General features: G+C 57.9%; 48 protein-coding genes (2 of these 48 cut by a window edge). 20 read left to right on the forward strand and 28 right to left on the reverse strand.

The window, feature by feature from the left end; translation table 11 throughout:
* The 3 genes from V6936_RS00280 to V6936_RS00290 all read left to right on the forward strand — a co-directional run.
* A protein-coding gene (locus tag V6936_RS00280; protein ID WP_003803176.1) for an AmiS/UreI family transporter crosses the window boundary here: on the forward strand, positions 1-336 show its 3' portion. Its footprint begins 147 nt before the window's first position; the window shows 336 of its 483 coding nt (coding positions 148-483); its start codon lies off the left edge, out of view; it ends in the stop codon at positions 334-336.
* 134 nt (positions 337-470) lie between these two features.
* Positions 471-1,625, forward strand: coding sequence for a transporter substrate-binding domain-containing protein (locus V6936_RS00285; RefSeq protein ID WP_235587707.1), 1,155 nt, complete (start codon positions 471-473; stop codon positions 1,623-1,625).
* Between the two features lie 3 nt (positions 1,626-1,628).
* Positions 1,629-2,318, forward strand: a complete 690-nt coding sequence (locus tag V6936_RS00290; RefSeq protein WP_003803183.1) for an ANTAR domain-containing response regulator — start codon at positions 1,629-1,631, stop codon at positions 2,316-2,318.
* A 273-nt stretch (positions 2,319-2,591) separates the two neighbouring features.
* Here V6936_RS00290 and V6936_RS00295 read toward each other — a convergent pair whose 3' ends face one another.
* From V6936_RS00295 to V6936_RS00305, 3 genes are read right to left on the reverse strand one after another with little or no spacing between them, the layout of a single operon-like run.
* Positions 2,592-4,028, reverse strand: coding sequence for a TolC family protein (locus V6936_RS00295; RefSeq protein ID WP_336579227.1), 1,437 nt, complete (start codon positions 4,026-4,028; stop codon positions 2,592-2,594).
* The gene (locus V6936_RS00300) at positions 4,025-7,141 is read right to left on the reverse strand and encodes a MexW/MexI family multidrug efflux RND transporter permease subunit (RefSeq protein ID WP_336579228.1); all 3,117 of its coding nucleotides are present in this window, start codon (positions 7,139-7,141) and stop codon (positions 4,025-4,027) included. The genes V6936_RS00295 and V6936_RS00300 overlap by 4 nt, the downstream gene beginning before the upstream one ends.
* Entirely contained in the window at positions 7,138-8,211 is a 1,074-nt protein-coding gene (locus tag V6936_RS00305; RefSeq protein ID WP_336579229.1) for an efflux RND transporter periplasmic adaptor subunit, read from the reverse strand. The genes V6936_RS00300 and V6936_RS00305 overlap by 4 nt, the downstream gene beginning before the upstream one ends.
* 330 nt (positions 8,212-8,541) lie before the next feature.
* Between V6936_RS00305 and soxR the strand changes: the two genes are divergently transcribed.
* Positions 8,542-9,018, forward strand: a complete 477-nt coding sequence (gene soxR, locus V6936_RS00310; RefSeq protein ID WP_003803192.1) for a redox-sensitive transcriptional activator SoxR — start codon at positions 8,542-8,544, stop codon at positions 9,016-9,018.
* Here soxR and V6936_RS00315 read toward each other — a convergent pair.
* From V6936_RS00315 to V6936_RS00335, 5 genes are all read right to left on the reverse strand, one after another.
* Complete coding sequence (locus V6936_RS00315) at positions 9,015-11,006, reverse strand: BCCT family transporter (RefSeq protein WP_003803194.1); 1,992 nt, start codon at positions 11,004-11,006, stop codon at positions 9,015-9,017. The genes soxR and V6936_RS00315 overlap by 4 nt on opposite strands.
* Before the next feature lie 85 nt (positions 11,007-11,091).
* Positions 11,092-11,958, reverse strand: a complete 867-nt coding sequence (gene pdxK, locus V6936_RS00320) for a pyridoxine/pyridoxal/pyridoxamine kinase (protein ID WP_003803196.1) — start codon at positions 11,956-11,958, stop codon at positions 11,092-11,094.
* On the reverse strand, positions 11,955-12,677 hold the full coding sequence (locus V6936_RS00325; protein ID WP_003803198.1) for a glutamine amidotransferase: 723 nt from the start codon (positions 12,675-12,677) through the stop codon (positions 11,955-11,957). The genes pdxK and V6936_RS00325 overlap by 4 nt, the downstream gene beginning before the upstream one ends.
* A gap of 32 nt (positions 12,678-12,709) precedes the next feature.
* Positions 12,710-13,762 carry a 2Fe-2S iron-sulfur cluster-binding protein gene (locus V6936_RS00330; protein WP_003803200.1) on the reverse strand — a complete coding sequence of 351 codons (1,053 nt, stop codon included), beginning with the start codon at positions 13,760-13,762 and terminating at the stop codon, positions 12,710-12,712.
* On the reverse strand, positions 13,759-14,712 hold the full coding sequence (locus V6936_RS00335) for an AurF N-oxygenase family protein (RefSeq protein WP_003803202.1): 954 nt from the start codon (positions 14,710-14,712) through the stop codon (positions 13,759-13,761). Before V6936_RS00335 ends, V6936_RS00330 begins: the two co-directional genes overlap by 4 nt.
* A gap of 664 nt (positions 14,713-15,376) precedes the next feature.
* On the opposite strand from V6936_RS00335, the gene glyA (V6936_RS00340) reads away from it, so the two are divergent.
* Entirely contained in the window at positions 15,377-16,672 is a 1,296-nt protein-coding gene (gene glyA / locus V6936_RS00340) for a serine hydroxymethyltransferase (RefSeq protein WP_003803204.1), read from the forward strand.
* A 12-nt stretch (positions 16,673-16,684) separates the two neighbouring features.
* Here glyA (V6936_RS00340) and pdxR read toward each other — a convergent pair whose 3' ends face one another.
* Positions 16,685-18,190 (reverse strand): MocR-like pyridoxine biosynthesis transcription factor PdxR, encoded by a 1,506-nt coding sequence (pdxR, locus tag V6936_RS00345; RefSeq protein WP_336579230.1) that lies wholly within the window; start codon positions 18,188-18,190, stop codon positions 16,685-16,687.
* 126 nt (positions 18,191-18,316) lie between these two features.
* Between pdxR and serC the strand changes: the two genes are divergently transcribed.
* The 3 genes from serC (at position 18,317) to V6936_RS00360 (ending at position 21,628) form a co-directional block, all read left to right on the forward strand.
* Positions 18,317-19,399 carry a 3-phosphoserine/phosphohydroxythreonine transaminase gene (gene serC, locus V6936_RS00350; protein ID WP_336579231.1) on the forward strand — a complete coding sequence of 361 codons (1,083 nt, stop codon included), beginning with the start codon at positions 18,317-18,319 and terminating at the stop codon, positions 19,397-19,399.
* A 72-nt stretch (positions 19,400-19,471) separates the two neighbouring features.
* Positions 19,472-20,761, forward strand: coding sequence for a serine hydroxymethyltransferase (glyA, locus tag V6936_RS00355; protein ID WP_003803210.1), 1,290 nt, complete (start codon positions 19,472-19,474; stop codon positions 20,759-20,761).
* Positions 20,762-20,812: 51 nt separating this feature from the next.
* Positions 20,813-21,628 carry a DUF6216 family protein gene (locus V6936_RS00360; RefSeq protein WP_336579233.1) on the forward strand — a complete coding sequence of 272 codons (816 nt, stop codon included), beginning with the start codon at positions 20,813-20,815 and terminating at the stop codon, positions 21,626-21,628.
* On the opposite strand, the gene queC is transcribed toward V6936_RS00360, so the two are convergent.
* The 3 genes from queC to V6936_RS00375 all read right to left on the reverse strand — a co-directional run bounded on the left by queC (position 21,622) and on the right by V6936_RS00375 (position 23,924).
* On the reverse strand, positions 21,622-22,350 hold the full coding sequence (gene queC / locus V6936_RS00365; protein ID WP_003803214.1) for a 7-cyano-7-deazaguanine synthase QueC: 729 nt from the start codon (positions 22,348-22,350) through the stop codon (positions 21,622-21,624). The two genes, V6936_RS00360 and queC, sit on opposite strands and share 7 nt — an antisense overlap.
* Positions 22,347-23,021 carry a 7-cyano-7-deazaguanine/7-aminomethyl-7-deazaguanine transporter gene (locus V6936_RS00370; protein WP_336579234.1) on the reverse strand — a complete coding sequence of 225 codons (675 nt, stop codon included), beginning with the start codon at positions 23,019-23,021 and terminating at the stop codon, positions 22,347-22,349. The genes queC and V6936_RS00370 overlap by 4 nt, the downstream gene beginning before the upstream one ends.
* Before the next feature lie 240 nt (positions 23,022-23,261).
* A complete protein-coding gene (locus V6936_RS00375) occupies positions 23,262-23,924 on the reverse strand; it encodes a TetR/AcrR family transcriptional regulator (RefSeq protein WP_003803218.1) in 663 nt (220 codons plus the stop codon).
* A 453-nt stretch (positions 23,925-24,377) separates the two neighbouring features.
* Between V6936_RS00375 and V6936_RS00380 the strand changes: the two genes are divergently transcribed.
* From V6936_RS00380 to V6936_RS00420, 9 genes are all read left to right on the forward strand, one after another.
* Complete coding sequence (locus V6936_RS00380; RefSeq protein ID WP_039943683.1) at positions 24,378-26,138, forward strand: alpha/beta fold hydrolase; 1,761 nt, start codon at positions 24,378-24,380, stop codon at positions 26,136-26,138.
* A gap of 137 nt (positions 26,139-26,275) precedes the next feature.
* A complete protein-coding gene (locus tag V6936_RS00385; RefSeq protein WP_003803222.1) occupies positions 26,276-27,781 on the forward strand; it encodes an efflux transporter outer membrane subunit in 1,506 nt (501 codons plus the stop codon).
* Positions 27,778-28,857 carry an HlyD family secretion protein gene (locus V6936_RS00390; RefSeq protein ID WP_003803225.1) on the forward strand — a complete coding sequence of 360 codons (1,080 nt, stop codon included), beginning with the start codon at positions 27,778-27,780 and terminating at the stop codon, positions 28,855-28,857. The genes V6936_RS00385 and V6936_RS00390 overlap by 4 nt, the downstream gene beginning before the upstream one ends.
* Before the next feature lie 3 nt (positions 28,858-28,860).
* Positions 28,861-31,602 carry a ribosome-associated ATPase/putative transporter RbbA gene (gene rbbA, locus V6936_RS00395; RefSeq protein ID WP_003803227.1) on the forward strand — a complete coding sequence of 914 codons (2,742 nt, stop codon included), beginning with the start codon at positions 28,861-28,863 and terminating at the stop codon, positions 31,600-31,602.
* Position 31,603: 1 nt separating this feature from the next.
* Entirely contained in the window at positions 31,604-32,728 is a 1,125-nt protein-coding gene (locus tag V6936_RS00400) for an ABC transporter permease (RefSeq protein WP_003803229.1), read from the forward strand.
* 54 nt (positions 32,729-32,782) lie between these two features.
* Entirely contained in the window at positions 32,783-33,223 is a 441-nt protein-coding gene (locus V6936_RS00405; protein WP_230406189.1) for a phasin family protein, read from the forward strand.
* A 5-nt stretch (positions 33,224-33,228) separates the two neighbouring features.
* Positions 33,229-33,975 (forward strand): acetoacetyl-CoA reductase, encoded by a 747-nt coding sequence (gene phbB / locus V6936_RS00410; protein WP_039943686.1) that lies wholly within the window; start codon positions 33,229-33,231, stop codon positions 33,973-33,975.
* Positions 33,976-34,046: 71 nt separating this feature from the next.
* The gene (locus V6936_RS00415) at positions 34,047-35,231 is read left to right on the forward strand and encodes an acetyl-CoA C-acetyltransferase (protein WP_003803235.1); all 1,185 of its coding nucleotides are present in this window, start codon (positions 34,047-34,049) and stop codon (positions 35,229-35,231) included.
* Between the two features lie 28 nt (positions 35,232-35,259).
* Positions 35,260-37,863 carry a DUF3141 domain-containing protein gene (locus V6936_RS00420; protein ID WP_426345226.1) on the forward strand — a complete coding sequence of 868 codons (2,604 nt, stop codon included), beginning with the start codon at positions 35,260-35,262 and terminating at the stop codon, positions 37,861-37,863.
* 363 nt (positions 37,864-38,226) lie between these two features.
* Here the strand turns inward: V6936_RS00420 and V6936_RS00425 are convergent, their stop codons facing one another.
* From V6936_RS00425 to hcaE, 14 genes are all read right to left on the reverse strand, one after another.
* Positions 38,227-39,639, reverse strand: coding sequence for an Asp-tRNA(Asn)/Glu-tRNA(Gln) amidotransferase GatCAB subunit A (locus tag V6936_RS00425; RefSeq protein ID WP_003803238.1), 1,413 nt, complete (start codon positions 39,637-39,639; stop codon positions 38,227-38,229).
* Complete coding sequence (locus V6936_RS00430; RefSeq protein WP_003803240.1) at positions 39,632-39,814, reverse strand: hypothetical protein; 183 nt, start codon at positions 39,812-39,814, stop codon at positions 39,632-39,634. Before V6936_RS00430 ends, V6936_RS00425 begins: the two co-directional genes overlap by 8 nt.
* Positions 39,815-40,035: 221 nt before the next feature.
* The gene (locus V6936_RS00435) at positions 40,036-40,653 is read right to left on the reverse strand and encodes a hypothetical protein (protein WP_003803243.1); all 618 of its coding nucleotides are present in this window, start codon (positions 40,651-40,653) and stop codon (positions 40,036-40,038) included.
* A 322-nt stretch (positions 40,654-40,975) separates the two neighbouring features.
* Positions 40,976-42,220 (reverse strand): 3-(3-hydroxy-phenyl)propionate transporter MhpT, encoded by a 1,245-nt coding sequence (mhpT, locus tag V6936_RS00440; RefSeq protein WP_003803244.1) that lies wholly within the window; start codon positions 42,218-42,220, stop codon positions 40,976-40,978.
* 142 nt (positions 42,221-42,362) lie between these two features.
* A complete protein-coding gene (gene dmpG, locus V6936_RS00445; protein WP_003803248.1) occupies positions 42,363-43,397 on the reverse strand; it encodes a 4-hydroxy-2-oxovalerate aldolase in 1,035 nt (344 codons plus the stop codon).
* A 17-nt stretch (positions 43,398-43,414) separates the two neighbouring features.
* Positions 43,415-44,362, reverse strand: coding sequence for an acetaldehyde dehydrogenase (acetylating) (locus V6936_RS00450; RefSeq protein ID WP_336579238.1), 948 nt, complete (start codon positions 44,360-44,362; stop codon positions 43,415-43,417).
* A 25-nt stretch (positions 44,363-44,387) separates the two neighbouring features.
* Positions 44,388-45,185: a 2-keto-4-pentenoate hydratase gene (gene mhpD / locus V6936_RS00455; RefSeq protein WP_240209391.1), complete on the reverse strand. Its 798-nt coding sequence runs from the start codon at positions 45,183-45,185 to the stop codon at positions 44,388-44,390.
* 1 nt (position 45,186) lies between these two features.
* On the reverse strand, positions 45,187-46,041 hold the full coding sequence (locus V6936_RS00460; protein WP_003803253.1) for an alpha/beta fold hydrolase: 855 nt from the start codon (positions 46,039-46,041) through the stop codon (positions 45,187-45,189).
* A gap of 32 nt (positions 46,042-46,073) precedes the next feature.
* Entirely contained in the window at positions 46,074-47,021 is a 948-nt protein-coding gene (locus V6936_RS00465) for a 3-carboxyethylcatechol 2,3-dioxygenase (protein ID WP_003803255.1), read from the reverse strand.
* A gap of 19 nt (positions 47,022-47,040) precedes the next feature.
* Positions 47,041-48,336, reverse strand: a complete 1,296-nt coding sequence (hcaD, locus tag V6936_RS00470) for a 3-phenylpropionate/cinnamic acid dioxygenase ferredoxin--NAD(+) reductase subunit (protein WP_336579239.1) — start codon at positions 48,334-48,336, stop codon at positions 47,041-47,043.
* Positions 48,336-49,151 carry a 3-phenylpropionate-dihydrodiol/cinnamic acid-dihydrodiol dehydrogenase gene (hcaB, locus tag V6936_RS00475; protein WP_003803259.1) on the reverse strand — a complete coding sequence of 272 codons (816 nt, stop codon included), beginning with the start codon at positions 49,149-49,151 and terminating at the stop codon, positions 48,336-48,338. Before hcaB ends, hcaD begins: the two co-directional genes overlap by 1 nt.
* Entirely contained in the window at positions 49,148-49,468 is a 321-nt protein-coding gene (gene hcaC, locus V6936_RS00480) for a 3-phenylpropionate/cinnamic acid dioxygenase ferredoxin subunit (protein ID WP_003803262.1), read from the reverse strand. The genes hcaB and hcaC overlap by 4 nt, the downstream gene beginning before the upstream one ends.
* A gap of 28 nt (positions 49,469-49,496) precedes the next feature.
* Positions 49,497-50,045 carry a 3-phenylpropionate/cinnamic acid dioxygenase subunit beta gene (hcaF, locus tag V6936_RS00485; RefSeq protein ID WP_003803263.1) on the reverse strand — a complete coding sequence of 183 codons (549 nt, stop codon included), beginning with the start codon at positions 50,043-50,045 and terminating at the stop codon, positions 49,497-49,499.
* Entirely contained in the window at positions 50,042-51,400 is a 1,359-nt protein-coding gene (gene hcaE, locus V6936_RS00490; protein WP_003803265.1) for a 3-phenylpropionate/cinnamic acid dioxygenase subunit alpha, read from the reverse strand. Before hcaE ends, hcaF begins: the two co-directional genes overlap by 4 nt.
* A 385-nt stretch (positions 51,401-51,785) precedes the next feature.
* Here hcaE and V6936_RS00495 point away from each other — a divergent pair, with 385 nt between their 5' ends.
* Entirely contained in the window at positions 51,786-52,739 is a 954-nt protein-coding gene (locus V6936_RS00495; protein WP_003803266.1) for a LysR substrate-binding domain-containing protein, read from the forward strand.
* 132 nt (positions 52,740-52,871) lie between these two features.
* Here V6936_RS00495 and dbpA read toward each other — a convergent pair whose 3' ends face one another.
* Entirely contained in the window at positions 52,872-54,272 is a 1,401-nt protein-coding gene (dbpA, locus tag V6936_RS00500; RefSeq protein WP_442892556.1) for an ATP-dependent RNA helicase DbpA, read from the reverse strand.
* A gap of 171 nt (positions 54,273-54,443) precedes the next feature.
* A complete protein-coding gene (locus V6936_RS00505; RefSeq protein WP_230406188.1) occupies positions 54,444-55,232 on the reverse strand; it encodes an IclR family transcriptional regulator in 789 nt (262 codons plus the stop codon).
* Positions 55,233-55,540: 308 nt separating this feature from the next.
* Here V6936_RS00505 and V6936_RS00510 point away from each other — a divergent pair, with 308 nt between their 5' ends.
* Positions 55,541-57,016 (forward strand): NAD-dependent succinate-semialdehyde dehydrogenase, encoded by a 1,476-nt coding sequence (locus tag V6936_RS00510; RefSeq protein WP_003803274.1) that lies wholly within the window; start codon positions 55,541-55,543, stop codon positions 57,014-57,016.
* A gap of 103 nt (positions 57,017-57,119) precedes the next feature.
* Positions 57,120-57,671: the 5' end (the start) of an ABC transporter substrate-binding protein gene (locus V6936_RS00515; RefSeq protein WP_131070808.1), read on the forward strand. Its footprint extends 747 nt past the window's final position; only the first 552 of its 1,299 coding nucleotides appear in the window; it begins with the start codon at positions 57,120-57,122; its stop codon lies beyond the right edge, outside the window.

A 57,671-nucleotide genomic window follows, 5' to 3' on the forward strand; every position in this document is an offset into this window, starting at 1 on the left:
CGCGGCGAGCACATGGCAGATTATTTTGCCGTTGCCGGTGGACTGCTGTTTGCTTTCACTTATCTGTATCTGGCCGTCGTGCAGTGGTATGGCTTGAAGGGCGTGGGTTTTGGCTGGTATTGCCTGTTTGTGGCCATCAGCGCTCTGGCCTTTGCCTGGACTGCCAGTGATCCACGCCTGGTCACTTTGTGGCTTTTGTGGTCCAGCCTGTGGTTTTTGTTCTTTCTGTCCTTGGGGCTGGGCCGGTCCTTGCGCATCTTGCCCCTGTACACCGTCCTGATCGGGGTACTGACCTGCTGGTTGCCCGGTACCCTGATGTTGATGGATGCCTGGTAGTGCGGCTGGGCAGACCGGCCGGGAGGAGAGGCCGCAGGCATGCTGTTTTTTTGGAGTAACCTGATGCTCGCTCGTAGTGTTCACCGGCAGGTTTGTAGACCTGCTGCCCTACCATGCTAGACAGGAGATGGACTTTGGCTCACAACGACCCCGTACGCGTCGGCGTTCTTTATTCGGCAACCGGCATGACCTCGACAATTGGTCAGTCGCAATGGCAGGGGACCAAACTGGCGATAGAGGAGATCAACGAAGCTGGCGGCTTGCTGGGACGCGAACTGGTGGCCGTTTGCTACGATCCGGCCTCCCGGCCAGCGTGCTACGCACAGCAGGCCGAGCGGCTGATCGTGCAGGATCGTGTCAACGTGATTTTCGGTTGCTACATGTCCAGCAGCCGCAAAGCTGTCATCCCGATTGTGGAAAAGTGGAACAAGCTGCTGTTCTATCCCACCTTGTATGAGGGTTTTGAGTTTTCGGGCAATGTCATCTATACGGGGGCCGCACCCAATCAGAATAGTGTCCAGCTGGCGCATTTCATGACCAGCAATTTTGGCGCGCGGGTCTATATGATCGGCTCGGATTATATCTACCCTTACGAGTCCAATCGGATCATGCGCGAGCTGGTCATGCAGCATCCCGATAGCAAGGTGCTGGGCGAACACTATCTGCCCCTGGATGCTAGCGAGAGCGATTACAGCCTGATTATGGATGATATACGGCAGAAGCAGCCGGACTTTATTTTCTCCACCGTAGTGGGGGACTCCACGGCCAATCTGTACCGCGCCTATGCCCATGCCGGCTTTAACCCGCAGACCATGCCCATTGCCAGCCTGACGACCTCCGAGGCCGAAGTTGCCCAGATGGGGGCGCACATTGCCTGTGGACACTTCACGGCGGCGCCGTATTTCCAATCCATCGAGTCCGAGGTCAATGCACGCTGCCTGGCCAGTTTGCGCAAGCGTTTTGGGGCGGATTGTCACCCTAATCTGTGTTGGGAGGCCGCCTATTCACAGATGCATTTGTTCGCCAATGCCTATCGACAATCGGCCAGTGATGCCATTGGGGACTTGCTGCCCTATCTGCTGGGCAGTGAGCTGGATGCCCCGCAGGGGCGGATCAAAATCGATCCCTCCAATCATCACACCTGGCTCTATCCACGAATCGGGCGCATCAACGCCGAGGGCAATTTTACGATTGTGCGTCAGGCAACCCGTCCCGTCTCGCCCGACCCCTATCTGGTCACCCACTCCTTGGGTGACTGGACTGCCAAGCTGGATACTTTGGAGACATAAAGCGTGGCCAACTCCTCTTCCTACGGTGATGAGCCGGCAAACAAGCCCTTGCGAGCACGAAATCGTTTTCCGCATGCCACCTCGCCGCAGCTCAAGGAACTGCGGCAGCTGACAATGGTGGTCATGCATCCGGACGACAGTGACGGCCGATTGCTGACCCAACAACTGCAGCGCATGGGGTGTTCCGTCCAGACAATCTGGCCACCGACGCAAAATCTGCCCTGCGGAACGGATCTGGTCTTTCTGGCCGTGCAGCCCGATCTGCTGCATCTGCGTCTTGACTGGGTGTGCGAGCAGGATGCGCCCACCATTATCGCGGTGGTCAATTACGAAAACCCCACGATTGTCTCTGCCGTGCTGGATCTGAATATTCAGGCCATTCTGCCTTCGCCGATCCGGTCCTTCGGCTTACTCTCCACGGTGGTGCTGGCCCGAAAATACCACAAGGAACTGCGCCAGCAGCGTCGCCTGATCAGCAAACTGCAGACCAAGCTGATGGGGCAGCGGCATGTAGCGCAGGCCAAGACAATCCTGATGCGAACTCATCAGGTGTCCGAGGATCAGGCCTACGATTTGATCCGCGAGCAGGCGATGAACAAGCGCAGCACGATTGAAGATATTTCGATTGCCATTGTAAATGCCAGTGAAGTGCTTTCTCTGGGACAGCAGGGAGCGCCCTGGCGGGGGAGCTAGGCGGATGTTTTCCTTCTGCTTCTTCCTGTCCGGTGTCCTTGCCTAAGGTTGTTCAGGGGGGCGGGAAGCCTCAAGGAGTGGGACAAGCGCAGCCCTGTTTGCGGGTGTTGTTTTACCTGCCCTTGTGTGGTGTGTGAGCGGCAAGCGCCCGAATCGGCTGATGCAAAACAGCCGTGCGCAGCAGGACGAGTTTCCCCAGGCAGACGCACTGCACACAGACAAAGGGCGGTCTGTCCTTGAGACAGACCGCTCCTGGACCGATCCGGTCTGCCACTACTCCCTTATCGGTGAGGTCGCGACGCCCCAGCCTAGCGCCTGATACAAGGCAATCACGTTCAGATAAGACCCGGTTTCTGCCAGCGCCAGCTCCTGTCGGGTCTGGTTCAAGTCGCGCTGATTTTCCAGCACATCCTGATAGGCTCCCGCGCCGATCTCGTAGCGTGTTACGGCACGGGCGTGTGCTTGTTCCAGATGACGCGCGGCGCGGGTCAGACCAAGCAGGCTTTTCTGGTGTTGAGTCAGATGGTGCAAAGCCCCCTGAATTTCTTCCTGAGCCTGCAGCAGGACTTGTTGATAGTGCAGACGGGACTCGTCTGCAAGAGCGCGCATGCCGCGCAAACGAGCTTTGGCATGGCCCAGACGCAAGGCAGGCCATTGCAGGGCGGGCGAGACATCAAAGGCCCGGGCGGCATGACCCAGATCACTGCCCCGCAGAGCGAAAAACCCGATAAAGCCTGCCAGATCCAGACGTGGATACAGCTCTGCTGTTGCTGCGGCCACGTCGTGCGAGCTGGCCAGAATCTCCTGTCGGGCGGCCCGTACGTCAGGCCGGTTAAACAGCAGCGCATTCACATCCCCCAACGGCAGGGCGGCGGCCAACGGGGCTTGCGCACTGGGCAGCGGCGCATCAAGAGCCTGAGCTTTTCCACCGCTTAGCACCTGCATGCGCAAACGGGCTCGTTCGAGCTCGCTGCGCAGTTGGGGCACCACGGCGTTTGCACGCTCCAGACTGGCCTGGGCATTGTCCAGATTCTCGGGCAACTCCCGGCCCAGTGACACGCCAGCTTCTACCAGCCTGATGGTCTGTTCCCAGCTGCGTACATCGTCCTCGGCCAGCGCCAGCCGTCGTTGCAAACCTTGGGCCTGCACATACTGGCGGGCCAGCTCAGCCGCAATGGCCTGGCGCGTCAGGTCCAACTGCGCCGCGCTGGCTTGGCTGCGAGCCTGGGCAGAACGGGCCAATTGTTCCAGGCGGCCGAAAACGTCAATCTCCCAGGAGGTCTGCATGCCCAGTCGCCAATTTTCCTGAACGCCATGATCAATCGACCCGTCTGGTGCAGCAAACTGCGAACCGCTACGGTGATAGTTAGCGTGAGCCGTGACGGCCGGCAGACGGTCGTGCTGACGTTCATCGATCAGGGCGCGGGAGGCTCGCCAGCGAGCCTGCGCCTGGGCAATATCCAGATTGTGATCCAGGGCCTGGGCGATCAGGGCATCCAGTTGCGGGTCCTGCAACAGCGTCCACCAGTTCTTGTCCTGGCTGGCGGGATTGGCAAACTGGCCGCTCCAGGTGGGGGCGTCCAGCTGAGGGGTGGCGGGAATGGAGGAGTCCAGCCCCACGGCGCAAGCACTGAGCATCAGGCAGGGGATCATCCACTGTAGAGCACGCGTCAAAGGGGCAAGCGACTGGCGTAAAGTGAGGCGCGTCATGATGCCTGTTCTCCGGTGCAAGAGCGTAGCGCCTGGGCCAGCTCACGTGCCCGAGGAGTGTCGGCCTGATGAGCGTGATTGCGCGCCAGCAAGGTATATAAGGTAGGCAAAATAAACAGGGTAAATACGGTGCCGATCAACATGCCTGAGACCAGTACCACACCCAGACTAAAGCGGCTGTTCGCCCCCGCCCCGGAGGCAAAGAGCAGGGGTATCAAGCCAAAGACCATGGCTGCGGTCGTCATCAGCACAGGGCGCAAGCGAATGCGGGCCGCCTGCAAAATGGCATCGGGTTTGGTCAGCCCTTTTCGGGATTGCAGCTCATTGGCAAACTCCACCATCAGAATGCCGTGCTTGCTGATCAGCCCCACTAGTGTGAGCAGACCGATCTGCGTATAGATATTGAGCGTGCCCAATCCCAGGGCCAAAGGCAGCAGGGCCCCGCACAGGGACAAGGGCACTGTCACCAGAATGAGGATGGGGTCCAACAGGCTTTCGTACTGCGCGGCCAGCACCAGATAAATCACAAGTAGCGCGGCCAGAAAGGCCCAGGCCAACGATTGGCTTTCCTGGGTGAATTGGCGTGATTCCGATTGCCAGTCATGCGTAAAGCCGGCGGGTAGTTGGCGTGCAAGGTCGTCCAGGTACGCGACTGCCTGCCCCAGGGTGACGCCAGGGGCTGGAATGGCCTGCAGTGTGGCCGAGTTTTGCTGGTTGAACTGGCGCAGGCTGTTCGGTTCCACTTCGCTTTGGATTTGAACCATGGTCGACAAGGGCACCAGCTCGCCATTGGCACTGCGTACAAACTGGCGTGTCAGGGCTTGAGCCGTCAGGCGCAGTTCACGCTGGCTTTGCGGAATGACGTCGTACGAGCGGCCATCCAGCGAGAAGCGATTTAGGTAGTTTTCGCCGACCAGTACGGCCAGCGAGTCGGCAATGTCACGCAGGCTGATGCCCATGCTGGCCGCCTTGCTACGATCGATTTCGAGACGGGCAACCGGCTTGTTATAGTCCAGGTCGCTATCGACCACGACGAACAGGCCACTGTCACGGGCTTGCTGCTTCACCCATTCCATCGTGTCGTACACCGTGCGGTAGTCGCCGGGACTGCGCAATACCAGCTGCACCGGCAGACCGCCGCTGGAACCGGGCAGGGGGGCGAGCTGGAACGCGAAGATACTGCTGCCTGCAATCTGGCTGACGCGAGCTTGCAGTTCTTCCTGAACCTCGTTGGCATTGCGTTCGCGTGCGCCCCAGTCTTTCAGGTTGATTCCGCCAAAGCTGGCGGCTGGGCCGTCTGTTCCCATAATCAGCCACGTGCTCTCGGTTTCGGCGATGTCACGATAAATGTCATCCAGCTGTTTACCATCGCGCTGGGCATAAGCCAGGTTGGCGTTCTGGGGGGCTTTGACAGCGGTGAGCACGCTGGCCTGATCCTCAACCGGCGCCAGTTCGCTGTGCGTCATTTGATAGAGCACCGGCAGGCTGATGAAGATCACCAGGGCGACGGTCACGCTAAGCCAGCGGTGACGTAAGGAATACGCTAATAAACGGCCATACCGGACCGATAGGGCGTTGAAAAATCGTGCGGCCAGATGGGCCATGCGGCCTTCCTCTTGTTGCGCGGGTAGCAGTAAAGAGCTCATGACCGGGGACAGGGTCAAGGCCACTACCCCGGACACCAGCACTGCGCCCGCCAGGGTCAGGGCGAACTCTTTGAAAAGTGCGCCAGTCAATCCGCCCATCAGGCCAATCGGGGCATAGACGGCGGCCAGCGTCAGGGTCATGGCAATGACCGGGCCCGCAACTTCACGCGCGCCCAGTAGGGCGGCCACTACGGGCGAGCGTCCCGCCGCAATATGTCGGTGTACGTTTTCCACCACCACAATGGCATCGTCCACCACAAGGCCAATAGCCAGTACCATGGCCAGCAAGGTCAGCAGGTTGAGGCTAAAGCCAAACGCCAGCATCAGAGCAGCGGCCCCCAACATGGACAGAGGAATGGTGGCCAGCGGAATCAGCACGCTTCGCAAGGAGCCCAGGCACAGGTAAATCACCAACACCACGATCAGCATGGCTTCCGTCAGGGTTTTGAGTACCTCATCAATAGAGGCCTGAATAAAGCGTGCTGTTTCAAACGCCAGGGCCACTTCCACGCCCGGCGGCAAGGTGGCTTCAATGGCAGGCAGACGCTCTCGAATGCCGTCCACAATGCGCAGGGGGTTGCCGCCGGGCGTCGGGAACAAACCCAGGTGAACCGCCGGCAGGCCATCCATCAGGGCGCTGGTTTCGCTTGTCGCCGCGCCCAGCTCCACCGTGCCCACATCGCGCAGTCGCACCAAGGAGGTGCCGTCCTCACGCACGATCAGGTCCTGAAATTCGGCCACGCTGGTCAGGTCGGAGTTGAGCTGGATGGTGCTGAGCACATGTTGACCTTTGACCATGCCGGGGGCGGCCTGATAGTTGTTGGCACGCACGGCCTGGGCAATATCGGCCGCCGTCAGGCCATAGCCAGCCATGCGGTCCGAGTCCAGCCACAGGCGCATGGCCAGTTTCTGACCACCAAAGGTCTGAATTTTGGCCACCCCGTCAATGGTGGAGAACATGGGTTCCACCACGCGAGACAGATAATCGTTCAGTTCCGGGATGGAGAGTGAGGTTGTGGAAAAGCCCACATATGCGACGGCGGTGGAGTCGCCGGAGGAGCGCTCGATAACCGGGTCATACGCCCCTTCGGGCAAGCGATAACGTACCTGGCTGACTTTGCTCATGACCTCTGTGAGAGCTTGGGTGGAATCGCGATTCAGTGCCATGCGCAAGCTCACGACACTGCGGCTTTGCACGGAGCTGGAGGACAGATAATCGACCCCTTCGACCGAGGCCAGGGCCTGGGCAATTGGTTGCGTGATAAAGCCTTGCATCAGCTGCGCAGAGGCGCCAGGGTATTCGGTGGTAATCGTGATGGTGGAGTTCTCCAGCAGGGGATACTGCCGGATCGGCAGCTTGTTCAGGGAGAACAGACCCACCATCAACAGCAAAGCGCTGACCACCAGGGCCAGGACCGGGCGCCGCACGAACAAATCGGTAAAACCGGGACGGGAAGCGGTATTCATACAGGCTCCTTGCGCTGGGCAGTTTGTACCGTGGAGCCGTCCTGGATCTTGATCTGTCCGGCGCTCACCACCCGATCACCTTCTTTCAGACCATCCGTGATCTCGACGCGCTCATCCCATTGCTCGCCAGTTTGCACTGCCACACGTTTGACTTGCCACAAGCCTTGGCTGGCCGGGGAGGCGACAAAAACGGTCTGACCGTAGGCCGTATAGGTCAGCGCTGTTTCAGGCACGGTCAGCACGGAAGACGGCGCAGGGCGCTTCAGTTGTACTCGGGCATACATCCCTGCCTTGAGGCGCCGCTCTGGATTGGGCAGCAGTGCTTGCAAGCGCACCGTGCGCGAGTCGCCGATCAGCGGGTCGATGGCGCTGATTTGCGCCTGGAAGTGTTCGCCCGGCCAGGCATCAAGCTGCACCTGCAGTTGTTGGCCGACGCTCAAGTCAGGCAGGCTGTGTTCCGGAACCGTCAGGTTGATTCGCAAGTGGCTATCGTCGACCAGGCTGGCGATAGGCTGGCCAGGTTGCAGATAATGGCCCTGATGCAAGTGGGTAATGCCTATCTGGCCCGAAAACGGAGCATTGACCTGCTTCAAACCCAAAGCGGCTTGTTGGTACTGCAACTGTGCCTGTGCCATCGCATGATCTGCCTGCGCCTGGTCCAGTTGTTCCTGGGTGGCCGCCTGCTGCTCTTTCAGCTTGCGCACTCGCATGAGCTGGATCGCGGTCTGTTTGACCTTTGCCTGCTCACGATGCACACCGGCCTGTTCGAGCTCATCATCGAGCAGGAGCAAGGGCTGACCTGTCTGAACCGCTTGTCCTGAGGCGAATTCAATCTTGCGGATGCGCCCGCTGGTCTGTGCACTGAGCAACACTTGTTGCCAGGCTTCCAGCGTACCGACTGCATGTAAAAGACGAGGGGGGATCTGGGATTGCACGCTGGACAGTTCGACGACGGCAGGCGGGTAGCCCCCGGTAGACTGGGTTTGTTCCGTGGCTGGGAGCAGCCGCCAGCTCAATACCCCCAGGCTGGTTAGAACGACAATCATGATTCCGATGCGACGTGAACTCATGCGCTTTGCCCTCCTGCCTGGTGCTCCCGCCACAGCGGCTGTCTGGGTGGATGCGTCCGTCCGGATCGTTGGTCCCGTTGTGCCCAGTCCTCGGGTTTGAAAGAGGTGGCGCGCACAAGCGGTTTGCAGGGCGGGGAGAACACGATGGCAATGAGCGCGCTTAGCGTAGACATGCCGGGCCGCATGCAGACTAACGGTCTGGCAAACAGGGTCCAGAAAAGGGAAAGCATGGTAGGTTCCTGTGACGACAAAAAGGCAGCCGACATGGCTTGCCTTAACGAGGGACCTGGACTATAAAACCTCAAGTTAACTTGAGGTCAAGGGGCCGAAATGGAAAAAACAGTCGATCCCAGCCGTACCCTGACGGTGGGGGAAGTGGCCAGACGCAGCGGCGTGCCTGTCTCCACCGTGCATTTTTACGAGTCTAAAGGCTTGATTGCCAGCACGCGCAACAGTGGAAACCAGCGCCGCTTTGATTCAGTGGTGCTGCGCTATATTGCGATTATCAAAGTCGCCCAGCGCACCGGCATTCCGCTGGACGAAATCCGCGATGCCTTGCGTGGCTTGCCGGCGGGCAGCAAGCCCAACGCACAGCAATGGCAAGCCATGTCGCGCCGCTGGAAAGACAGTTTGAATGAGCGTATTGAACAGTTGACGCGTCTGCGAGATGAGCTGATGCATTGCATTGGCTGTGGGTGCCTGTCGATGAATGAATGCCCGTTGCGCAATCCGGCTGACATTTTGGGCCAGCAAGGGCCCGGTCCCCAGATTCTGGAAAGAAAGCTGGAGACCGGCGTAGCGTCTTAGCTCGGGTCGGGCGACTGCGCGTAAAGCGCCGTTGCCTCCGAGGTAACCAGGGCCTGGTAGCGCTCGAAGTGGTTCAGGATATCGTTGATGACCTGGCTGGAAGACAGCCCCATCAGGTCGTAACCCCGACTGCCATCGGCAAACACCGTGCGCACCTGCCATTCCTGAGGGCGGGTCTGCTCGTTACGGGCGGCCGCCGCGGTGAAACTGGCGACGCGGCGCGCACGCAGTTCCACCCCATAGACGAAGTTGCGCTGGTTATCGGCCTGAATCGTCAACTGGGCCGTGTCTGCTTCGCCGGTTTCCAGGTTGACATTCAGGTTTCGCTTGCCCAGTTCCTCTGCCACAGCCTGCAAGGCGGGAATGACAGTGTCAGCCAGAAAACGACGGGCGTCGCGCTGATTAGGCGTGTGCAGGATGGTGGAAAGGCGCCGTCGCCAGGACACCTCCGAGCCAGGCGCCGGGCCGGACAGTGGGCCTTGACGACGTAGCCGGGACATATCCGCCTTCATGCCTTTGAACAGCCCCAAAATCAACAGGAACATGATGATGGCAAAAGGCAGGGCACTGACCAGAGTCACGGTTTGCAAAGCGGTCAGACCACCAGCCAGCAAGAGCAGGGAAGCGGCGGTGCCTTCCAGGGCGCACCAGTAAATGCGTTGCCAGACGGGGGCATCTTCCACCCCACCGGCGGCCAGAGTGTCGATAACCAGGGAGCCCGAGTCGGCTGAGGTCACAAAGAAAATGGCTACCAGAATAATTGCCAAGGTCGAGGTGACATTGGACCAGGGTAGGTATTCCAGAAACTCGAACAGGGCCACTGAGGCATTTGCAGCAGCATCCTGGGCCAGCTGGCCAGCGGCCACACCCATGTCCAGAAAGATGGCGGTATTGCCAAAGACGGTCATCCAGAAGAAGGTAAACACCGTGGGCACCAGCAATACGCCCAGCACGAATTCGCGGACGGTACGACCACGGGAAATACGGGCGATAAACATGCCTACAAAGGGTGACCACGCAATCCACCAGGCCCAGTAAAACAGGGTCCAGGCCTTCATCCAGCTTTGCCCGCGGAATGCTTGTGTACTGAATGAGCGCGCAAAAAAGTTATCGAGATAACCGCCGATATTCTGTACAAAAGCATTCATCAAAAAGGCCGTCGGGCCCACAAAGAGCACAAACAGCATCAGGGCAACGGCAACCAGCAGATTCAATTCAGAGAGCCGGCGTATACCTACATCCAGTCCACTGACAACGGACAGGGTGGCCAAGGCGGTAACGACCACAATCAGAACAATTTGCAGCCAGGTTTCCTGCGGCCAGCCAAATAAATGTTCCAGGCCAGCATTGATTTGCAGCACCCCAAGGCCCATGGACGTTGCGATACCGAACAAGGTGCCGCAGACGGCAAAGATATCGACGCTGTCGCCAATCCAGCCCTCAATGCGTTTGCCAAACAAGGGATAGAGTCCCGAGCGAATGGTCAGGGGCAGGTTATAGCGAAAGCAGAAATAGGCCAGGGATAAACCCACGACCGCGTAAACGGCCCAGGCATGAACGCCCCAGTGAAAAAAGGTGATGATCTGTGCCTGATGTGCCGCCTCGACGGTGCTGGCCAGGCCCGAGGGTGGGGCCGAGAAGTGTTGCAGCGGCTCGGCCACGGCAAAGAACATCAGGCCAATGCCCATGCCTGCGGCAAACAGCATGGCCATCCAGGTCAGGTACGGGTAGTCGGGTTCCGAATCATCCGGCCCCAATTTCAGATTGCCATACCGGCTCAAGGCCAGGTAGACCACGGCAAAGAAAAACAGGGCCACAGCCAGGATATAAAACCAGCCGAAACTTTTAATGACCCAGTTTTGTAGCTGTTCAAAAATAAGTGCGGCGTCTTTAGGGAAAATAATTCCGATCAGCAAGAAGATCAGGACGATAAAGGTCGATCCCCAGAACACCCGTGGATGTAGCGTGCTTTTAAAAGGCAGCCCCATGTCATGCTCCGTTTGTAACTAAGAAGGCACAGCTTAACGAGAACGACTGCCGCTTGAAAGGTTTGTTAGATTAGGAAATATTTGCTCAGGGTCGGAAAGGATCTATTGGCAAAATGAGTTCCTGGTGTCCGGCCTGCCGGGTCAACTCCAGCTGATGCAGCACACTGGCGCTGGCTGTATGCACGGCCGAATGCAGGTCTGCGCCCAGGATCAGATGGGCGAGCAAGGTCGAGGCAAACAGATCGCCGGTGCCTTTGGCGGCGCAGTCGACGCGGGGGTGACCCAGCAAGGTGTCGGCGCGGGGCTCTTTGCGGGCCATTAACAGTTTGATCTGCCCATCCTGCCAGGATTGGGGAGCAGCACTGGTGGCAATGACCCACTCCGTGCGACCGTTAAGCAGTTTGTGCGCGGCGCTGGAGCTGGCCTGAACGGTATCGCAGGGCTGTTGGGCCAACAGGGACAGTTCGTAGTTATTCGGGGTCAGACCATTGGCCAGTGGCAGCAAGGTGTCGTGGTAGCTGTCGATTAGTGCCGGGTCCACATAGACGCCTACATCCAGGTCGCCCATGACAGGGTCGACGATGACGAGTACATCCGGGTGTTGGCGCAGCAAGGTTTGGAGCCAGTGCGCAATGATGACGGCCTGTTGGGCACTGCCCAGATAGCCGATCAGGACCGCGCGCACCTGGTCCAGAGCACCGCGTAACACCAGGTCGTTCAAGAATCCTTCCAGCCACTCGTCGGGCACGGCGCCGCCATGGACGGTTGGATACTGGGGATTATTGCTCAGGAGCACAGTCGGAACGGTCGCCACCTTAAAGCCGTATCGGCGCAAGGTCGGGCCGGCAACATTGTTGCCCACCCGACCGTAAACCACTTGGGACTGAATGGAAACGACATCCACATGGTAGGGATGTCGTTCCCGATCAACAAACGTTACCGCATTGTTCATGCAGCACAATCGGCTTTGTCGGCTTGCTTGAGTTGGCTGAGCCAGCTGTTGAGAACCGTAGCGGCAGCGGCATGCAGGCGTTTCTGTACTGCCATGGCCTCCAGGCGCAGCATTTGCGGATCGATGTCAGCGTGTCCTAGCTCATTGGCATGACCGACCAGCCAGCGCTCCAGCTTGCTGGTGTCGGCTTCCAGGTGAAATTGCAGGCCCAGGACTTGAGTGCCGAAGGAAAAGGCCTGGTTCTGGCCTACATCGGTACTGGCCAGATGAACGGCGCCATCCGGAATGTCGAACTGATCCCCATGCCAGTGCAAAACGGGAATGCCACTGATGGCGGCCAAAGGCGACTCCTTGCCTGCCTCGCTCAGTTTCAGAGGAGAGAAACCGATTTCCTTGACACCTAGCGGGTAGACATTGGCGCCCAGCGCGCGCGCAATCAATTGTGCGCCCAGGCAAATGCCCAGCAGGGGCTTGCCAGCCAGCAGGAACTTGTGGATCAGTTCCAGCTCATCGCTCAGGAAGGGGTAGATTTTTTCGTCGTAAGCGCCGATCGGCCCGCCCAATACCACCAGCAGGTCCGCATCCTGTGCTCCCAAGTGACGCACAGACTCGACGGAAGGGTCAATATAGTGAACTTGGTAGCCCTGCTCGATCAGAACAGGCTCCAGCGTGCCCAAGTCCTCAAAATGAATATGACGCAGTGCGATGACTTTCTTCATAAGGTTTTCTTTCAGTCCAGAGGGTAAGGATGTCAGCTCGTGGTGCCGATGTCTACATTCATGGCACCCGATAGCGGGAAGGTGCAACATGCCAGAGCATGGCCCTGCGCCTTGTCCTGATCGCTCAGGCAAAAGTCAGGTTCAGAGCGGTATTCGCCCTCCGAGATCTGTACCCGGCACGCGCCGCAAATGCCCGACCGACATTGGCTGCGAATGGGTACATCGGCTGCTTCCAGCATTTCCAGCAGGCTGCTGCCCGGTTCGGGCGAGAGTGTTTGTCCGGTACTGCGTACATTGATCTGCAAGGGGGCGCTGCCAGCTGCAGGCTGGATCTCTGCGGCCGAGCTGGCCGGCGGGGAGAACGCCTCGATCAACATATGCGAGATGGGGTGTGCCTGTTTGGTGTATTCGCGCAGGGCTTGAGCAAAGCCGTGGCTGCCGCAAATGACGACGGCCTGCGGATCTTTTAGTTGCTCCATATTTTCAAAGGAGGGGCGTCCCACCTTGAAATGAGCGCTTTCACGGATTTTTTCCTGCGTGACAAACACCGTCAGCGTGAACCAGCTGCTGGTCAGATCCAGTTGCAATAGTTCATGCAAAAAGGGAATGTCGGCAATACGGGCAATACTGAGCAGCAAATGTACTTGTGGTACTGGCAAGCCGTCCTGGGCTCGCGCCGCCAGTTCACGCAGCAAGGCAATGGGCAGGGTAATGCCAATGCCGCCAGCGATCATGGCGATACGCTCATAACCGACAATAGAATCTACCGAAATCTCGCCTGCCACATACTGCAGGGGCACGCTCATGCCCTCGCGCAACGTGGCGTGCAAATGATCGGAGACGCTATTGCGGCCCGAACCTTTGACAGCAATTTCAATCAGGTCTGGATCGGCCACGCGAGTGATCGAATACATACGCTGTTGAATCGTGCCACCGGTATCGGGGTAGCTCAGGGCGACATGCTTGCCGGCCCGCAAGGCGCTCAGAAAATCGAAATGCTTACTTTGCACGCGCAAGGTGAACACTTTGACGTTTCCGGCCTCGGGGCGAACGGTCTCGCAGCGCGCCTGAATCATGGCTGTCATTGCAGCGCCTCCTGTTGCTCGTCTTGGGCCTGTGCCTGCCCCGATTTGCTGTTCAAGCCAATGCGCTCGATCAGGCTTTCAACCGAACCGGTGTACACGCCAATTTCGTTGGAATCGCCGGTGTCGTGCAAAATGTCGCGTGCATTGGGGAAGTTCACCATGGAGAACACTTTTTCCCAGGCGCCCATTTCGTTGTTGGCGAACATTTCCACGGTGCGCAGGATAACGGCACGCATATGCTCACGCTCTTTCTGGCTCAGACCGTGAATGATGTCCGAGGCGACAAAGCTGAACACGCTGGAGTGGCTCCACTCGTCCATGGCGTGCGTGCGGGTCACTTCATGGCAGATAGTCTGGATGCTCTTGTCCTCAGCCATGGTCTTGAGGTAGTCGGTAATCAGGGTTTCGGACGCGCAGGCAATGGCAAAGCGGGTCAGGCGACGCTCGGATTCAGAACTGCACTGGCTCAGGATGTCGTTGCGCCATTGCACCAGGTTGAAGTTGGTGAAATCCAAAGGTTGCAGACCGCGCATGGAATAGATGTAGTTGCATGCCATGATGGACATGCGGGTGTGCAGGGCTTCATCCAGCAAGGCCTGGGACATCACATCCTGCAGCAGATTGCGGTTGGCGCTCGGTGGCGGCGTCTTGATGATGTCTTCGCAGGACGGAGTGACGACGTTGCACTCCACATAAATGGTCTTGAGGTTGTAGATCCCCCAAGCGTAAGACAGACACTGCGATTTCAATTCCTCAGGTGCTTCCAGCCAGGCCTGGTGCTCACGGAAAGGCAGCAGACATTCGCTGAAATCGGCCTTGTTCGGATCGAATGCCAAATTGTTGTAGTCCGGCAGCTCCTGATTGACCGCCGCCCGGTTTTTCCAAAGTACAGACAGCTTTTGCAGCATATTACGTACAGCATCATCGGTTTCGTAGCTTTTGATAGTCATTTCAAACTTCCTTGCTGTTGGTTGCGATCCGTTCGAAATGAACAGATCGTTTTGTTATTCCACCTGTCTCTATTTCCGAATGGAAATTCGCAGGCTTAAAAGGATTTGCTGCTCTTTCAGCCCGGTTTCAAAAAAAGCCCGTTACCGGGTCTTTAGGAACCTTGCAAGATCAGCGCGGTTGAACTGCCGTTAAAGCAATGGCGTTTCCTGTGGTTATGGGAAAACTGGGGATGGTTTTAATGCGCAGATTGAAAAGAGTGATAATCTGTTTGAGCGTTTAGAAGTATGGGCATTGAGTATTCGTTGGCTGCATTCTAATGATCCTATGACAATAAATGACAGACCATTTTCAGGCTATTTAACAGACCACTTAAGAATAAAAATTTGATTTCTGTTTTAATTCTTGACTGAAATAATCGGGATTGGCTTTCTTGCTGTGTTTCAAGGGATTTTTAATTCTTTATGCCTTGAATGTTTATCCGGACAATAATGATTAAAAGTGGTCTGGTGAATTAATTTTTAATGGACTGTTTGATTGGACGATAAACAGAATAGGATGTTTATCTTTCGCCCTGGAAAACGACATGCCCGGGCTTGCCCTTTTGTCTCGTGACTGAAAAACGGTCGCGACCGTCAAGGGGCTTATATCTAAACAGGAACTCCCATGAAGAGTCTTGCCGGTGGCGACACCTCCCACCTGCCTGTGGTGGGTTCGCAATTTCTACAGCAAAGCGATCGCAATCTTTGGGACATCATCGAGGCCGAGCGACGCCGACAGCAGCACACCATTGAGCTGATTGCTTCGGAGAATTACCTGAGCCGATCCGTTCTGGACGTACAGGGGTCCTTGCTGAGCAACAAGCAGGCGCAGGGATACCCAGGGCAACGGATTTATGGCGGGTGCGAACAGGCCGACCAAACCGAAGAGCTGGCTATCGAGCGGGCCAAGTCGGTGTTCGGGGCGGCGTTTGCCAATGTGCAGGCCCACTCGGGCAGCCAGGCCAATCTGGCGGTCTATCTGGCCCTGCTCTCGCCGGGTGATACTATTTTGGCGCTGGATCAAAGTGCCGGCGGCCATATCAGTCACGGCTCGCATGTGAATGTTTCGGGGCGCTGGTTTCAGACCTGTTCTTATGGTGTGGATCGCCAGACCCAGTGGGTGGACATGGACGAGGTGCGTGCTTTGGCTCACAAGGAGCGTCCTCGCCTGATCATCGCGGGTGGCTCCTCCTATTCACGGACGCCCGATTTTGCCGAGTTCAGAACGATTGCCAACGAGGTCAATGCATATCTGATGGTGGATCTGGCTCATAGCGCCGGACTGGTGGCGGCGGGCTTGATGGAGTCGCCCGTACCGCATGCCCATGTGACCACTTTTTCCACGCATGGCACTTTACGCGGTCCCCGAGGTGGCATCATTTTATGTAATGAGCCCAAGTTGGCGGAGCGTTTGAGTCAGGCTGTGTATCCGGGCCTGCAGGGTGGGCCTTTGCTGAACATTATGGCGGCCAAGGCAGTGGCACTGGGAGAGGCAATGAGCCCTGCCTATAAAGCCTATGCACAGGCGGTCATCATCAATGCGCGCAGTTTGTGCCGCCGATTGGCTGAAGGTGGCCTGACTGTGGTGTCGGGAGGCACGGACTGCCACTTTGGCGTGGTGGATCTGCGCCCCTGGGAGTTGTCCGGGCCCTTGGTAGAACGGGCCTTGGCGCAGTTGGGTATCAGCTTGAGCAAACATCGTGTGCCGTATGAGCAGGCTCATGCGGCCTATTCCGGCATACGGGTGGGGAGCGGCGCCTGTACGACCCGGGGGCTGGGGGAGGATGACTTCAAGGAAATTGGCGACATGATTCTGGCGTTGCTGGGCGGCGTGCGCAGCGGTGCTCGCAGCGCGCGCACCGAAAATGCCATTTTAGAAGGGGTAGCCGATCTGAACCGGCGATATCCCCTTGCATATTGACTGCAGCCTGGCTCAACCCTTGCCCTGACGCAAGGCGTTGGCCAGACGCAACATGGCGGATTCAATCTCGTAGGCCGTCAAGGATGCATAGCCCAGTAGCCACCCCTGTTGTTTTTCCTCACCAATATACAGCCGGCTCAAACCGGGTAGCTGTACGCCAGCGCTTAGGGCGCGGCGCAAGGTGTGTTCTTCCGACCAGCCGGGCTCAAGGAAACAGGGTATCTGCAAGCCGCCCTCAGGTCTGGCGGCGCGCACAATACCTTGAAGATGTTGTTCAATGGCCTCCAGCATGATCTCCCGACGCCCCGTGTACAGCTTGCGCATGGCCCGGATGTGCGAGTTGTAGTGGCCGTCTTCCATGAAACGCGCCAGGGTCAGCTGCAGTATCTGAGGAGTGTGCCCATCCATGATGCTGCGGGCTTGTGTAAAGGGTTTGACCAGCTCCGGCGGCAGAGCCATATACCCCATGCGCAGCCCCGGATAGAGCGTTTTGCTGAACGTGCCCAGGTAAATCGTACGCTGATACTTGTCCAGACCCTGCACGCAGGCGGTGGGCAGGCCGTCATAATGAAACTCGCTGTCGTAGTCGTCTTCCAGAATCCAGCGGCCATTTTCGGCCGCCCAGCGTATCAGTTCCAGGCGACGTTCCAGTGAAAGGGTCGCCCCTGTTGGGTACTGATGGGAGGGGGTGACATAAATGCAGTTTGCACCGCTGCGGTCTTCATGCAAAAGCTCGGTGCGCAGGCCCTGTTCGTTCACCCCAATAGGTACGACACGGGCTTCGGCCGCTTCAAAAGCCTTGCGCGCGCCGAAGTAACCTGGATTCTCAACCAGAATGGGCTTGCCCGCATCGACCAGTAGTTGCGCACACAGGAACAGAGCTTGGCGCGTACTGCTCAAAATCAGAATCTGATCCGCGGATACCTTGGCGCCTCGTTCCAGATTCAGGTATACGGCAATCGCTTTGCGCAAGGACTCGGTGCCCTGGGGATCACCATGTAGCAGGATGTTGGCGCGAAAGTCCTTCATGGCCTGACGCTGCAGGCGTTCCCAGACATCGGTCGGAAAGTTGCGGGTTTCAGGCAAGCCGGTGGCAAAGGCCTTGATGGTTTGCTGATCGGCAATACCGCCACTTTCAAATACGGCGCGGCCCCGGCGGCTCAAGCCGGTACCCGGTTCCATGACGCTGCGTTTCAGATCCTGGGCCTTGATGCGCCGGTAGGCGCTGCCTCGCAGCTCGGTTCCCACGGATTCAGAGACATAACTGCCCGAACCTTCACGTCGCACGATAAAGCCGTCGCGGTGGAGTTGGACATAGGCGTTCTCGACGGTATCGCGCGCCATGCTCAATGATTTGGCCAGTGAGCGCGTGGCAGGCAGCTTGACTCCGGGACCCAGAGCGCCATCCAGAATCAGCGCCCGTAGGGCACGTTGAATACGCTGGTGAAGATCCAGGGATTGAAGTTCATCATCGTTAAGACGCATTTTCAAGGTGTCCAGTTCAAACGAACGCGTCATGCGGTCTGCTCCAGAGAAGATTAATGGTCTGACTAGTCAGACCATTGTGCTCGTAGACTTGATTGTCGTTGCCGAAATAGGGGGGGCCTGTTCCGGCGTTCAGGTTTGTACAGGATCTCAGCAAGTATGTCCCGACCCTTTAATTTCAGCGCAGGGCCCAGCGCCTTGCCGATCGATGTTCTCTTGCAAGTGCGCGATGAACTGCTCGATTTTGCCGGCACGGGGGTATCCGTGATGGAAATCAGCCATCGCTCCCAGCCCTTTATGGATTTTGCCCACGCGACTGACGCCGCGGTGCGTCGCGTTCTGGCAGTTCCATCGGACTATCATGTGTTGCTCCTGCAAGGGGGGTCGTATCTGCAGTTTTCTCAAATTCCGATGAACCTGTTTCATAAAACAAACACAGCGGACTATATACACACGGGCTTGTGGTCGGAGCAAGCGGCTAATGCCGCCAGGCAATATGGGATTGTGCGAACCATTGCCAGTTCTCATGAAACTGGATTTGATCGTGTTCCTGAAATTAATGAATCTCATATTAATCTGGATGCGGCTTACTTGCATTACACGGAGAATGAAACTGCACAGGGCTTGCAATTTTCAAAACCACCCATTTCGTCTATTCCATTAGTGTGTGATGCCTGCTCCAGCCTGATGTCCAAGCCGATTGACATTGCCGCACATGATTTGGTTTATGCCTCAGCCCAGAAAAATATGGGTATTGCCGGTGTCACGCTCGTATTGCTCAATCCTGCTATTTTAGACAAGCCTTTGGCTGCAACGCCACAGGCGTTGGATTTTTCCATTCAGGCAAAAAAGCAGCCCCTGTTAAATACTCCTTCCACGTTTTCCTGGTATGTGATGGGCTTGATGATGGAGTGGATTGAACGTACGGGTGGAATAGAAGTGCTGCATGAAATCAATAAGAAAAAGTCACGCCATCTTTATAACGTGATTGATGGCAGTAATGGTTTCTATATCAATCATGTTTTGCCTGATTATCGATCTATCAATAATGTTCCTTTTCATATTTTCGAAAGAAATTTGGAGGATCTATTTGTTCGGGAAGCGCAGGAAAACGGATTTCATGGTTTGAAGGGCCATCAGTCGACTGGGGGCTTGCGCGCCAGCATTTACAACGCCGTCACCCTGGATGCGGTACAGGAGCTGGCGCTGTTCATGCGCGAATTCGTGCGCACGCACGGTTAAGGGCGATGCCCGCCTCTCAGAGCGGCCAGGCAGGTGGCTGCGATTTGACCTAAGATTTTTTAAGGAAAAGCGATGTACGACAACACACTCACTCTGGCTGAATTCGACAAGGAACTGGCTCAGGCCATGGCTGGTGAACAAAGCCGTCAGGAAGATCATGTAGAACTGATTGCCTCGGAGAACTATGCCAGCCCCTTGGTCATGCAGGTTCAGAACTCCGTTTTCACCAACAAGTACGCTGAGGGTTATCCGGACAAGCGCTATTACGCCGGTTGCGAGTTTGTGGACGTGGCCGAGCGTTTGGCCATCGAGCGCCTGAAGGCCCTATTCGATTGCGATTATGCCAACGTGCAGCCTCATGCCGGAGCACAAGCCAATACCGCCGTGTTTCTGGCCCTGCTCAAACCTGGCGATACGGTAATGGGGATGAATCTGGCGCAGGGCGGGCACCTGACGCACGGTAATCCCATCAATATTTCGGGGCGTCTTTACAACATTGTTCCTTACGGCGTCGATACCCAAACCGGGCTGATCGATTACGACGAAATGGAGCGGATTGCTATCGAGACCAAGCCCAAGATGTTGATCGGCGGTTTCTCTGCCTATTCACGCGTGAAGGATTGGGCGCGTATGCGCCAGATCGCTGACAAGGTGGGTGCCTGGTTCTGGGTCGATATGGCTCATGTGGCCGGCCTGGTGGCGGCGGGTGAGTACCCCAGCCCCTTGCCATACGCACATGTGGTTACCAGCACCACGCACAAAACCCTGCGCGGCCCACGTGGTGGCGTGATCATGGCTAAAGGGCAAAGCGACGATTTCTACAAACGTTTGAATTCAGCGGTGTTCCCCGGCGTGCAAGGGGGGCCCTTGATGCATCTTATTGCAGCCAAAGCCGTTGCCTTCAAGGAAGCCCTGCAACCCGAGTTCCGTACCTATCAGCAAAATGTGGTGCGTAATGCCCGAGCGATGGCAGCGATACTGATTCAGCGTGGCCATACCATCGTGTCTGGGGGTACGGATAACCACATGATGCTGATTAACCTGTCGACCAAGCCTTATACCGGGCAAGAAGCCAGTGATGCCCTGGCGGATGCTTACATCACCGTCAACAAAAACTCAGTGCCCAACGATCCGCGCTCGCCCATGGTGACCTCGGGTATCCGTATCGGAACGCCTGCCGTGACGACACGGGGCTTTACCGTGGCCGATTGCGAGCAACTGGCGCATTACTTGTGCGATGTGCTCGATGCTTATGAGGCGGGCACGCTGGAGGCCGTCAAGCACGATATTCGTGAGAAGATCGTCACCTTGTGTCGTACGTACCCGGTGTATCAGGTACAAACGGAACCAGCCCAGCTGTAATGTGTCATTCTGTTGATAAGGACCCAGCCACTTCGGTGGTTGGGTTTTTTTATGATGAATAATATCTCAAGTCTTTTTTCTTATTTTTCTGCCGCTTTTAGTTTATTTATCTTTCTGAGCGTGTTGGCGGGCTTGCTCTACCTGTTCTTAAGGGGGGCGTATTTCATATTTTTCAATAAGCTATGGTCTTTCTTTCATCGCGACAAATTTTATGATGCTTATTTGGATGCCGAGCGAGAAAAATCGCTGGATGTAGAGCGTTTCAAGATCATGTTCGGGCTCCACCGCGTTGATGATATTCAGACAGTGAAAGACACACATCGCGCGGTGAAATGGGCGCACTCCAGCGCCATTGCTCTGAGAACACTGGGCAAAGCAGGGGTCTGGGTCAACTGGAAAGAGCAAAGAGTAGAGAAACCCAAGGCTGTGCAACGGGCGGTGCTGCCGATTTTTTGGATTTTGATCACTTTTTTGATCGCGATTTTCGCGACTTTAGTCATCCGTCCCGATGCGATTATTAAATTTAAAGAAAGCGAGGTTTGGGCATGGCAGGGCGAGAAGGGCTTGCACTCTTTCCTGGCGTCAGGAGATAAAAAATGGGTTTATGATCTTTCCGATTGCTCACTACCGAAACAAGCCCAGACTGTTCCTTTTCTTGAGGATGAAAGGGAGTGGGTTTGTGCGGCGGTCAAGTCAGGAGATTATTTTTCCAGCTTACACTCAACGGTGAAATTCCAGCGTTATTTCAGTGCGCCCATCCTGATTTTTCTGATGTGGTGTTCTGTTCTGCTGCTATTGAAAAGCCACTCTTTGTCCACCGCATTGCGTTTGCATCGAATCCTGCATCCCTGCCGAAATGCTCAATGACCGGGATCGGCACGCCGCCTGCTCCAGTTTGCATATCCTTTGGCGCGCAGTTCGCAAGCGGGGCAGCGTCCGCAGCCATATCCCCAGTCATGCAGCGCTTCCCGCTCATTCTGGTAACAGGTATGGCTGTCTTGCTGGATCAGCCTGACCAGAGCATCTGAGCCCAGTTGGTCGGCCATCTCCCAAGTATCAGCCTTGTCCAGCCACATGAGGGGCGTCTCTATGGTTAGGGGACGCTCTATGCCCAGACTCAGGGCGACTTGCAAAGCTTTAAGGGTGTTGTCCCGGCAGTCCGGGTAGCCTGAGTAGTCAGTTTCAGACATGCCGCCTACCAGCGTATCCAGCCCGCGACGGTAGGCCAAGGCAGCGGCCAAAGTAAAGAACAGCAGGTTGCGACCGGGCACGAAGGTATTGGGCAGGCCATCGTCCTGCACCGCAATGCGCATAGGCTCAGTCATGGCGCTGCCGCCTATCTGTCCCAGAACACCGGCGTCAAGCACATGATCTTCGCCCAGGCGCTCTGCCCAATGTGGAAAGTGTCGGCACAGATTTTCTCGCAACGTCTGGCGACATTGCAGTTCCGCATGGTTTCGCTGGCCGTAGTCAAAGCCCACGGTCTCCACAAACGCAAAACGATCCAGAGCCCATGCCAGACAAGTGGCCGAATCCTGTCCCCCCGAAAATAGGACCAGGGCTCGACGACGGGCAAGCTGCGGCTTCATGCTTTGACCTGCGCAGGGCTCAGGGCGCGGCGTTTCATGGTGCTGATCAGCGAGTTGAGCAAGACACCGTACATAGGAACAAACAGCAACAGGCTCACCCCCAGCTTGATGACGTAATCGACGAGCGCGATTTCGCCCCAGTACTCCGCCATGAAAGGATTGCTGCTGCGCCAGAAGGCGATGCCGAAAAAGGCCAGAGTATCCAGTGCCTGCCCAAAAACTGAGGCGGCGGCCGGGGCGATCCACCACTGCGTGTAATCGCGGCGGATGCGGTCAAAGACCTGTACGTCCAGCAACTGTCCCAGCACATAGGCCGCGAAACTGGCCAGTGCAATACGAAAGACAAAGCTGTTGAACTCGCCCAGTGCCTGCAAGCCATTGAACTGGCCTTCATGGAACAGCACGGAGACGACATAGGAGGCGATCAGGGCCGGAAACATGGCGCGGGTGATGACGCGTCGTGCCTGCGATTTACCCATCAGGCGCACGGTCAGGTCGGTTGCCAGAAACACAAAAGGAAAGCTGAAAGCGCCCCAGGTGCTATGAAAGCCAAACAGCTCAATAGGAAGTTGAACCAGATAATTGCTGGCGATCACGATGAATACGTGAAAGGCAATGAGAAGTCGCACATACAGCGACAGCCGTGAAGACGGCATAGCGGGCAGAATCATGTCTGAACCTTTTTGGTGGATGGGGTGAGGGAACCCATTGAAAATGGACTGCAACCAACTATTGTACGGGCAGTTGCGGTTTGAGGGAATGTGTACCGGTCGCCAGTGTAGCGTGGGCGCCCGACCGCCTTATATGTCTGGCTTGATAAGGCTTATGGCTCAACGCAGGAGTGGGGCGATTGCACCCCCGCTTGCGGTTTGCAGCAGCCCGGCGCCTGGGGCTGGGCTGACCGATCCCATTTAAGCGGTGGGTTGCAGTTGTTCCATCAGCAGGCGCTTGTGCAACAGACGGACTTCTTCAAAGGCCACGGGCGAGTTTTCCGGTCCCAGGACCAGCAGGACCATCAGCCACATCAGGGAGGGCGAGGCAGCCAGCGTGTAGTCCGAGGCGCTGACATCGGGGCGGATGAGCCCACGCTGTATTCCCGCTTCAAAGAAAGCCTGGTTAGCCATGTAGTTCTGGCTCAGGAGCTGCTTGCCCCAGTAATGCGCCAGATCAGGCACTCGACCGCTTTCTGTCATCAATAGCCTGAACATGGCTTGCACATCCGGGCTGGACAGACGTTCATACAGTTGCTTGAGATACTCGTCCACGATACAGGACAAAGTATCGGCCTGGTAAGAATCCGATAGTTCGAAGGCATGGCCTTGAGCAGGCAGCAGAGTGTGGCGAAGCATGTCCTCGAATACCTCGTCTTTGCTGCTGTAGTGCGCGTAAATTCCGGACTTGGAAATGCCGGCGCGGGCCGCGATGCGTTCCAGCGAGGTACCCAGAAATCCCCGGTGAGAAAACTCTTCAAAGGCGGCGCTCAGAATTTCGCGTTTGCGCTCGGCCGAGGACAGGTAGCGTCGCTTGTTTGTGCTTTCGTTTTTTGTCGATTTATTGCTAGGTGAGTCTGTCATGTCATCCTGTAGGGATGGGCAAGAGATGGGGGCTTGCAGTATATCAGGCCGTCAGTTTCGGGCCCCGGTTTGCCAGAAGGTAAGCGTGTCCTGGGCACATGCTTGTTTTGTCATATGGCGGCAGAAATAATAGTTCTGTCCTGACTTTAAAACCGTATTTGTTTCAATAGATTTCATTGGTTTTTCTTTTAGGTTTCTTCCCTTTTTAGGGAAGGTTTATTTATTTTCATTTCCGTTTTATTTCCCTATTTCATTTCAGGCACGGTATAACAACAAGTGCAGCTTGGATGTTGTGTTTTTATGTGTCATGAGCTTGATCTAACGCAAAGGTTTTTTATAGGTTTTTGTTAAAAGGCCTGCATGCAAAAAGTTTAGATGTAAACTGGTGTATTATCAAAAAGACTAAGCGGTCGTATCTGCTTTTTCTTTGGATGTACTTTTTGCGGAGTGACAATGGTGAGTAGGCAGTCCCCTGATCAGACTGAGCATCTGGACGCATCCGCACGAGCCGCTTGGGCTCGTATCTGGAGCTCGCTCTCTCCTGAATCGCAGTTTCTAGCCTGGATGGACTGGATACGCCATCTGGGTTTGAGCCCAGGTAAACAGGAGCAGCTCAGACAACTGGCTCAACGCCAGTGGGAGCAGTTGTTTCGCGAATGGAGCCAAGAGCTGGCAGCGGCGGCTCAACTTCCTGCTCACGCCTCTGTTCAGACCCCGTCGTCTGCTGCTGTTGCCGACCGTCGGTTTTCTGATCCTGCATGGGACCGTTGGCCATTCAATTTATTGCGACAGACCTATCAGGCGCAGCAGCAATGGTGGCAAAGTGCCACTGAAGGAGTGGCTGGCGTTGAGCCGCATCATCAAAAGCTGGTCGCTTTTGGTGCCGAGCAATGGCTGAACATGCTGAGTCCCAGCAATTTTGCCTGGACCAACCCCCTGGTATGGGACAGAACCCTGGCCGAGCAGGGCGCGAATTTCAGTCGCGGTCTGGAGAACTGGCAGCAGGATATGCAGGCCCAACTAGCGGGTGAGCCGCCTGTCGGGACCGAGGATTTTCAGGTAGGAAAGGATGTGGCCGCTACACCCGGCAAGGTGGTGTTGCGCAACGAGCTGGCCGAGCTGATTCAGTATGCGCCCAGCAGCAAGCAGGTCCACCCGGAACCCGTTTTGATTGTTCCGGCCTGGATCATGAAGTACTACATTCTAGACCTGTCGGCCCATAACTCCCTGATTAAATACTTGGTAGATCAAGGCCATACCGTATTTTGCGTGTCCTGGAAGAACCCCCAGGCCCAGGATCATGCTTTTGGCATGGACGATTACATTCGTCTGGGCTGGAAAGCCAGCCTTGATGCGATCAACGCGATTGTCCCCGGCCAGAAAATTCATGCTACGGGCTATTGCCTGGGCGGCACCCTGCTGGCGATCGCGGCAGCCGCCATGGCACGGGATGGCGATGAGCGCCTCGCTTCCCTGACCTTCTTTGCTGCGCAGACGGACTTTTCAGAGCCGGGCGATTTGTCCTTGTTCATCGACGAAAGCCAGGTCAGTCTGCTGGAAGCCCAGATGGCCGATGAAGGGTATTTACGCGCCAATCAGATGGAAGTGGCCTTTCAGCTTCTACGTTCCGCGGATTTGGTATGGGCGCCTTTGGTCAATAAGTATTTATTGGGTGAACGCCGTCCGCTTAACGATCTGATGGCCTGGAATGCGGACGCTACCCGTATGCCTGCCACCATGCATTCGCAATATTTGCGGCGCATGTATTTGAATAATGATTTAAGTCAAAACCGTTATCCGGTGGAAGGTCGTATCGTTTCTCTTGCGCACATTAATTTGCCTATTTTTTGCGTCGGCACTGTTTCTGATCATGTTGCCCCCTGGCGCTCTGTTTATAAGCTGCATTATCTGGTGCCTGCCGAGATCACGTTTGTTTTGACCACAGGCGGTCATAACGCCGGAATCGTCAGCGAACCGGGCCATCCGCGCCGTCATTATCAGATTCATACCCGTGCAGCAGGCACAGCGCCTGTTTTGGTGGACGAGTGGCAGGCACAAGCCGCTTCGCATTCAGGTTCCTGGTGGCCCGCCTGGAGTGCATGGCTGAAAGCGCGCTCGGGCGCGCAAACAAAAAAGCCACCGCAGATGGGTGCCGCCAAGCAGGGTTATGCCCCTCTAGGCCCCGCGCCCGGTCAATACGTATTGATGAAGTAAGCAGTCTGGTCATACAAGCTTGCACAACAGTGAGCTTGCCGCTTTGTTCCAGGTCGGCAACCGGCGCAACGCCAGTTGCTGACATGCTGTATTGCCTTGACGGCAGTTTTCTTTTTTCTCATTAGGCATGTTTTCAAATGGCTCCACAGACCCACGATGTGAGTATCAAGCATCAAAGCGTTGCGCGTCGTCCTTATTTCGCGCTGGCTGCCTTGCTGGTCACGCTGGCAGGTTGTGCCTCGATGGCGCCCGATTATGTTCAGCCCGCATCCCCTGTTCCGCACGCCTATCCGGATCTGTCCGCAGGGCAGGCCGAGGCGGTGCGGGCGCGGGACCTGGGGTGGCGTCAGTACTTTAAAGATCCGGTTCTGAGCAAGCTGATTGAAACCGCATTGGCCAATAACCGCGATATGCGAGTGGCCGTGTTACGGGTTGAGGAAGCGCGCGCCGCGCTGAACTTGCAGCGTAGCGAGCGTTTTCCGGCGTTTACGGTGGGCGGTCAGACAGCCCGGTCGCGTGTGCCGGGCGATATGAATCCCTCCGGGCAGGCCGTTACAGGCGGGGATTACCGTGCGCAGATCGGTTTGACCACGTGGGAGCTGGACTTATGGGGACGGGTGCGCAGCCTGGAAGATGCAGCGTTGCAGGGCTGGCTGGCAAGTGAGGCGGGTCGTCAGGCGGTGCATGTGGCCTTGGTCTCGCAAGTAGCCAATAACTATCTGGTCGTGCGCGAACTGGATGAACGCGTACAGATTGCCCGCAAAAGTGTCGAGAGCCGTCAGGAGTCCTATCGTATCTTTTCCCGCCGCTACGAGGTGGGGGCCACCTCCAGGCTGGATGTCACCCAGGTGCAAACCTTGCTGACACAGGCTCAGTCGCTACTGGCTCAACTGGAGCAGCAGCGGGCGGTACAAGTGCATGCCCTGCAGCAACTTCTGGGCGCGGACCCGGGCGTCCCCCTGAGCGGCGCTCCGCTCAACGAGAACGTGATGTTGGCCGAGCTGGCCCCTGGTTTACCTTCGGACCTGATGCTGTGGCGGCCGGATATTATTGCCGCGGAGCATACATTGCGCGCCGCCAATGCCAACATTGGAGCGGCGCGTGCGGCCTTTTTCCCACGCATTGCCTTGACGGGCAGTTTCGGCACGGCCAGCGCTGAGTTGGACGGTTTGTTCGATTCCGGCAGCAAGGCCTGGACATTCGCTCCTACCATTTCCCTGCCTATTTTTGATGGCGGCCGCCGCAGTGCCAACCTGGATGCGGCTTATGTACGCCGTGACATACGAGTGGCGGAGTACGAGAAAGCCATTCAGAGTGCCTTTCGTGAAGTCTCGGACGCCTTGTCGGCGCGTCGCTGGTTAAGTCAGCAGCTGGAGGTCCAATTGGTCGCCCGTCAGGCCCAGACCGAGCGCGCCCGTTTAGCGCAGATGCGCTACGACAATGGGTCGGCTGCTTATCTGGAAGTGCTGGATGCGCAACGAGACTTGCTGGATGTGGAGCAGCAGGTGGTGCAAACGCGCCGCGCACTGCTAGCCAGTCAGATTGCGCTGTACAGCGCCCTGGGCGGTGGCTTGGACCCCGCCGACACCCTGACAAACATTTCTATCCCTTCTCAATCGGATTCATCTTCGAGCCAGTTATGAGCACACCCTCTACCTTGAAAAAAAACATTGTTCCTGTCCTGATTGTTGCCGGGGTTCTAGGCCTGGGTTGGTGGGCATGGCAGAAAATGTCCAATACCGGTCCGGGTGACGGCTTTGTCAGCGGTAATGGTCGTATCGAGGCGACCGAGATTGATATCTCCACCAAGTTTGCCGGCCGTATCCAGAGCATTGAGGCACGCGAAGGCGACTTTGTGAAGAAAGGCGAAGTGCTGGCTGTCATGCAGCAAGACAGTCTGGAGGCTGCCCGTGATGAGGCTGTTGCCGGTTTGCGGCAGGCTGAGAACAATGTGGCCGTTGCGCAGGCCCAGGTGGCACTGCGTGAAAGCGATGCGATTGCCGCCAAGGCGATGGTCGGGCAGCGTGAGTCCGAACTGGATGCTGCCCAGCGTCGTCTGGCTCGTTCCACCACCTTGTCCAAAGAAGGGGCCGCGTCGGTGCAGGAACTGGACGATGACCGCGCCCGCGTGCGGGGCGCTCAGGCAGCTGTTGCTGCCAGTCAAGCGCAAGCCAATGCGGCGGTTGCTGCCATCAATGCGGCCAAGGCCCAGTTGATCGGCGCCCAGTCTGCGGTTGAGGCCGCCCATGCCGCGGTTGCCCGCATCGAAGCGGACTTGCGCGACAGTGAGCTGGTCAGTCCGCGCGATGGACGGGTGCAGTTTCGGGTTGCCCAGCCTGGTGAGGTGCTGGGGGCCGGGGGACGGGTGCTCAATGTGCTGGACTTGTCCGATGTGTACATGACCTTCTTTCTGCCTAGTGAAGTGGCGGGCAAGGTGGCCCTGGGCTCCGAAGTGCGTCTGGTGCTCGATGCGATCCCCGATATGCCTGTTCCTGCCACCGTGTCGTTTGTTGCCAGCTCGGCCCAGTTCACGCCCAAGAGTGTCGAGACGGCGTCAGAACGTCAAAAACTGATGTTTCGTGTCAAGGCTCAGATTGCTCCAGAGCTGTTGAAAAAACACCTGGAGCAAGTCAAGACAGGCCTGCCTGGGGTGGCCTGGGTGAAGCTGGACCCCAATGCCAGCTGGCCTGAGTCGCTGACTTCCACCCTGACGGAGTAAACCATGCCCAAGCAGCAAGCGACGGCTGTTGCTCGTGTAACGGAGCTCAGTCAGCGTTATGGCGATACGCTCGCCCTGGACCGTTTAAGCCTGGATGTTCCTGCCGCTTGCATGGTCGGACTGATTGGTCCGGATGGTGTGGGCAAGTCCAGCTTGCTGTCCTTGCTGGCCGGTGCACGCGTGATTCAGGAAGGCCACATTGAGGTACTGGGCGGCGATATGGCAGATAAAAGCCATCGCGATAAGATTTGCCCGCGCATTGCCTACATGCCCCAGGGGCTGGGCAAAAATTTGTACCCCACCTTGTCGGTGGAAGAGAACCTGCAGTTTTTTGGCCGTTTATTTGGGCACAATGCCGCCGAGCGCCGCCGCCGGATTGACGATCTGACACGCAGCACGGGACTGTATCCTTTTTTGACGCGCCCGGCTGGCAAGCTCTCGGGTGGCATGAAGCAAAAGTTGGGGCTGTGTTGCGCGCTGATTCATGACCCGGATTTCTTGCTGCTGGACGAGCCCACCACCGGCGTGGACCCCCTGGCCCGCAAACAGTTCTGGGACCTGATCGAGCGCATACGACGTGAGCGCCCAGGCATGAGCGTGATTGTGGCCACCGCCTATATGGATGAGGCTCAGCGCTTTGACTGGCTGGTGGCCATGGATGATGGGCGGATTCTGGCAACGGGTTCACCCCGGGAATTGCTGGAACGCACACAGAGCAAAAATCTGGAGCAGGCTTTTATTCGCCTCTTGCCCGAGGACAAGCGTCAGGGCCACCAGGAGGTTGTGATACCACCACTGGATGTGGATGCGAACGATATCGCCATTGAGGCCGAAGGACTGACCATCCGTTTCGGCGACTTTACCGCCGTGGACCATGTATCGTTTCGCATCCGGCGTGGCGAGATTTTTGGTTTTCTGGGCTCGAATGGTTGCGGCAAGTCCACCACCATGAAGATGCTGACGGGCCTGCTGCCGGCTTCAGAGGGTCAGGCCTGGCTGTTTGGTCACGAAGTCAATCCCAAAGACATCGATACCCGCCGTCGTGTGGGTTACATGTCGCAGGCGTTCTCCCTGTACGGCGAGCTGACGGTTCGACAAAACCTGGTGCTGCATGCCCAGCTTTTCCACGTTCCTGATGACCAGGTGCAAGCGCGTGTCGCTGAAATGGTGGAGCGCTTTGAGCTGGGCCAGATTCTGGATCGCCTGCCCGATGCCATTCCGTTGGGCATGCGTCAGCGCCTGTCTCTGGCGGTGGCGATGGTCCACAAGCCCGAGCTACTGATTCTGGATGAGCCAACTTCGGGGGTGGACCCGGTGGCTCGCGACAATTTCTGGCGTTTGCTGATCGAGCTGTCCCGACGGGACAAGGTCACCATTTTTATTTCCACCCACTTCATGAACGAGGCCGAGCGTTGTGACCGCATGTCCATGATGCATGCCGGTAAAGTGCTCGATAGCGACACGCCCGCCAATCTGGTGAAAAAACGGGGAGCGGCCACGCTGGAGGAGGCTTTTATCGGCTACCTGCTCGAGGCCAGTGGCCCCGAGCCGCAGGCCGAGCCCGCGACCGAACAGACGACGCTTGTCGAAGCGCCCGAGCAGCAGGAGCATCAGGAGCGTTTCAGTCTGCAGCGTCTGTTGAGTTACACCTGGCGCGAAACGCTGGAGCTGCGCCGTGATCCGGTGCGGGCAACCCTGGCTCTGGCCGGTTCCCTGATTCTTCTGTTTGTGATGGGTTTTGGCATTACTCTGGACGTGGAGGATTTGCGCTATGCGGTACTGGACCGTGATCAGACCAGCATCAGTCAGAACTACGCCTTGAATCTGTCAGGGTCGCGCTATTTTCTGGAGCAGCCGCCGCTGACGGATTATCAGGATCTGGACGATAGAATGCGACGCGGCAAGATTGCCCTGGCCATTGAGATTCCGCCGGGCTTTGGTCGCGATGTGTTGCGTGGCAGCAATCCTGAAATTGCCGCCTGGGTGGATGGCTCCATGCCCACCCGTGCTGAGACCATCCAGGGCTATGTGAAAGCCATGCATCAGCAGTGGCTGATTACGCAGGCCAAAGAACGTTTGGGAGCAGGGGCGCTGGTGACGCCCGCCAGTATCCAGGACCGCTACCGTTACAACCCCGATGTCAAGAGCCTTCCTGCGATGGTTCCGGCCGTCATTCCTGTGCTCTTGTTGATGTTGCCGGCCATGCTGACCGCGCTGTCTGTGGTACGTGAAAAAGAGCTGGGCTCCATCATCAATCTCTACGTGACCCCGGTTACGCGCGTGGAATTCCTGCTGGGCAAGCAGATTCCCTATATTGGCCTGGCGATGGTCAACTTTTTGTGCATGTGCTTGCTGGCCATCACGATATTCGATGTACCCATCAAGGGCAGCTTTCTAACCCTGAGTCTGGCGACCTTGATGTTTTGCGTGATTTCGACCGGCATGGGGCTGCTGGCTTCTACCGTGACTCGCAGTCAGATTGCCGCCATGTTTTTTGCCATGATTGGCACCATGCTGCCCGCCACCCAACTGTCCGGCTTGCTGAATCCGGTGTCCTCTATGCAAGGTCTCAGTCGCTGGGCGGGCGAGCTTTACCCTGCCACGCATATGTTCAACATCAGTCGTGGGGTGTTTAACAAGGCCTTGACCTTCTCGGACCTGCATGGCGCCCTGTTTGCCTTGTTGCTGGCCATCCCGGTGGTGTTGGGCGCTGCGGTCATGCTGCTCAGAAAGCAGGAGAGCTGAGATGAGAAAACTCAAGAATGTACTGTTGCTGGGTCGCAAGGAGCTCTGGAGTCTATGGCGTGATCCCATGATGCTGCTGCTGATTGTGTACGTGTTCTCGGTCTCGATTTACACCTCGGCCACTGCCCAGCCGGAAACCTTGAACAATGCGCCTATCGCAATTGTGGATCAGGACCAGAGCCCCTTGTCGGCCCGTATTGCGTCGGCCTTTTATCCGCCGGAGTTCATTCGCCCGCACATGATCGAATACGGCGAAATGGATTCGGGTATGGACACTGGGCAGTTCACTTTTGTGTTGAACATTCCTCCCAATTTTCAGCGCGATGTCCTGGCGGGGCGTAGCCCCGAGGTGCAGCTCAATATTGATGCCACTCGCATGAGCCAGGCCTTTACCGGCAATAACTATATCCAGCAGGTGGTAATGGGTGAGGTCAACGAATTCGTGCGGCGCTACCGCAGCGTTGACACCTTGCCGGTGGACCTGGCCTTGCGTGTCCGCTTTAACCCCACGTTGGAAAAAGCCTGGTTTGGCAGTATTGCCGAAGTCATCAACTCGGTTGCCATGCTGTCCATTATTCTCACCGGGGCTGCCCTGATCAGAGAGCGCGAGCACGGCACCATTGAACACTTGCTGGTGATGCCCGTCACGCCGGGCGAGATTATGGCCTCCAAAGTGACGGCCATGGGGCTGGTGGTTCTGATCGCCACGGCTGCATCGCTCAAGTTTGTGGTGCAAGGTCTGCTGGGTGTGCCGATTGAAGGTTCCATTGCGCTGTTTCTGTGCGGCGCAGTGCTGTGTCTGTTTGCCATGACTTCCATGGGTATCTATCTGGCGACCTTGTCGCGCAGCATGCCCCAGTTTGGCCTGTTGCTGATGCTGACCCTGCTGCCCATGAACCTGCTCTCGGGCGGGCGCACGCCCCGTGAAAGCATGCCTGAAATTGTGCAGCATCTGATGCAGCTTGCCCCCACCACGCATTTTGTGTCGTTAGGGCAGGCCATTTTGTTCCGTGGTGCCGGTATTGAAACGGTGTGGCAACCCTTTTTGGCCCTGTTGGTGATCGGGACGGTTTTGTTCGTTCTGTCGCTACGGCGTTTTCGTAACACCATCTCTCAGATGGCTTGATGGACTGGGCCCCGTCAGGGGGCACTTTTTTCCTTTAAGGAGATTTCGATGAGCATGGAGACACTTCCCCTGGACCTGTACAAGGCCAATGTCGAGCTGCAATTGCGTATCACGCGCCTGTTGCAGGAGGGCGGTCACCGCTGGCTGGAGTCCGTACAGAAAAGCAGCCTGAGAAGCGTGGAGCAGACCACGGCTGAGATTGAGAACTTGCTGCAAACCGGCAACTGGCAGTCGTTGGCAACTCTGCCGGCCGACACGTTCTGGCGTCTGTTCCAGCACGGGGTCAATGACAGCCAGGCCATCAACCAGTTGGCTATTGAGAACCAGACCAAGTTCACCTCCGGTTTGCAAGAAGCGCTGGAAGCCTGGCAAAAGTCGGTGCTGGCCGTGGTCAGCGAGACCAGTGCTGCAGTACCGGTCATGGATATTTTCAAGCAGTGGGGCGCGCCTTGGGCAAATGCTGCCAGCGCCTCTGACACTCAAAAGGGAGCATAAGCGGTATGTCTACGGTTAAACGCACGGCGTTGGTGACGGGAGGGATGGGCGGTCTGGGTCAAGAGATCGCCCGTGCCCTGCATGATGCGGGTCATCGGGTACTGGTGACCCACTCGCGCAGCGAGGCCGATGCCCAGGTCTGGCTCAAGGAACAGGCCGAGGCCGGTTATGAGTTTCAGGGCTATCACGTTGATGTTGCCGATTTCGAGTCTTGCCAGCAGATGGCCCAGGCCATTGAAAAGGACGGCCAGCACGTTGACATCCTCATCAACAATGCCGGCATTACCCGTGACGGCACTTTTCGCAAGCTGAGCAAGGACAAGTGGGACGAGGTCTTGCGGGTCAATCTGGACTCGGTGTTTAACGTGACCAAGCCCTTTATCGATGGCATGCTCGAGCGCGGCTGGGGCCGGGTGATCAACATCTCCTCCATCAACGGCAGCAAGGGACAGTTTGGCCAGACCAATTATTCGGCTGCCAAGGCGGGCATGCATGGTTTTACCAAGGCGCTGGCACAGGAAGTGGCACGCAAGGGTGTGACCGTCAACACCGTCTCTCCCGGCTATCTGGCCACGAAGATGGTCATGGCGGTGCCCGAGGATGTGCGCAACAGCATTATCGCGGGCATTCCGGTGGGCCGTTTGGGACAGCCCGAGGAAATTGCCGCGTTGGTGACCTTTATTGCCAGCGAAGCGGCTGGTTTTATGACAGGCAGTAACGTCGCCATGAATGGCGGCCAGCATATGTACTGATCCTGACGCTGACCACTGGCTGCCTGTAGGGGGCCCGCTTGTCGGGCCTGTGACTTAGGAAAGGAATGGATATGCACAAAGATATCGCGATTCTTGCCGCGACCCGTACCCCCATCGGCCGTTTTCAGGGGGGGCTGTCCACGGTGCCCGCCCACGATTTGAGCGCCCAATTGATTCGTGCCGTGCTCCAGGCGACGGGCGTAGCCGCCGATCAGATTGACGAGGTCATTCTGGGCCAGGTCCTGACCGCCGGCGCAGGCCAGAATCCGGCCCGTCAGGCTGCCGTGAATGCGGGTCTGCCCTACGAGGTGCCCTCCATGTCGCTCAACAAGCTGTGTGGTTCGGGCTTGAAGGCGGTCCATCTGGCGGCGCAGGCCATTGCTGCAGGTGACGCCGATCTGGTTCTGGCCGGTGGACAGGAAAGCATGAGTCTGGCCCCGTTTGCCGTTCACAAGGCGCGTACAGGTTTGGGCCTGGGCCATGCCATGATGGATGACACCTTGCTGCGTGATGGTTTGACAGACGCGTTTCACAACTACCATATGGGCATTACGGCAGAAAATCTGGCCGAGCGTTACGGCATCAGCCGCGAGCAGCAAGATGCGTTTGCCCTTGAGTCCCAGCGCAGAGCCGTGGCTGCCCTGCAAGCGGGACGTTTCAAGGAAGAAATCACCCCGATTGAGGTGCCTCAGCGTAAGGGTGACCCGCTGCGTGTGGAGACCGATGAGCAACCTCGTGCGCAAACCACGCTGGAGTCGTTGGCCAAATTGCGCCCTGCCTTCAAGAAAGAGGGCACCGTCACGGCGGGCAACGCCTCAAGCATTAATGACGGTGCCGCCGTGCTTTTGCTGGCCAGCGCCGACAAGGCCAAGGCATTGGGCCTGCCCGTATTGGCATGGGTTCGGGGCTGGGCCAGCACCGGGGTAGATCCAGCCATCATGGGGATTGGCCCTGTGTCGGCCAGCCGCAAGGTCTTGAAGCAGGTAGGCTGGGACCTGAACGAGCTGGACCTGATCGAGGCCAATGAAGCCTTTGCCGCCCAATCGCTCGCCGTGGCCAAGGATTTGCAGTGGGACATGAACAAGGTCAATGTCAATGGTGGGGCCATCGCTTTAGGTCACCCCATTGGTGCATCGGGCGCCCGTGTGCTGGTCACCTTGGTTCATGAAATGCGTCGTCGCGGTGCGCGTAAGGGTCTTGCCACCTTGTGCATTGGCGGCGGTCAAGGTGTGGCTATCGCTATTGAGGCCGCATGAACCGGTAGCAGAATGAAGGGAGAAGATGATGACAGATAAGTCTCGTGACGACAGCACGGCGTGGTCCCCTTGGATGATGAATCCCTGGAACCTGGGTCAGACCGTCTCCTCGTACTGGGTGGATGCCTGGCAGCGCGCCATTTTGTATGCCGATATCGAACGTCAGGTCGGGGACCAGTACCAGGCCCAACGTAAGATGAACGTGCCCAATGTGCTGAATTTTCCGGCGGAACTGGTCATGTCGGGGCTGACGCTTCCCCGACCCGTCAACTATCTGATGGTACGGATTGTGCCGCCCGACGATCAGCCTACCGTCCCTGGCAAGCGCCCGTTTCTGGTGGTGGACCCCCGGGCCGGGCATGGGCCGGGTATCGGTGGATTCAAGTCCGACAGCGAAATTGGTGCTGCGCTTAAAGCGGGGCACCCTTGCTATTTTGTGGGCTTTTTACCTGACCCTGTCCCTGGCCAGACGGTCGAGGATGTGATGCGCGCACACGCCGCCTTCGTCAGCAAGGCAGCCGAGCTGCACCCCGACAGCCAGGGTAAGCCGGTGGTCATTGGCAATTGTCAGGCTGGCTGGCAGGTCATGATGGCCGCCGCGGTCTGGCCGGATCTGTTTGGACCGTTGATTCTGGCTGGCGCCCCGCTGTCTTATTGGGCGGGGCGCAATCCCATGCGCTATGCCGGCGGTTTGCTCGGGGGCAGTTGGCTGACCGCCCTGACCAGTGATGTGGGGCATGGCCGTTTTGATGGTGCGTGGCTGGTCAAGAATTTTGAGAATCTGGACCCTGCCAATACCTTGTGGACCAAGCAGTACCACGTTTACGCCAAGGCGGACACGGAGGCTGAGCGCTACATCGGCTTTGAGAAATACTGGGGCGGTTATGTGTTTCTGAATGATGTGGAAATGCAGTACATCGTGGACAACTTGTTTATCGGCAACAAACTGTCCACGGCTCAGCTTCTGACCTCGGACGGCATTCGCATCGATCTGCGCAATATCCGTTCGCCCATTGTGGTGTTCAGCTCCTTTGGCGACAACATCACGCCACCGGCCCAGGCACTGGGCTGGATCACGGACCTGTATCTGGACGATGACGATGTGCGCAGCCATGACCAGACCATCGTGTTCACCACGCATGATCGTATCGGCCACCTGGGCATTTTTGTATCGGGCAGTGTGGGCAGCAAAGAACACCGCAAGTTTGCCAGCACCATCGATCAGATTGATCTGTTGCCCGCTGGCATTTACCGGGCCACGGTAGAGGAAACTCCGGGCGACGACACCTTGCTGAATGATCCGTATCTGATGTCAGTGCGCCAGAGTAGTCTGGCTGAAATCGCGCAGATTGTGCAGCCGGACCCCGAGTCGGACCGTCGTTTTGCCGCTGCTGCGCGTCTGTCCGAGATTAATCTGGCTTTCTACAAGAGCACCTTGCAGCCTTGGGTCAAGGCTCTGTCCACGCCGTATAGCGCCGCCTTGCTGGAGGCCTTGCATCCTATGCGCCTGTCTTACGAGTCCTGGACCAGCGCTCACCCTTGGGCGGACACGATTCATAAATGGGCCGAGAATATTGCCCAGCAGCGTCAGGCGGTGGACCAGGACAACCCCCTGCTGCAAGCGCAAGAGAATTTCTCGCAGGCCATGGAACGGGCTCTGGATAACTACCGCGATCGTCGTGACAGCATCTATCAGATCTGGTTTGACACGGTGTATGGTTCGCCTTTGCTGCTGGCCCTGGCCGGTCACGCCCCCGGTGATTCGACGCCGGCGCGCCCGCATCCGGGTAGTTCACCCGAGCATCTGGCTTTTGTCCGTGAGCAAATGCACAGACTGGACGGTCTGCTCAATGAAGGCGGTTTGCTGGAAGCCGCGCTGCGCGGTTTGTTCCATATTGCCAAACAGCGCAATAGTGTGGACGAGCGTTATCACCATGCCGCCATGCGCTTGCGCGAGCAGTACGATGCCGGCAAGTTTGATATTGAAAAAATGCGTGCCGCGATTCGCGAGCAGGCCTTGGTGCTGGCCCATCATGGCCATAAGGCGGTGGAAGCGATTCCGCACTTGCTGAGCAGACATACGCCGGAGGAAATTCGTCTGGTGGCGTCCCTGATCAAGAAGCTGATCAGTGCGATTGATGAGCAGGATGCGGCACCTGCGGCGGTGGCCAAGGCCTCGCAAGAGGTGCTGGATTTGTTCGAGACGGCGGCCCGGCAGCGGGAGCAGGCAGAACAGTCCGTACCGCTTGAAAGCACACCGCTTGCAAGGACAGCAGCCACGCCGGTAGCGAAGGCGACGAGCGAGACAGTGCCCGGGTCCCCGCCCGGTGCTGTGTCGACACCACTGGCTCAAACTGGGGCAGGTATTCCGGTGAAAAAGACCGCAGCGGGCACCAAACTGGCGCCTGAAGTGGCTGCGCCCGCGGCTGCCCAGTCTGGTCCTGAAGTGGCTGCTGCAGTTGTCGCCAAACCCGCGCCTGAAGCGAGAGCTTCCGCAGCCCCCAGGAGCGCGACCAAAACGACGCCGCAAACTGCCAGCCGTGCTACCCGGACCGCAGCACCCGGAAAGGTGGCGGGCAAGTCCGCTGCCACGGGTCGCAGCACGGCCAAAGGACGGACGCGCAAATCCTGAAACCGGGTGCGCATGACATTGTGACGGAGTGCCGAGTATGAAACATTCATGCTCTGGCCGTGCTGTGTGGATGAGGGGTGCGGCGTTGCGTGTTATCGCTGCCACGGTGTGTTAGGTGGCGCAAAACAATGTTTGCTGATGAAAGAAAGACCGGCGCCCGTGACTGGGCGCCGGTCTTTCTTTTGGGCCTGCAGGCCGGCCGCTTAGGAGGGTCTTGCTGGTCAGGATGGCGACATCCAGATCTGCCGGAGTTGACCGGCGTCATTCAGCGGCTGGAGAGCACAGGGGGTCTGCTGATACCGGCGTGCTGGTGTGAAAACCCTGCCCCGTCTGACCAGGCGTACAGAGGGGGCAGGGGGCAGCTTAAGGCTTCAGAACGGGCTGGTGTCCGGCCATGGGTTTCATCGATTCCACGGCGTAGGCAACATTCAGGATGCGTGCTTCTTCAAAGGCGGGGCCGATGATTTGCAGTCCTACGGGCATACCGTTGGCGATACCGGCGGGCACCGTGACGGCCGGTAGACCAGTCAGGTTGCTGGGGCCGGTAAAGCGGATGCCTTCGTCGATGAAGTCCAGCGTTTTTCCATTAATGTTGACGGTATCGACGCCAATGTCGGGCACCTGGCAAGGCAGGGTGGGAGCGATGATGACGTCTACGTCGCTGAAGGTGCCGGTAAATTGCTGTTTAAGGGCGCGGCGTACTTGCTGGGCTTGCAAATAATCGATGCCGCTAAACAGCTCACCGAGTTCAAACAGGAAGCGAATGTCACCGCCGAAATCGTTGGGACGTTTGATCAGGTCCTGGTGGTGGATGGTCGCAGCCTCGGTCAGGCTGACGGCCAGCTCGGCCCATTCGGAATAACGCAGGGCAGGCACGGTCAGAGGGATGACTTTGGCGCCCTGTTTTTCCAGGTCGGCCAGGCGCTCGCGGATGACTTTTTCAATGCCCGAGTCGACGTTTTTGAAGAAGTAGTCCTCAATGATACCGATGCGCAGGCCTTTGACCTCACCGTTCAGGGCGCTCAGGTAGGAGCCGACCGGGACGTTGGCGCAGGTTGGGTCGCGCGGATCAAAGCCAGCAATCACTTCCAGCATGGCAGCGGCGTCGGCCACGGTTTTGGACATGGGGCCGACGTGGTCCAGGGTCCAGGCCAGCGGGTAGACGCCGAACTTGCTCACACGCCCGTGGGTGGGCTTCAGACCGACGATACCGCATGCGGCGGAGGGGATACGGATGGAGCCGGCCGTATCAGTGCCCAGGGTGTTGTAGGAACTGTGTGAGGCCACGGCAGCGCCCGAACCACCGCTGGAGCCACCGGGCACACGGTCTGGATTCCAGGGGTTATGCACGGGGCCAAAGTGAGGGTTGTTGTTGTCGATGCCCCAGGCGTACTCGTGCATGTTCAGCTTGCCGGTAAAAATTACGCCGGCATCGCGCAGCTTGGTGGCAACTGTTGCGTCGTCCTTGGAGACGAAATCCTTGTGGATTTTGGAGGCCATGGTGGTGACCTCGTTGGCAAAGTAGATATTGTCTTTCAGGGCCAGCGGCACGCCATGAAATACGCCCTTGTACTTGCCGGCCATGATGTCTTGCTCGGCTTGACGCGCGCTTTGGCGCGCCTGCTCGGCGGTGATGGAAATGTAGGCGTTGGTCTGCGGGTTCGACTGATCGATGTAGGCCAGCAGGTTGTCAGTGACTTCGACAGGGGAGACCGCCTTGGTGCGCAGTTTATCCGCCAGTTCAATCACGCTGAGTTCAAGCAGTTCCTTATTCATGGTGGTCCCCTCCGGCCAGATGCTTGATCGCGAGGTCGGCATCGTCGATGGCGATCCCTTCCAGATTGCCCTTCATGGCCTGAATTTCACGCCATTTGGTCTCCAGCTTGGCCAGATGCTCGGGGCTTGGGTGTATCCCTTTTGCAGCCAGGGTGTCTTTGACACTTACAGTCATTTGTCCTCTCCTTATCGTTGTCAAAACCGTGCATGCGCAAATGACGCGCACAAAAAAAGCCCCACCCCTTGTGCAAAGGGAGTGAGGCTTTATTGCCTGCATGTCGCTGGCAACTTTGGCAGCGCATGCATCTGTTTTGGCAGACTCAGGTGTCTGCTTATTTAATCTACAAAATCCCGGCCGTGAAAAACACTAGGGTTTTCCAGCGGACAGAAGAGGGTTTATGGCGTGCTCGTGTTTTGCTGCCAGCGCAGATACGCATTACGGGTCTGTGCACAGACGGACTCCAGAACCTTTTGATGCGTGACTTTATGGCGTGCCAGCAAACGCGCATCGGCCACTGTGCGAGATTTGCAGAACCAGTGGCAACTGTGTTGGAACAGGTACAGTTCTGCGGACAGATGAAATGCCCGGCTTTTGGGGTCCCACTGCTCCCCATTGTCTGCCACATGGCGCAGTCCGGCGGCATGAATCTGCAAAAGCTGACGAAAGTCCCGTGTCATGGAGGGGAGAAGGCGTTCGACATAAGGCACACAGAAAGGCAGCATGCCCATTCGGGTGCTTTCGGCCGGTTCCTTTTGCAGTAGATCTGCCAACGATTGAACCTGGCTTGCTACGGCATTTTCCGTCTGCGCAAACATTTCCAGAACCTGACGCTGGCGCGAGGGGTCCTGTTCACCGATGGCGCGGGCATAGCCTTCTGTCAGCGTTTCCATGTGACGCTCCAGCTGGAAACTGCTCAAGTGGCGGCCCAGCAAGATAATGCGCCCGCGTTGATAGCGTGCCCGCAGCAAGTGCAAAGCAATGGCGGCGGCCAGAAGAAGTAATACCGTGTCCATCTTTAGAGTGTCCGTTCAGAGCCAGGCGTCTTGTTGCGTTTCCTGGCGGTGGGAAAGCCTGGTCTATAGAAAACTTCTGCCAAGAAGAGTCGGCCATTGTATATCGTCATTCTTTATCCTTGTTTCCATTCTCTGAGGATTGACCAGAGTAAAGGCCAGGATAAGAGCTTGGTTCGTCCCGCTTGGCCTCATAAAAAAGCGCCCTCATTGATAGGGGGCGCTTTGTGGTATTGCTGTCAGAGATCTGTAGTCACGCAGGCCGGTAATGAGGCTGATGCTGCCTGCTGATTGCACTTCTGCCCTGAGGCCGTCCTGTTTGTGTTCAGGCCTTGCTGACGGCTGACAGGGCTGGGCGCTTGATTGACTGCGCCTGCTCCTGATTGATCTGACGCACCACCAGCAACATGCACAGCGCCGAGACGATAATGCAGGGAATGGCCGAGCTGATTACGCCCGCAGCACCATAGCCCTGGCTGAGCAGCATGCCTGCAATGGTCGGACCCAAGGTGGCACCGATGCGGCCTACTGCAGCGGCGGTGCCGACCCCTGTGGCACGCACGGCGGTGGGGTAGACAATGCCGCCAAAAGCATACAGGACGCCTTGGCAACCAATGACAAACGCACCCGTCAAGGCGGCGGCCCAATACATCTGTCCCAAGCCCGATGCTCCGTTCAGACTTAACAGGCCAGCCAGAATGCCACCGTACATCAGCGCAATGACCAGCGCCTTTTTCCAGCGGTCGGTCAGATAGCCCAGCAGGACCGTACCCAAGGTTGCGCTGACCATGAACCAGAATTGGGCGGTGCTGCCTTGTTTGCGGCTAAAGCCCAGCTCCTGAAACAGCGAAGGCAGCCAGCTCAGCATCAGATACACCACCATCAGCGTGAAAAAATAGCTGACCCACAAGAGCAGGGTGCGGGTGGCCAAACCATTGCTGAACAGATCTTGGAAGCGTCCCTGAACTGCGGTTCGGCTTTCTCGTGCCTGCAGAAACTCGCGTGATTCAGGCAACAGCCACACCATGACAGGGATGACCAGCAGGGGCAGCAGACCGCCCAGATAAAAGATGTTTTTCCAGTTTTCCCCGAAGTTGGAGGCAGCGACCAGCGACAAAATGGCTGCCCCCACCGGCATGCCCGCATACATCATGCCTACCGCACGGGCACGGTGTTCGGGCTTGACCGACTCGGCGGCCAGAGTGATCAGGTTGGGCATGGCTGCGCCCAGGCCAGCCCCGGCCAGGAAACGTACCATCAGGAGGATAGCCAGGCTGTTGACCCAGGCAGTGAACAGGGTAAACAGGGCAAATACGGCGACCGAGGCAATCAGCACGGCTTTGCGCCCGTATTTATCTGCCCAGCGCCCGCCCATCAGTGAACCGGGCAGCAGCCCCAGAATGCCTGCACTCAGAAAGTAGCCCTGATAGGTTTTATCCAGTCCGAACTCCGCTGCCACGCCTTTCACGGCGATGCCGGCGGCCTGAATGTCCATGCCTTCGATAACAGCGATCAGAAAGCAGATCGCTACGGTAAGGACCGCATGCTTGCGGCCATGGGTTTGTGTCATTGCAATGTCTCCTCGGTTGACCGGGACGTTTTTTTATTGCTTCTGCGACCTGCCCGCCCCGAATTCAGGGCGCAGAAATCCGCTCACCGCGCGCTAAAGCGGCGGTGAGTCGGGGTAGAGTTTTTTTTTCGATTTTTTGGAATCAGGCCGTCGCGGCTTGTCGTTGCAGCAAGTCCAGAGCCACGTCCACAATCATGTCTTCCTGGCCGCCAACCATGCGACGCTTGCCCAGCTCGACCAGAATGTCCACGGTTTTCAGACCGTATTTCTGGGCGGCTACTTCGCTGTGACGCAAGAAGCTGCTGTACACACCGGCATAGCCCAGGGCCAGGGTTTCGCGGTCTACGCGCACCGGGCGATCCTGCAAGGGGCGCACAATGTCGTCCGCTGCGTCCATCAGGGTGTACAGATCCGTGCCATGGTTCCAGCCCATGCGTGCGGCGGCAGCAATAAACACTTCCAGCGGCGCATTGCCGGCTCCGGCACCCATGCCCGCCAGGCTGGCATCAATGCGGTCGCAGCCTTCCTCCACGGCCACAATGCTGTTGGCCACACCCAGAGACAGATTGTGGTGGGCGTGAATGCCGGTTTCGGTTTCGGGCTTGAGCACATCCTTGAAAGCGCGGAAACGGTCGCGCACATCATTCATGTTCAAGGCCCCGCCCGAGTCGACCACGTAGCAGCAGGTGGCCCCGTAGCTTTCCATCAGCTTGGCTTGTTCGGCCAGATGTTGAGGCGTGGTCATGTGGCTCATCATCAGAAAGCCCACCGTATCCATCCCCAGATTGCGGGCATATTCGATGTACTGCTTGCTGACGTCAGCCTCGGTACAGTGTGTGGCCACCCGCACAATGCGGGCACCGGCGTCATAAGCGGCTTTCAGATCGTGGATGGTGCCAATGCCTGGCAGCAGCAAGGTGGCAATCCTGGCATGGGTGACAACCGAGGCCACCGCCTCAATCCATTCCAGATCGGTGTGTGCGCCAAAACCGTAGTTGAAGCTGGAGCCACACAGCCCATCGCCGTGGGCGACCTCGATGGAATCGACCTTGGCCTGATCCAGGGCACGGGCAATATCCATGGCGTTTTGCACGCTGTATTGGTGACGTACGGCGTGGCTGCCGTCGCGCAGCGTCACGTCGGAAATAAAAAGCTTTTTGTTGGGATCGTGTGCCATTGTGATGTCCTTGCGTGTCATGCGGTTTGCGTCAGCAGGCGGGTTTGAGCCAGACGCTCGGCGCAGGCCAGCGCGGCGCTGGTCATGATGTCCAGGTTGCCGGCATAGGCGGGCAGATAGTGGGCCGCGCCTTCTACCTCGATAAACACCGAGGTTTTCAGACCCGAACGCCATCCGAGGCCAGGCACATTGATGGGCTTGTCCTCGGGGATCACATCGAACTGCACTTTTTGCTTGAGGCGGTAGCCAGGCACATAGGCCTGAACCTTGGCGGCCATGCGCTCAATGGACTGTTCGATTTCCCCTTCTTTGCCCGGATCGCTGAGGGTGTAGACGGTATCGCGCATCAGCAAAGGTGGCTCGGCCGGGTTGAGCACAATGATGGCCTTGCCCACGGTGGCGCCGCCCACCACCTGCATGGCTTTGCTGGTGGTCTCGGTAAATTCGTCAATATTGGCACGGGTTCCGGGACCGGCTGATTTGGACGAGATCGAGGCAATGATCTCGGCATAGTGCACGGGGGTGACCTGCGAGACTGCCGCAATAATGGGCACGGTGGCTTGTCCGCCACAGGTGACCATATTGATGTTGGAGGCGTCCAGATTGTCGTCCAGGTTCACCACCGGGATGGTGTAGGGGCCGATAGCCGCCGGTGTCAGGTCAATGACCTGAATGCCGTGCGCCTGCAGGACGGCATTGTGACGGGCGTGTGCCCCCGCGCTGGTCGCATCAAATACGATGCGAATGTCCTTGAAGTTGGGCAGCTTCAACAGCCCATCCAGTCCTTCGTGGGTGGTGGGCACGCCCAGGCGGGCCGCACGGGCCAGACCATCGGAGGCGGGGTCGATTCCGACCATCGCGCCCATTTTCAGGTGTTTGCTTTGGCGCATCACCTTGATCATCAGGTCGGTGCCGATATTGCCCGAGCCAATGATGGCGACGGCAATGCCGTTGGGGTTTGTCATGTGTGTTACTCCGTACAAAGAGGACTTAGCCTGCGCTGAAGGTGACGGATACCGAGCCCAGGCCCTCGATCACGGCTTCAATGTGATCACCGGGGGCGACGGGGGCCATCGGGCCCAGGGCTCCGGTCAGAATCAGATCGCCGGCCCGTAGCGGTTCGCCCAGCTTGGCCATGGTGCGGGCCAGCCAGGCGGCGGCGTTGAAGGGATGCCCCAGGCACTCGGCGCCACTGCCGCTGGAGGCCAGCTCGCCATTGCGATGCAGGCTCATGCGCGCGGCGCGCAGGTCCAGACCGTCCAGGCGACGGGCAGGGCCGCCCAGCACGTACAGGCCGCTGGAGGCGTTGTCGGCCACAGTATCCACAAAGCGGATATCCCAGTTGGCAATGCGGCTGCCCACGATCTCCAGGGAGGGCATGACCCAGCCTACGGCCGCGGCGACATCGCCAAAGCCGGTGTCGGCGTGGGGCAGATCGCGCTCCAGCACCAGAGCAATTTCGGCTTCAATCTTGGGTTGCAGCACACGTTCAATGGGGACAGTCTCGCCATCGCCATAGGCCATGTCGGCAAACAGGGCGCCAAAGTCGGGTTGCGACACGCCTAGTTGCTGCTGGACCTTGGGGTTGGTCAGGCCGATCTTGCGGCCCGTCAGGCGACGACCTTGGGCTAGTCCACGGGCAATGTTGATGCGCTGTATGGTGTAGGCTGCCTCGGCATTATCTTCACCAATCAGGCTGCGAATCGGGTCTATGGACTGATTGCTGCTCTCGGCCTGGCGTAGACGGCTGGCCAGGGTATCGAGCAGATCGCTGGATGCCTTGTTCATCTCAACGCTCCAGGAAATCCAGAACCAGCTGGTTGAATTTCTCGGCATGCTCCCACTGCGCCCAGTGACCGCACTGGTTGTAGACGTGCAGCTCGGAGTTGGGAATGCCTGCCAGCAGACGCAGGCCGGTATCGAAAGGTACAACCCGGTCCTGACGGCCCCAGATGATCAGGGTAGGGGCGGTGATGCTGGGTAGACGAGGGCTGAAGTCGGGGAACTGGCGGGGATTGGCTTCCAGGGACTTCAGGAAGTTGTCCAGGTGGTCCTTGCGGCTGAGCATATTGTTCAGACGGGCCTGCAGCAGCTCGTCGGTCAGCACGCTGGCGTCGAATACGAACACATTGTTAAAGCGCTTCAGGTTCTCCAGCGTGGGTTCGCGGTACAGACCGTTCAGCAGCTTGATGCCCTCGCTGGGCATGGGGGTAAACAGGCTCATGCCACCTGTGCCGCCGCCCATCAGAACCAGCTTGGCCACGCGCTCGGGCCAGGTCAGGGCAAAGGCCACCGAGCTATGGCCGCCCATGGAATTGCCCAGCATGTGAATTTTGTCTATGCCCAGCTGGTCAATAATACTTTTCACCACACGGGCGTTCAGGTCGGAGCGCGAGCCGCTGTTGACGATGGAATCGCTCTTGCCCCAACCAGGACAGTCGATCAGCAAAACGCGGTAGCCAGCCTGGGTCAGCGGCTCAATATTGCGATTGAAGTTGGCCCAGCCGGTAGCACCGGGGCCCGAGCCGTGCAGCATGACAACCGTCTGTTCGCCCTGACCCAGATCGTTGTAATGGATGCGCAGTTCCTTGCCTTCCTCGACCACGGTCGCGAAACGGCTGTAATCAGATTCATTCAGACTCATGACAATCTCCTGGTATTTTTGGGTGGTGGATTTCAGTTCTTGCGCGGATGGGCGGACAAGCCGCCAAAGCCGGCAATCCACTCGGGAATTTCTCGGTAATAGCGGTGCGCCGCTTCATAGGGGCCATAGGCCGACAGACCCGCGAAAGCAGCCACCCAGGTCTTGACTTCGTGGGCGCTGCGGCCTGCCAGGGCGGACACGTCGTCGTTGGCGACCTCATCGAGCTGGGCATAGCTTTGCGTTTGCAGCAGATCCAGAAAGTTCTGGTCCCATTCGGGGTTGAGCGGATGCAGAACAGAAGGGTCCCGGGTGAAGGCTCTGCCAGCATCGATCGTGCGTTGTGTGCGGGCGGCACGGGCTTCGGGCGAGAGCGTGTAGCCTTCGCCATCCAGCGAGCGTCGCACGGCATCGGGGGCTTCGGCGTAGACGGGGACGGGAGGTTGATGCGACAAGCCGCCCGAACCGATCCACAGCACACGCTTGCCCGTGGAGCGGGCCCATTGGCCGATGGCCTCGCCCAGCAAACGGGCACGTTTGAAGGTGGGCAAGGGGGCTGCCACCGCGTTAATGAAAACGGGAATGACCGGGTAATGGTCCAGACTGCCCACCAGATGTTCCAGCGGGTAGGCGGCACCATGATCCAATTGCATATCGTGTGAAATGGCTACGTCCACGCCGCTATGGATGACATGGGTGGCACATTCCGTGGCCAGCTCGAAGGGCACGTCCAGGCGTCCGGCCAGGCTGTCAAAGTCGCCAATCGCATGCGCGCCGGTGCCGATGCAAAAGCTGGGCATGACGTTGTAGAAAAAGCCGTTGAAATGATCAGGGGTGAACAACACGATCAGATCAGGCTTGAAGGCAGCGACCCGTTCGCGGGCCGCTTTTTGTACCGCAAACACTTCGTCCAGGACGGCTTGGGCCGGATCGTGATGACCCAGCAAAGGCGTGTGTGAAAGACACTCCAAGTGTGCCAGCATGTCAGTCTCCTGATTCTGATTATGGGTGTGCAGGGGCAGCCGCCTCGTCCGTCAAGGCGGCATTGGTGGCTTGGCTGCGTGTGGTCTGCGTGATTTGTTTGGCCAGATGGCGCAGGTTCTGGGCAGTGTCGTTCCAGACCTCCAATGGGAGGACGGCGCGGTGTTCGATCAGCTCTTTGAGCGGGCGCATGTCGCGGCCTTGGTTGACGGTGATGGCGCCGCAGATGGCACCTTCCGGGTCCAGGCCAATCAGGACAAAGGGGGGCATGTCCAGTGTGCCGCGCAACACCCAGTGGGCAGCGGCCATGTCTCCGGCAAACTGAATGTTCAGGTCGCACTGATCGGTCCAGAACCAGGCAGGGCAGGGCTTGGCGTGTTCCTGGTTCAGCATGTGGCAAACGGCCATGCTGGCCTGCCGATTGGCGTTTTCCCAGGTCTCCTGTCTTTGCCAGCGGCCATCCAGACCGATTTGCACCGTAGTGTCGCCCGCCGCATAGATATTGGGCTGAGAGCTTCGACCATGCTCGTCAATCACGATTGCACCCTGCTCGGTGTGCAATCGCGCACTGTCGGCCAGACGGGTGTCAATGCTCACGCCCACGCCATAAATCAGCAGCTCACCTTGCAGTTGTTCGCCATTGTCCAGCGTCAGTACCACGCGCTGCTGATCGTTCAGTCGGGCGTTGTGGACGCGGGCACCGAGGTGAAAGCGCACGCCGCGAGCCTCATGCACGGACTGTAGATACTGACTGAGGACTTCGGGCGCGTTGCGCGACATGATGCGGCTGGCCGGATCGATCAGTTCCACCGTGGCACCCAAAGCGACCAGGCTGGATGCCAGTTCCAGGCCAATGACACCGGCACCGACCACCAGCACATGGCTGCCAGGTTTGAGCTGAGCGCGAATGCGGTGGGCATCGTCCAGGGTGCGCAGAACATGCGACACCGATCCCAACGCGTCCAGTTCGGGCAGGCGTCGGGCTTGTGCCCCAGTCGCCAGCAAGAGGCTGTCGTATCGCAGGGTTTCGCCGTTGGACAGGGTGATGCAGCCTTGCTGAGCGTCAATCGCTTCGGCACGGATACCCAATTTCAGGCTGATGTTCTGTTCGCTGTAAAAGCTGGCCGGATGCAGGTTCAGCTGCACATTGTCCGGGTCCAGCAAGGCGTCTTTTGACAGGGGTGGGCGCTCGTAAGGTAAGTGAGGTTCCTCACCGACCAGGGTGATCTGTCCGGCAAATTCTCGGCGGCGCAGTTCAGCAGCAGCCGTGGCACCGGCCTGTCCCCCGCCCACAATTACAATATGAGGTGTCTGCATCACAGCTCCAGTCCACCGGCCACATTGCGTATGCCGCGTACTCCCAGACCTGCGTCGGCATTGATCATGACGCCGGTCAGTGTCTGGTTGTTCTGGCGCGAGGCCAGTAGCACAAAGGGGCCGGTAAATTCTTCAGGTTCAGGAAAGAATTGCAGGGGCAGGATCGCTTTGATGGCCTCGGGCGAGCGCGAGTCCATGATGCGGGTATCTTGCTGGCCCAAGGCTTGGGGGCCACGCAGATCGGTTTTCATACCGCAAGGGCCTACGCCATTCACACGAACTTTAGGGGCCAGTTCAAAAGCCAGTTCGCGGATCAGACCGACCGCGGCATGTTTGCTGGCGGTATAAAGCGGGCCACCGCCTTCGGCGTAAAAGGCCGAATTGCTCAAGGTGAAAATCATGCTGCCGCAGGATTTGACCAGTTCGTCGGCAGCGGCCTTGGCACCGAGCAGATAGCCTTTGACGTTGATGGCAAAGAGCTCGTCAAAGCCTTTGTCCAGTTGCTCCATACTGGTGTTGATCAGCCGTGCGCCGTGGTCCCAGACCGCAGCATTGCCAATAAAGCAGTCCAGCTTGCCAAAGCGGGCCACCGTGGCCTTCACGGCGTTCTGGTTGTCGGCTGCGCTGCACACATCACCCTGGACGGCCAGCACCTTGCCGCCGAATTTCTGTTCCAGATCAGCGCATTTTTCTGCCGAGCGCTCCAGCACGGCCACGGATGCGCCTTCTTTCAGAAAGCGCTCTACCAATGCCAGACCCAGGCCGGAGCCGCCGCCGGTGATCAGGGCCACCTCGTTTTGCAGCCAGCCGTTCATGCCTGGGCCTCCAGATCGATATAAACCATGCCTTCGCTGATGATCACCGGATAAGTGCGTAATGCTTCGGTGGCCGGCTGGCACAGGGCAGCGCCCGTTTTCAGACAAAAACGGGCAGCGTGCAGCGGGCACTCCACGGTGCCGTCGTCCTCGATATAGCCTTCGGACATGGACGCGTTGCCGTGTGTGCAACGGTCATCCGTTGCATAGAAGGTGCCATTAATATTGAACAAGGCAATCTGGCGGTCGGGGGTGTCTATCTTCAGTGCCTCGCCATCGGCCAGGGCACCGGTTTCACATGCGGTAATGCGTGTCATATCAATCAACATCGGAAGGTGAGCGGGGTCAGAACAGCACGCTCAGGTTGTGGGATGTAATGACGACTTGATCCAGAACGATCTCGCGTTCATACAGTTCCCAGCCAAAGCGGTTGTCTGCGCGACGTACATAGTCCAGGCGCTTGCCGGCGTACCAGGTTTCGTCCTTTTCTTTCTGGGCGCGGTACAGGATGTAGTTGCTGCGGATCTGGTAACCCTGCCCGTCAGCGGTGGGCCGGATACGCAGATTGCTGACAAAGTGGCGGGTGCGCGAGGGCGGCTCCTCCGCCCAGGCCATCCCGGTTTCCAGACGAGCGACGCGGCGTTCCAGCTGGAATTTGTTGTCGTTGAAAATCCAGGTGGTGGGCGGCTGTACGCTGCGACGGCGGTCACGGGTTTGCGCATTGGTGGTGCTGCGCATGTGGTAATGCACGTCCTCGGACAGCAGATCCAGCCAGTCGCGAAATTGCCAGTCGTCCAGCAGTTCGGCTTCCATGTAAAGGAAGTCGGCAATTTCGTGATGCACGTGCATGTCGACGATGGCGGTTTGGGTCGGTTCTTCAATGACGGCGCTCATTTCACCAGCTCCTCTTCATAGACACGGCTGCGCTCCAGCACTTCATCCCAGGTCTCGGACACCATCAGGTCGGCCCAGTACTTGTACAGACCGCGAGCGGCTGTTTCAGAGAAGATGTAGTTGGTGACGCCCGGCACGCCATCGCTGCGCAGACCTTCGTTGCCCAGGCCCATTTCCATGCACAGCTGGGTGTTGCGTGCGCGCTTGCCGCGCAGGATTTTCTGAATTTCAGCCCAGTTCTCGGAGTCGTCCTGCTCCAGGAAACCGGCGGGGCCAAAGGCGCGGGTGGCGCTGCGCTCAAAGGCGGCCTTCACATCGTCGGGTGCAGCGGCATCGGCAATGCAAAATGCCCAGACTTCCACCTGGTTCGGGCCACGTGGATGCCAGACGCGCAGCGTCGCCGTGCCGTTCAGCCAGCTCAGGGTGGGGAACATATTGTTGTGACCGGCCAGACGCAGGGCACGCACCTCGCCCAGGCGCTCGTGGGCTTCGGCATAAGTGTCGCGAAAGTACTGCGACACTTCACCGTCCACCCATACGTTGGCATCGGGCTGCTCGGTAAAGAAAAAGCCACTGCCATGGCCGCGTTGGCCATATTGAACGGCGTCCTTGGCGGTTTCCCACACCGGGCGTGCGGTTTGGCCGGCACCCAGCGCTTTATCCTCGTCACCCGGTTTCTGGCCCAGCACTTGCACGGCAGAAGCGTGCGAGAACAAGGCGTGATACTGGTCGGATGCGAACTGTTCAGCGGGGAACTTCCAGTTGCACTCGATGGTCCATTTCTGAACACCACCGATGATTTCGGTACCGCCTTCGCGCCGGTCCAGCACTCCGTCCAGGTACCAGGCAATGTCGCCCATGTACTCTTCCAGATCGGGAGCGGTGGCGTCCCAATTGCCAAAGACCAGGCCTTTGTATACTTTGACGCGGGTCACTTCCTGCAGACCCCACTTTTCCTTGCACAAGCCTTGCGGATAGGCGCGCGGCTCCAGCGGTACATCCACCAGATCGCCGTTGGTGCCATAGCTCCAGCCGTGGTAGGGACAGGTAAAGGCTTTGGTATTGCCCGAGTCGGCATAGGACACGCGCATCGAGCGGTGTCGGCATTGGTTCAGGAAGGCCTTGATCGAGCCGTCTTTTTGACGGACCACGATAATCGGGTCTTCACCCATATAGGTATTGAAGAAATCTCCCGCTTTGGGAATCTGGCTGGTATGACACAAAAACAGCCAGGTACGGCCAAAGATGCGTTCCAGCTCCAGCTCATAAATATCCGGGTCGGTGTAAATGGAAGGGGTAACGCGTCCATTACGCGCATCGACCAAGGCTTCGATTTTTTCAGGGTTGATTCCCATCGCTTGCTCCTCGCTATTGCAATGCGTGCTTTTGCAAAACAGGTTTTTGTCGCCAAGGGCAAAATGTAGAAGCTTGAAATGAATCCGACCAATACTTGCTTTAGATCGGGTGATCGGCAAAGCCGATAAGTCCGGCTTAAGACCCTGGTTTGGGTAGGGTCTAAGGGCGAGGTCCAGTATTGATGCGGGTTTGAGAGGGGTTAGGGTTTACGATAGGCATGAATGCTGCGATGCAGCATTCAACCTGGGGGCTGATTTTGAAGGCCGTAGAGCAGCGACAATAGGGCTTGCAAGACGGGCTGGCCCGGTGGGAGAACTGCTGGCCGGACCAGACCCTGTTCGGGTTTGAGCCGGGCAGGCGTGATCAATTTGACAGGAGACAAACTTGGAATTGCGACACTTGCGTTATTTCGTTGCCGTCGCGGAAGAGTTGAATTTCACCCGTGCTGCGGAACGGCTCTACACTTCTCAGCCCTCTTTGAGTGAGCAGATCCGCAATCTGGAAGAGGAGATCGGTTACCCCTTGCTGAACCGTACGCGGCGCAAAGTTGAGTTGACGGAAGCCGGGGTGGTTTTCCTGGAGGATGCGCGCGAGATCTTGCATAAAGTGGAGCAGGCTCTGGTACGTGCGGGCAGGGTGGCTTCACAGGCTCGGGAAGTGCTGACGATAGGCTTTGTGCCTGCTGCAGAGGTGCGTATCTTCCCCTCTGTTCTCCCTGCCTTTCGTGCCGCCTTTCCACAAGTGGATGTGGTTTTGCGCAGCCTGACCTCCAATGAGCAGGAAGGAGCCCTGGCACGGGGAGAGCTGGATCTGGGTTTTATGCGCGGGCCGGTGCGCGCCACCAATGTCTGTAGCGAGGTCGTTCTGGATGAGCCCTTGCGGGTCTATTTGCCCAAAGGGCACCGTCTGGAAGCCTACAGCCTGATACCTCCCGCCCGCTTGAATCGTCTGCCCATGATCGCCGTTGACCGCTCTTACGGTCGGTCCATGCATGATGTGCTGGCCCGCTACCTGGCTCACCATAAAGTGGTGCCCGAGCATACCTACAACTCGGCCAACCCCTTGATGAGCATTAATCTGGTGGCGGCCGGGCTGGGTTATACCTTGTTGCCCACGTACGCGGAATACTTCATGCCCAAGAACGTGGTGTCACGCCCCTTGATTGGTGGCGGGCCGCGGTGTGAACTTTTTATGGCTTACCCTCGTGAGACAGGCTGCATGAGCGAGGCGGCTGTCAGCCTGATAGAACGCATACGGGAGTTGGCACGCTGGCATGGTTCGGGGCCGTCAGCAGCCAGTCATTTGAAACAGGCACCCAGCAAGATCGCCTGTCTGTGAAAGGCCTGGAGGGGCCGGGTTTCTGTCTGGCTGTGGCGGGGCGTCGCAGCCTTCCCAGCATGGCTTTGGGCATGAAAACAGCCCCCATTCGGGGGCTGCCTCAGTGTGGCGGGATCGCTGAGTAGGGACGACTTACTTATCTTCCACAAAGCGCATGCGGAAGCGGCGGCCCTTGATATTCGTTTCGGCGATCCGATCAAAGTATTGTCGGGCAATCCGGCGATCCAGCGCCACGTAGGAACGGGCATCGGTAATCGCAATCTTGCCGACTTGCTCACCTTTCAGCCCCACATCGCGGGTCAAGGCACCGAGCAGGTCGCCGGGGCGCAACTTGTCTTTTTTGCCGCCCTGAATTTCCAGCGTCATCATGGGCGCGCGTAACGGCTCTTTGGACTGAGGGCGCAAGCCTTTCAGGTTGCTCCATTTGACTTCGCTGCCCTGAAACTCCTCGATCAACTTCACCCAGCGCTGTTCGCTGCGCGAGACCAGATTCAGGGCCAGGCCTTTCTGATCACCACGACCCACACGGCCTACACGGTGGATATGCACTTCGCTGTCTTTGGTAACGTCCACGTTGATGACAGCGCCTAGATTCTGAATATCCAGACCGCGCGAGGCCACGTCGGTGGCTACCAGTACAGCGCAGCTCTGGTTGGAGAACTGCACCAGAATTTCGTCGCGGTCACGCTGCTCCAGATCGCCGGTCAGCGCCAGGGCCTGGATGTCTTCGGATTGCAGCTCTTCCACTACTTCCTGACACCGCACTTTGGTGTTGCAGAAAATCAGGGTAGAGGCGGGGCGGAAGTGCTCCAGCAAGGTCACCACGGCAGACAGGCGTTGCTCGGGGTGGACTTCATAAAAGATCTGCTCGATCTGACTGGCATCGTGCAGCGCCTCCACCTTGACTTCTGCAGGTTTATGCAAAAAGCGGGCGCTGAGCTTACGGATGTTCTCGGGGTAGGTGGCCGAAAACAGCAGTGTCTGACGGCGGGGAGGGCAGTGCGAAGCAATCGCCACAATATCATCATGAAAACCCATGTCCACCATGCGGTCGGCTTCGTCCAGAACCAGTGTTTTCAGGGCCGACAAGTCCAGATTGCCTCGCTCCAGATGATCCTGGATCCGGCCTGGTGTTCCCACTACCACGTGAGCGCCATTGCGCAAGGCTTCTGTCTGCGGGCGCGAGGGCACGCCCCCACACAAGGTCAGCATGCGCACGTTAGGAATCTGGCGAGCCAGACGGCGCAACTCGGTGGTGACCTGATCGGCCAGTTCGCGCGTGGGGCAGATCACCAAGGCTTGTGGTGTCAGTTTGCTGGGGTTGAGGGTTTGCAACAGACCCAGGCCAAAGGCGGCCGTTTTGCCGCTGCCGGTCTTGGCTTGGGCGATCAGGTCACGGCCTTGCAGAATCAGCGGCAGGCTTTGCTCCTGAATCGCCGTCATGTTTTCAAAACCCAGACTGTCGAGGGTTTCAAGCAAGGCGGGCAGAAGGGGAAGGGTACTGAAAGAGGTATGTGGCACGATGGGAGACATCAAAAAGAACTGCAAAATAAAGGATTTAGCGACAGTTTACCGTTTGCGGACCGATGGCTGGGAAATAATAGAAGGCAGTCCGAGCGGGGACAGTTGCCGATCATGATTCAAACAAAAAGGGGCGGCAGAAGCGGCCCCTTTTTGCAGCGCGTCGTACAGATCTGGATGCGCTTATGCTTTGCGCGATGCGCCCAGACGCTCCGAGAGGCGATTGGCCAGTTTACGCATGGCTTCCCCTGCACGGCGCTGGGCTGCCTCGTCCGCTTCCTGGGTGAGCAAACTGACCGCGACCCCGGCCACGGCAGCACGGTTATTGGAGTCGAACACCGCGGCTCCAAAACAGTGCATGCCATCCCGTACGCCACAGGCATCCACCGAATAGCCCAGGCGCTGCACGTCGCTGAGCTCCACCATCAATTCTTCCTTGTTGCGCGGGCCGTGCGCCGTCAAAGGGTCGGGCCAGGGATGATTCAGGGCCTGGTCCAGTTCCGGCGCTGGCAACGTGCTGAGCATGGCTTTACCGGTGGCGGTGTAGACCGCCGGCAGGCGCATGCCGGCGCGGAAGGTGAAACCCAGCGGCCGGGTCCCGTTTCGACAGGCAATGTAGACCACATCTTCACCATCCAGAATGGACAGGGTAATCGTCTCTTCCGGCAGGACGCGCATGTCGTCCCAGGCGGCAAAAAATTCCTGTGTCAGATCCAGCTGGGACAGGAACGCATTGGCCCAGCCCATGACGTGTGTGCCCAAGGTGAAACTGCCATTTTCCAGCTTACGGATCAGGTGCAGATCCAGTAGCGTGGTGCACAGACCATACAGGGAACTTTTGGGCATACCCAGACGTTTGACCAGGTCCGTAAATGACAGGGGCTCCGGTGAGGCCGCCAATTCGTCCAGTACGGTGACTGCGCGTACTACAGCCGGAACCAGTTTCTTCTCTTCCACTACGACTAACTCCATAACAACACACAGGAAGTCCAGTGAGCCCGGATGCACGGGTGCTGAACTCTGGAAACAGGGGTAAGGGACCGTCCGTACAAGGTGCAGCATCCCATAATCGAGCCGGCCGGACCAGACGTACAGGTCCTGCATTAGGCCAGATTTGCCGCTTTGATGCCAGCGCTCCATTGTGCCCTCAAACGCCCTAAAACAAAAAATACGGCGACTGATCTTATACGGGTAAACCCGTAAGCCGATTCGTTGACGACGCGTTTTTTCGGCTCCTATAATTCTACCAAGTTCACTATAAGAGAAACAGGTTCAGCATAATGAACAATATCGCGGCATCATTGATTAGCAAACTGAAGGACCCCAGCCTGGCCAAAGATCAGTCCTGGACCGCTCAGGGTTGGGTCAGCGCGGGGGATGGCAACACGTTTGCCGTTCTGAATCCGGCCACGGGTGAGTGCCTGGCCAATGTCGCCAGCCTGGCCACGAAAGAGATTGAAGCGGTCATCAGCGATGCTGAAGTGGCCCAGCGCGAGTGGAAGGCACGCAGCGGGCACGAGCGCGCCAAGCTGTTGCGCGCCTGGTTCGATGCGCTGGTGGCCAATGCGGATGACCTGGCCACCATCATGACCATGGAACAGGGCAAGCCCTGGGCCGAGGCTCGTGGCGAAGTGCTGTACGCGGCTTCCTTTGTGGAATGGTTCAGCGAAGAGGCCAAGCGCGTGTATGGCGACGTGGTCGGCCACCCCCAGGCGGACAAACGCATTGTGGTGGTCAAGCAGCCCGTGGGCGTATGCGCGGCCATCACCCCCTGGAACTTCCCGGCGGCCATGATTACCCGCAAGGTTGCACCCGCTTTAGCGGCTGGTTGCAGCATTATTGTTCGTCCTGCCGACCTGACTCCCCTGACCGCCCTGGCGCTGGCCGTCCTGGCCGAGCGCGTGGGTATTCCCGCGGGTGTGTTCCAACTGGTAACTGGCCAGTCCCGCGTGGTGGGTGCCGCCCTGACGGAAAGCCCTATCGTGCGCAAGCTGTCCTTTACCGGTTCCACCGAGGTGGGTCGTTTGCTGATGGCCCAGTGTGCTCCCACCATCAAGCGCTTGTCGCTGGAACTGGGTGGCAATGCGCCCTTCATCGTATTTGACGATGCGGATCTGGATGCGGCCGTTGAAGGCGCGATGGCGTCTAAGTACCGCAACAGCGGTCAGACATGTGTGTGTGCCAACCGCTTTTTAGTGCAGGACGGTATTTATGACCGCTTTGCCAAAGCCCTGGGCGAACGTGTGGCTGCCCTGAAAGTGGGTAACGGTATGGACGAAGGCGTAGAGCAAGGTCCGCTGATCGAGCAAAAGGCCGTCAATCGCCTGCGCGAACTGATTGATGATGCCGTTCAGAAGGGGGCCCGCGTTTTGCAAGGCGGCCAGCCCCATCCTTTGGGCGGTACCTACTTTGCACCCACCGTGCTGGGTGAGGCGACACCCGCCATGCGCGTGGCCCGTGAAGAATTGTTTGGCCCTGTGGCACCTTTGTTCCGCTTCAAAGATGAAGCCGAAGCCATCGCGATGGCCAATGACACCGAGTATGGTCTGGCTGCCTATTTGTTCACGCGTGACAACGCCCGTGCCTGGCGCATGGGCGAAGCGCTGGAATACGGCATGGTCGGCGTCAATACCGGTTTGATTTCCAACGAAGTCGCCCCGTTTGGCGGCGTCAAGCAATCCGGTCTGGGTCGTGAAGGCTCCCGTTATGGGATCGACGAGTACCTGGAAATCAAATACATGTGCCAGCAGCTGTAAGTTGATACATACCCGCGCCCCGCGCAGCGAAGGGGGCCGCTTTGCCGATAGCGCAGAGCGCCCCATCAGCAGAACCCCACAATAAGCTAAATAAGGAGACGTTATGTCTATCCTGTCTGCAACCCCACGCAAACTGACCCTGGCCCTGACGTTGGCCACGGCTGGCCTTTTGTCCGGCACGACTGCCCTGGCAGAAGAGGTCAAACCCATCAAGATTGGTGTGGTCACCTTCTTGTCCGGCGCGGCCTCCGGTCCTTTTGGCGTGCCTGCCAAGAATGCCGCTGAACTGACGGCTGCCCAGTTGAACGAAGGCAAGGTCCCCGCCCCTTACAACACCAAGGGTCTGGGCGGTGCACCGATTGAACTGGTTTTCATTGACGAGAACGGTGGTACTGCTAAGCAGGTCAGCGAATACCGCAACCTGGTTCAGCAACAAAACGTGGACATCGTGGTCGGCTACATCTCTTCGGGCGATTGTCTGGCCGTGGCCCCCGTTGCTGAAGAACTGAAAAAACTGACCCTGATTTTCGACTGCGGCACACCGCGTCTGTTTGAAGATGCCAGCTACAAATACGTGTTCCGTCCGGTGGCCCACGCCACGATGGACAACGTGGCCGCTGCCCGCTTTGTGCTGGAGCGCAACCCCGAACTCAAG

This window comes from Alcaligenes sp. CHO6, from assembly GCF_037120595.1.
Lineage (GTDB): Bacteria > Pseudomonadota > Gammaproteobacteria > Burkholderiales > Burkholderiaceae_B > Alcaligenes > Alcaligenes ammonioxydans.

Coding starts and splice junctions, on each gene's coding strand:
- dbpA (WP_442892556.1), bottom strand. CDS start 54,272: ATGTCTCCCATCGTGCCACATACCTCTTTCAGTACCCTTCCCCTTCTG.
- phbB (WP_039943686.1), top strand. CDS start 33,229: ATGTCTACGGTTAAACGCACGGCGTTGGTGACGGGAGGGATGGGCGGT.
- V6936_RS00300 (WP_336579228.1), bottom strand. CDS start 7,141: ATGAATACCGCTTCCCGTCCCGGTTTTACCGATTTGTTCGTGCGGCGC.
- V6936_RS00435 (WP_003803243.1), bottom strand. CDS start 40,653: ATGGACACGGTATTACTTCTTCTGGCCGCCGCCATTGCTTTGCACTTG.
- hcaD (WP_336579239.1), bottom strand. CDS start 48,336: ATGCAGACACCTCATATTGTAATTGTGGGCGGGGGACAGGCCGGTGCC.
- mhpD (WP_240209391.1), bottom strand. CDS start 45,185: ATGAACAAGGCATCCAGCGATCTGCTCGATACCCTGGCCAGCCGTCTA.
- hcaF (WP_003803263.1), bottom strand. CDS start 50,045: ATGAGCGCCGTCATTGAAGAACCGACCCAAACCGCCATCGTCGACATG.
- V6936_RS00430 (WP_003803240.1), bottom strand. CDS start 39,814: ATGACTGTAAGTGTCAAAGACACCCTGGCTGCAAAAGGGATACACCCA.
- V6936_RS00335 (WP_003803202.1), bottom strand. CDS start 14,712: ATGACTATCAAAAGCTACGAAACCGATGATGCTGTACGTAATATGCTG.
- V6936_RS00325 (WP_003803198.1), bottom strand. CDS start 12,677: ATGAAGAAAGTCATCGCACTGCGTCATATTCATTTTGAGGACTTGGGC.
- hcaC (WP_003803262.1), bottom strand. CDS start 49,468: ATGACACGCATTACCGCATGTGAAACCGGTGCCCTGGCCGATGGCGAG.
- queC (WP_003803214.1), bottom strand. CDS start 22,350: ATGAAGCCGCAGCTTGCCCGTCGTCGAGCCCTGGTCCTATTTTCGGGG.
- hcaB (WP_003803259.1), bottom strand. CDS start 49,151: ATGAACGGCTGGCTGCAAAACGAGGTGGCCCTGATCACCGGCGGCGGC.
- hcaE (WP_003803265.1), bottom strand. CDS start 51,400: ATGGGAATCAACCCTGAAAAAATCGAAGCCTTGGTCGATGCGCGTAAT.
- V6936_RS00400 (WP_003803229.1), top strand. CDS start 31,604: ATGAGAAAACTCAAGAATGTACTGTTGCTGGGTCGCAAGGAGCTCTGG.
- V6936_RS00370 (WP_336579234.1), bottom strand. CDS start 23,021: ATGATTCTGCCCGCTATGCCGTCTTCACGGCTGTCGCTGTATGTGCGA.
- V6936_RS00390 (WP_003803225.1), top strand. CDS start 27,778: ATGAGCACACCCTCTACCTTGAAAAAAAACATTGTTCCTGTCCTGATT.
- pdxR (WP_336579230.1), bottom strand. CDS start 18,190: ATGACGCGTTCGTTTGAACTGGACACCTTGAAAATGCGTCTTAACGAT.
- V6936_RS00385 (WP_003803222.1), top strand. CDS start 26,276: ATGGCTCCACAGACCCACGATGTGAGTATCAAGCATCAAAGCGTTGCG.
- V6936_RS00380 (WP_039943683.1), top strand. CDS start 24,378: ATGGTGAGTAGGCAGTCCCCTGATCAGACTGAGCATCTGGACGCATCC.
- V6936_RS00315 (WP_003803194.1), bottom strand. CDS start 11,006: ATGGGGCTGCCTTTTAAAAGCACGCTACATCCACGGGTGTTCTGGGGA.
- V6936_RS00420 (WP_426345226.1), top strand. CDS start 35,260: ATGACAGATAAGTCTCGTGACGACAGCACGGCGTGGTCCCCTTGGATG.
- V6936_RS00305 (WP_336579229.1), bottom strand. CDS start 8,211: ATGAGTTCACGTCGCATCGGAATCATGATTGTCGTTCTAACCAGCCTG.
- V6936_RS00450 (WP_336579238.1), bottom strand. CDS start 44,362: ATGACAAACCCCAACGGCATTGCCGTCGCCATCATTGGCTCGGGCAAT.
- rbbA (WP_003803227.1), top strand. CDS start 28,861: ATGCCCAAGCAGCAAGCGACGGCTGTTGCTCGTGTAACGGAGCTCAGT.
- mhpT (WP_003803244.1), bottom strand. CDS start 42,220: ATGACACAAACCCATGGCCGCAAGCATGCGGTCCTTACCGTAGCGATC.
- glyA (WP_003803210.1), top strand. CDS start 19,472: ATGTACGACAACACACTCACTCTGGCTGAATTCGACAAGGAACTGGCT.
- V6936_RS00415 (WP_003803235.1), top strand. CDS start 34,047: ATGCACAAAGATATCGCGATTCTTGCCGCGACCCGTACCCCCATCGGC.
- V6936_RS00405 (WP_230406189.1), top strand. CDS start 32,783: ATGGAGACACTTCCCCTGGACCTGTACAAGGCCAATGTCGAGCTGCAA.
- dmpG (WP_003803248.1), bottom strand. CDS start 43,397: ATGGCACACGATCCCAACAAAAAGCTTTTTATTTCCGACGTGACGCTG.
- serC (WP_336579231.1), top strand. CDS start 18,317: ATGTCCCGACCCTTTAATTTCAGCGCAGGGCCCAGCGCCTTGCCGATC.
- V6936_RS00505 (WP_230406188.1), bottom strand. CDS start 55,232: ATGGAGTTAGTCGTAGTGGAAGAGAAGAAACTGGTTCCGGCTGTAGTA.
- V6936_RS00465 (WP_003803255.1), bottom strand. CDS start 47,021: ATGCTGGCACACTTGGAGTGTCTTTCACACACGCCTTTGCTGGGTCAT.
- V6936_RS00375 (WP_003803218.1), bottom strand. CDS start 23,924: ATGACAGACTCACCTAGCAATAAATCGACAAAAAACGAAAGCACAAAC.
- V6936_RS00460 (WP_003803253.1), bottom strand. CDS start 46,041: ATGAGTCTGAATGAATCTGATTACAGCCGTTTCGCGACCGTGGTCGAG.
- soxR (WP_003803192.1), top strand. CDS start 8,542: ATGGAAAAAACAGTCGATCCCAGCCGTACCCTGACGGTGGGGGAAGTG.
- pdxK (WP_003803196.1), bottom strand. CDS start 11,958: ATGAACAATGCGGTAACGTTTGTTGATCGGGAACGACATCCCTACCAT.
- V6936_RS00425 (WP_003803238.1), bottom strand. CDS start 39,639: ATGAATAAGGAACTGCTTGAACTCAGCGTGATTGAACTGGCGGATAAA.
- V6936_RS00510 (WP_003803274.1), top strand. CDS start 55,541: ATGAACAATATCGCGGCATCATTGATTAGCAAACTGAAGGACCCCAGC.
- V6936_RS00295 (WP_336579227.1), bottom strand. CDS start 4,028: ATGACGCGCCTCACTTTACGCCAGTCGCTTGCCCCTTTGACGCGTGCT.
- V6936_RS00330 (WP_003803200.1), bottom strand. CDS start 13,762: ATGACAGCCATGATTCAGGCGCGCTGCGAGACCGTTCGCCCCGAGGCC.
- V6936_RS00360 (WP_336579233.1), top strand. CDS start 20,813: ATGATGAATAATATCTCAAGTCTTTTTTCTTATTTTTCTGCCGCTTTT.
- glyA (WP_003803204.1), top strand. CDS start 15,377: ATGAAGAGTCTTGCCGGTGGCGACACCTCCCACCTGCCTGTGGTGGGT.